This window comes from Streptomyces sp. SID5464 (genome assembly GCF_009862985.1).
Lineage (GTDB): Bacteria > Actinomycetota > Actinomycetes > Streptomycetales > Streptomycetaceae > Streptomyces > Streptomyces chartreusis_D.
Genome location: NZ_WWIQ01000022.1, coordinates 58,677 through 114,366 on the forward strand (window position 1 = coordinate 58,677; position 55,690 = coordinate 114,366).

Below are 55,690 nucleotides of genomic sequence, written 5' to 3' on the forward strand. Positions count from 1 at the left end.
CCTCCCCCGAGCTCTCGGCTTCGCTCGAGCAGGGAGATCCCCATCGCCCCAGGCGGCACGCATGCCCGCGGGCCATGCGATTACGACGCCGCCAGCACGCCCGTCCAGTAGACCGTCCCCGCGCACGCGTTGGACACGGTCACCGAGGCCGCGCCCGAGCCGGTTGCCGGGGTGTACGTCACCGCCACGCTGCCTTCGGCCGTGCCGTCCTCGCCAACCAGCTGAGGGGCCGTGCCCGTGTCGCCGCCGGTGGAGGTGCCGCCCGTGGCGCCGCTGTCCTGCGTCGGTGTGGGGTCGGGAGTGGGGTCGCCCGGGTCGCCCGGGTCACCGCCGGGGGTGGGACAGGTCTCCGTGGGGACCCAGGCGAACTTCACGTCGTAGGCGGCGCCCGGCTGGAGCACCAGCTGAGCGGCCTCCAGGGACGGGTCGGGCAGGCCGGCCGCCGGGTCCCCGGCCGTGTGCCGGGCCGAACCGACCTTGCTCGTGTCGGCCGAGCCCTGCGCCAGGGCGCTCACGCCGCCGGGGCCCGTGACCGTACAGCTCGCCCCGGAGACGTTGGTGACGCGGAAGGAGCCGTAGACCGCGCCGGTGGAGTCGGGGGCGACGCTGCTGCCGGCGGCGGGGCCGAGCTGGGCGGCGGTGCACGCCGGGACCCCTGCGGTGGTCGGGGAGGACGGGCCGGCACCCTGGGACGCGCCGGTCGAGGCGCCGGTGCCCTTGCCTTCCTTGTCCTTCTCCTTCTTGTCGCCCTTGCCCTTGCCCTCGGTCTTGCCGGGGGAGCCGCCCGCGGTGCTCTCGCCGCCGTCCGGGCCCTTGCCCTGGCTCGCGCCGCCCTGCGTCTGGGAGGCGTGGCCGGCGACGGACGGATGGGCCTCGGAGCCGGTGGAGTTGGAGACGTGCACCAGGGCGGGGACGGCCGTGCCGATGAACAGCGCGGCGGCGGCCATGCCGACGACGGCCTGCCGCTTGCGGGTCCGCCGCTGCGGCACCGCCTTCCGCAGATAGTCCAGCGTGCCGTCGCGCGGTTCCACCTCCTGCACCACTTGGTGCAGCATCCTGCGCAGATCCAGCTCGTCCGAGTCGAGCCCCTGGGGGCTCGGGTCGTCCAGGCCGTGGTTCACAGTTCCGTTCCCAGCGTGCGATTGCTTCGGATCTTGCCCGTGCAGCCTTGTCGGCTCGTGCCACTCGAAGGGTTCGTGCCGGTCGCGCCCGTCGCGGGGCGCGCCGTTGCCGTCGCTCATGCCGGCGCCTCCATGGCCAGCCGGAGCGCCGCGATGCCGCGCGAACCGTAGGCCTTGACCGAGCCCAGGGATATGCCGAGGGTCTCGGCGACCTGGGCCTCGGTCATGTCCGCGAAGTAGCGCAGCACCAGCACCTCGCGCTGGCGGCGCTGGAGGCCCTTCATCGCCTTGATGAGGGAGTCGCGCTCCAGCTGGTCGTAGGCGCCTTCCTCGGCGCTCGCCATGTCGGGCATGGGCTTCGACAGCAGCTTGAGGCCGAGGATGCGGCGGCGCAGCGCGGAGCGCGACAGGTTGACGACCGTCTGACGCAGGTACGCCAGGGTCTTCTCGGGGTCGCGGACGCGCTTGCGGGCCGAGTGGACACGGATGAAGGCCTCCTGGACGACGTCCTCGCAGGAGGCCGTGTCGTCGAGGAGGAGGGCGGCGAGACCGAGCAGCGAGCGGTAGTGCGCCCGGTAGGTCTCGGTGAGGTGGTCGACGGTGGTCCCGGCCGCGACACCGTCCTCGGCGCCGTCACGCTGGTTCGGGATGCGGGCCGGCCGCGCTGCGGGCACGGGCGCGATCACCGGCATGCCACCGGCAGTACCGGGCATGCGGGGTCGTAGAGCCGCCGGACGGGGCGGTCGAAGGACCGTGCCGCGTGCCGCGCTGAAGTCGAGTACCTCTGCCACGTCTGTTGGACACGCTCACCCCTGTGAGGGTTGTACGTGCCGGGCATCACTTTCACGCCGACCTTCGTCGTCGACGGTCTACCCGCCTCAGGCAGCACAACCGGTGGTGCATCAAATGCCCTCATGCGTCCCGCTCTTCCCCTATGTCCATATGTGATCGGGCGTCCCCACGCCCGGTTCCAGGCGTCCCCACGCCTGAATGCACGTCCCGCGGCCCGGAAGGGCGACCGCAAAGACGCTCCCCGCCTTCCGCGCGGTTGCGGAGGGCGGGGAGGTAAATCCTCGGATGCCGATGGGGTCCGGGACAAGTGGTCCGGACCATCGACCGGCTCACATGTCGTACACAGATCCTACAAACCCCCTATGACACATGGCGGGGGATTTCGGCGTGGCGAAACTTCACGAAAGCCCGGCGACCACCGGCTCGGCACGTCACGAAGGCCGGCGGCCGTCACTTCGTCAGGTCAGGGAAGCTCGGCGGAGAGCGGGTCCGGCACGTCACGAAGGCTCGGCGGGGAGCGGGGCCGGCGCCTCACGAAAGCCCGGCGAAGCACCAGCCCGGCACCTCATGAAATCGCGATGGCCGTCAGTCCGGCACGCCGGGAGAGCTCTGCGACCGTCACTTCGGCACGTCGAGGAAGCCCGGCGGCCACCACCCGGCGCCTCACGAAAACCCGGCAGCCACCACCCGGCGCCTCACGAAAACCCGGCAGCCACCACCCGGCGCCTCACGAAAGCTCGGCGGCCACCAGTTCGGCGATCTGCGCGGTGTTGAGCGCGGAGCCCTTGCGCAGGTTGTCGCCGCACACGAAGAGTTCGAGCGCCGTCGGGTCGTCCAGCGCCCGCCGTACCCGCCCGACCCAGGTCGGGTCGGTGCCGACCACGTCGGCGGGGGTCGGGAACTCCCCCGCGGCCGGGTTGTCGAACAGCACGACACCGGGCGCTGTGGCAAGGATCTCGCGGGCCTTGTCGACGGTGACCTCGCCCTCGAAGCGGGCGTGCACGGTCAGCGAATGCGTGGTGATCACCGGCACCCGCACGCAGGTGACGGCCACGGGGAGGTCGGGCAGTCCGAGGATCTTGCGGGACTCGTCCCGGACCTTCAGCTCCTCCGACGACCAGCCGTCCTCGCGCGGCGACCCGGCCCACGGCACGACGTTCAGCGCGACCGGCTCCGGGAACGGCCCGGTGCTGTCCCCCACGGCCCGCCGTACGTCACCGGGGCTGGTCCCCAGCTCCGTGCCGGCGACCAGGGACAACTGCTGCCGCAGCGTCGCCACGCCCGCGCGGCCGGCGCCGCTGACCGCCTGGTAGGAGGAGACCACCAGCTCGCGCAGCCCGAACTCGGCGTGCAGCGCGCCCAGGGCCACGATCATGGAGAGCGTCGTGCAGCTGGGGTTGGCGATGATCCCGCGCGGGCGCATCCGCACGGCGTGCGGGTTGACCTCGGGCACCACGAGGGGCACCTCCGGGTCCATCCGGAACGTGCCGGAGTTGTCGACCACCACCGCGCCCTTGGCGGCGGCCAGCGGCGCCCACCGCTCGGCGACCTCGTCGGGGACGTCGAACATGGCGACGTCGACCCCGTCGAAGGCCTCCTCGGTGAGCGCCACGACCTCGGTCTCCTCGCCGCGCACGGCCAGCTTGCGGCCGGCCGAGCGCGGGGAGGCGATCAGTCGGATCTCGCCCCAGATGTCCGCCCGCTGGGACAGGATCCGGAGCATGACCGTGCCGACGGCCCCGGTCGCTCCCACGACGGCGAGCGTCGGCCGCCCGGACCGGCCGGGCCCGTCGGCCCGTCGGAGGTCGGCCATCAGCGGCCGGTGCCTCCGTAGACGACGGCCTCGTCGCTGTCGGAGTCGAGCCCGAACGCGGTGTGCACGGCACGGACGGCCTCGGGCACGTCGTCGGCGCGCGTGACGACCGAGATGCGGATCTCGGAGGTCGAGATCAGCTCGATGTTCACACCGGCGTCGGACAGCGCCTTGAAGAAGTCGGCCGTGACACCCGGGTTGGTCTTCATCCCGGCGCCGACCAGGGAGATCTTCCCGATCTGGTCGTCGTAGCGCAGGGAGTCGAAGCCGATGGCGCCCTTGTTCTTCTCCAGGGCGTCGATGGCCTTGCGGCCCTCGGCCTTGGGGAGCGTGAAGGAGATGTCCGTCAGACCCGTGGAGGCGGCGGACACGTTCTGCACGATCATGTCGATGTTGATCTCGGCGTCCGAGATCGTACGGAAGATCGCGGCCGCCTCGCCCGGCTTGTCCGGCACGCCGACGACCGTGACCTTGGCCTCGGAGGTGTCGTGCGCGACACCGGAGATGATGGCCTGCTCCACCTGCTTGTCCCCTTGCTGAATCGGCTCACTGCTGACCCACGTGCCCTGAAGTCCGCTGAAGCTGGACCGGACGTGGATCGGGATGTCGTACCGGCGGGCGTACTCCACGCAGCGGTGGAGCAGCACCTTCGACCCGGATGCCGCCAGCTCGAGCATGTCCTCGAGGGAGATCCAGTCGATCTTCCGGGCCTTCTTCACCACGCGCGGGTCGGCGGTGAACACGCCGTCGACGTCGGTGTAGATCTCGCAGACGTCGGCGTCGAGGGCGGCGGCGAGGGCCACCGCGGTGGTGTCGGAGCCGCCGCGGCCGAGCGTGGTGATGTCCTTGGTGTCCTGGCTGACACCCTGGAAACCCGCCACGATCGCGATGTTGCCCTCGTCCACCGAGGTCTTGATCCGGCCCGGCGTGACGTCGATGATCCGGGCTTTGTTGTGGACCGAGTCGGTGATGACACCTGCCTGGCTGCCGGTGAACGACTGGGCCTCGTGGCCCAGCTTTTTGATCGCCATGGCCAGCAGTGCCATGGAGATCCGCTCTCCGGCGGTCAGCAGCATGTCGAGCTCGCGCCCGGCAGGCATCGGGGAAACCTGCTCGGCGAGATCGATCAGCTCGTCCGTCGTGTCGCCCATCGCGGAAACGACGGCAACCACCTGGTTGCCGTTCTGCTTCGCTTCCACGATCCGCTTGGCGACGCGCTTGATGCCCTCGGCATCGGCTACGGAGGAGCCTCCGTACTTCTGCACGACAAGGCCCACGTGCGCTCCTCGCTCAATCCGTCTCTATCCGCTCATACGCATTCGTACTGCGGTCGGCTCAGTCTAACGAGCGTCCGAAAAACCCTTCCGCGATATCGCATGCTGAGATTTCCGGGCCACTCGTCCAGAGCTGCTCATGCCCATCTGGGCACAGGCCACGCGAGAAAGTGCCCGGCGTCACAATCGCACGTGGGCTCGGCATGGTGACTCAACTTTCAAGCATTATGGTTCGCCTGTGCGCGTACTTCTGGTGGAAGACGATGAACCGGTCGCCGAGTCCCTCAGACGCGGCCTGAAGCGCTACGGCTTCGAGGTCGAGTGGGTCACCACGGGCCAGGCGGCCCTGGACCACACGGGCCCCTACGACGTCGTCCTGCTGGACCTCGGCCTGCCCGACACCGACGGCCTGGACGTCTGCAAGGTACTGCGCGAACGCGGCGACGTCCCGATCATCGTGATCAGCGCGCGCAGCGACGAGACGGACCGGGTGGTGGGCCTGGAGATCGGCGCGGACGACTACGTCTCCAAGCCGTTCGGCGTCCGCGAGGTCATCGCCCGCATCCGGGCGGTCATGCGCCGCGCGCAGCCGCGCACCCCCGCCGCCGACGCGCCCGAGAACGGCCCCGACCGCTACGGCCCCCGCCTGACCGTCGACCGCAAGGCGGCCCGGGTACGGCTCGACGGCCAGGAGGTGGCCCTCGCACCCAAGGAGTACGACCTCCTGGCCTTCCTCACCGAGGAGCCCGGGGCGCTGATGTCGCGCGAGCAGATCATGGAAGCGGTCTGGGACGCGAACTGGTTCGGTCCGACGAAGACGCTGGACGTGCACGTGGCGGCGCTGCGGCGGAAGCTCGCGGGCGCGATCACGATCGAGGCGGTGCGCGGGGTCGGCTTCCGGCTGGAGATCGTCAAGGACGGCGGCGGCGACGCGAGCACGGACAGCGGCGCCTCATGATCCGCCAGCTCGTCCGCAGTTACATCTTCCTCGTCGCGATCGCCATCGCCCTGTTCACGGTGCCGGTGGCCTTCTCGCTCACCGCCCAGTTGCGGGGCGACACCGAGGGGTCCGTGCTGCGCGAGGCCAAGACCATGGCGCTGCTGCTGGCCAACGGCGACTCCACCTCGTGCGAGGCGCTCCAGAAGATGGCCACCGCGTACGCCGCCGAGACGCCCGGCGACGTCCAGGTGACCGGGGCACCGGGCTGCGCGACGGGCCTGCTCCGCCCGAGGGAGGACGCGGCCCTGACCGCGGCCCTCGACCGGAACCACGTGACGACCGACTGGGGCTCCTCCTTCATCTGGGGTCCCGAGCTGGTGATCACGGTCCCCGCCAAGACGGCCGCCGAGGACCGGGTCGTCGGTGCCGTGCGCATCGTCTACTCGACGGACGAGATGACCGACCGCCTGTGGACGATCTGGGGCTTCCGGGCGATCCTCGCGGTGCTGGTCCTCGTGGTGGCCGCCCTGCTCGGCGCGGGGGTGGCGCGCCGCCTCACCCGCCCGCTGCGCCAGCTCAACGACATGGCGAGCAAGTTCAGCGACGGCGACCTGACCGCCCGCTCTCCCGTGACGGGTCCGCCGGAGACCCAGACGCTGGCGCGCACGCTCAACCAGGGCGCGGAACGCCTGGACACGCTGATCGCGGCCCAGCGCATCTTCGTGGCGGACGCCTCGCACCAGCTGCGCACCCCGCTCACGGCCCTGCGGTTGTCCCTGGACAACATCGCGGACGGTGTGGACGACGAGTTCGTACGGGAGGACGTGGAGCAGGCCACCGCCGAGGTGGTCCGGATGAACCGCCTGGTCAACGGCCTGCTGGTGCTGGCCCGGGCCGAGGCGAAGGTGACGGTCGCCGAGCCGCTCCCGCTGCTGGACATCGTGCGGGAGCGGCTCGCCGTGTGGAGGCCGGCCGCCGACGAGCGCGGAGTCACCGTCGCGCTCAGGGGGAGTGTCGACGGCCGGCCGGCTGTGCTGTCCAGCTCCGGTCATCTGGACCAGATGCTGGACAACGTGTTCTCCAACGCCCTGGAGGTCTCACCGGACGGCGGGACGATCACCGTGCGGGTGGACCCCCGGGGCGATGTGGTGGGGGTATCGGTCCTGGACGAGGGACCCGGGATGACGGACGCCGAGAAGTCCCGCGCCTTCGACCGCTTCTGGCGCGGCCAGGGGCTGACCGGGAAGGGCGGTTCCGGTCTCGGTCTCGCCGTCGTCAAGCAACTGGCGACGGACGACGGCGGGACCGTGGCCCTGACGGACGCGCCCGGGGGCGGTCTGTGCGTGACGATCACCCTCCGGGCGGCCCACCGGGGTGCCGGCTGACCCCGACTCACCCCTCCGGCATCTTCGAGGAGTGGTGGTTCACGATCAGCCACGTGCCGTTCGGCTGCTTCTCGTAGGCGTACGTGTAGCGGGCCTTGACGGTGCTCTTCGCGCCCGTCTCGTGGTCGGTGAGCGCGAACTCGTACACACCGGCGTCGATGGCGGTGTTGTGGTCGAGAACGTTGACGACCGACTCGACCTTCGTGCCGACCGGCTTGTTCTGGAGGAAGTGCTCGAAGTAGTCGACGATCTCGGCTCTGTCCGTACGGACGTTGTTCGAGACGGTCGGCAGCAGGACGGCGTCCTTCGCGTACAGGTCGGCGACCTTCTGCGGGTCGCCGGTCTGCAGCGCCGCGTTCCACTGGTCGAACAGCCCGAGCACCTGCGCCTTGGTGGCCGTCTTGGCGGACTTCTTCGCGGAACTGCCGCGCGAGTCGGCTCCGGCGACTCCGGCGCCGGCCACGAAGGTGCCGGCGGCGAGGACGGCCACCGCGGTGGTGACGGCGACGCGCTTGCGTATGGACGTGGCTGCGGGGCGACGGGTCATCATCATCTCCGGTGAGATCGAGGGGAGTTGACTTACTCCGCTTCTTCTGCGGTGGAAGTGACTCCAGGTTCGCTTTTCACCGGTTAGGGGCCGTGCAGGTGTCGTACAGGGGACGTCCAGGATGTGGCCAACTCACTCGGGGTGAGGCATCCGTTACGTCCGGCAGGGCGAAAGGCCACCGCCGACGTGCTCAGGTGTCTCCCGTCGAGGCGGAGCCGATGTCACCGCCCGCGGCGATGGAACGCTCGCCGGAGGCGGTGACGTTCCGGGGCTGCGGAGGGGCGGGGGCGGGAGAGGGGTTCGCCGGCGGGGCGGACGCGGGGGCTCCCGGGCCGTCACCGGTCGAGACCGTTCCGATGTTCCCGCCCGCGGCGACGGACCTCGTACCGCTCGCGTTCACCGTCGTACCACCGGACGTACCGTCCTGGCCCTGGAATCCGGCGTACACCGCGAGCGCCAGCCCGATCAGCGCGGCGACGCCGCCGGCCACACTGGCCCAGGGATCCGCCGCCTCGACGTCCAGGACAGCTCCGACGACAAGCCCCGCGGCACCGGCGGCACAGAGCCCGATGCCCGTCCACATCAACACCTTCGACTGACCGGTCATACGGCCATCATCGCGCTCGGGGACCGGCTGTGGTGAGGAAAGCCGTTGCGGCGGAGGGCGGTTACTTGGCCGGGCCGAGGCCCAGCGGGCCCGCGATCTCCTCCGCCATCACCCTGCCCGCCTCGATCTCCAGGGTGTCGTCGCCCATGTCCTGGTCCGTGTCGAGGCCGTCGAGTTCGGCCAGGGGCTGGTTGAGGCGGACGTGGGCGAGGACCGACTGGAGGGCCCGGAGGGTCGCGGAGGCGGTGGAGCCCCAGTTGGAGAAGTAGGAGAACTGCCACCACCACAGGGCCTCCGTGGTGCGGCCCGCCCGGTAGTGGGCCATGCCGTGGCGCAGGTCGGTGATGACGTCGGTGAGGTCGTCGGAGATACGGGCCGGGACCGGAGCCTTGCGGGGCTCGTAGGGGTCGAAGACCTCCGAGTAGACGTCGATCGGGTCGAGGAGGCGGGCCAGGTTCTCGCGCAGTTCGTCGACGTCCGGCTCGGGGCCCGAGTCGGGCTCGTAGCGCTCGTCGGGCACGATGTCCTCGTGCGCGCCGAGACGGCCGCCGGCCAGGAGGAGTTGGGAGACCTCCAGGAGCAGGAAGGGGACGGCCGACTCCGGCTCGTCGCCCTTCGCGATCTCCGTGACGGCGACCAGGAAGCTCTCGACCTGGTCCGCGATCTGGACGGCGAAGTCGTCCGGGTTCTGGTCGGTCGCGTGCAGCGTGGCGTCAGACATCTAGGAGTCGTCTCCCCTCGAAGGCGCGACCGAGGGTCACCTCGTCCGCGTATTCCAGGTCGCCACCCACCGGGAGGCCGCTGGCCAGGCGGGTGACCTTCAGGCCCATGGGCTTGATCATGCGGGCGAGGTACGTGGCGGTCGCCTCGCCTTCGAGATTCGGGTCCGTGGCGAGGATGAGCTCCGTGACCGTGCCGTCGGCCAGGCGGGCCAGGAGTTCCCTGATCCGCAGGTCGTCCGGCCCCACCCCGTCGATCGGGCTGATCGCGCCGCCCAGGACGTGGTACCGGCCCCGGAACTCACGCGTGCGCTCGATCGCCACGACGTCCTTCGGCTCCTCGACCACGCAGATGACCGCCGGGTCGCGGCGCGTGTCGCGGCAGATGTTGCACAGCTCCTCCTGCGCGACGTTGCCGCAGGTCGCGCAGAAGCGGACCTTCGCCTTGACCTCCATGAGGGCCTGGGCGAGCCGCCGTACGTCCGTGGGCTCGGCCTGCAGGATGTGGAAGGCGATCCGCTGCGCGCTCTTCGGACCGACGCCGGGCAGCCGCCCCAGCTCGTCGATCAGGTCCTGGACCACGCCTTCGTACAACGGACTGCCTTTCCTGGCTCATCGAGGTCGTTCACGCCGTACGGCCTTCCCGTACGTACCGTAGTTGTCAGCCGCCTGTCCGAGGAAGGCGGTACGCGTCTCAGAACGGCAGACCCGGGAAGCCGCCGCCGCCCAGACCCTGCGCCAGCGGGCCCAGCTTCTGCTGCTGGAGCGCCTGCGCGTTCTCGTTGGCCGCCTGCACGGCCGCCACGACCAGGTCGGCGAGGGTCTCGGTGTCTTCCGGATCGACCGCCTTCGGGTCGATCTTCAGGTTGCGCAGCTCGCCGGCGCCGGTGACGGTCGCGGTCACGAGTCCGCCGCCGGCCTGGCCGTCGACCTCCGTCTGCGCCAGTTCCTCCTGCGCCTGTGCCAGGTCCTGTTGCATCTTCTGGGCCTGCTGGAGCAGCTGCTGCATGTTGGGCTGGCCACCACCGGGGATCACGATCAGCTCCTTGCTCGGTACGGGTTTTCCCGTTCGGCACGAGCCTACGTGGTCGGACCTGCCGTCGCCCCAGCACTCTTTCGAGTGAGTTTGCCTCGCGCCCTATAACCGATCAAGGAATACTTCCGGGCGGAAAAGCGGTGAAAGCTACATCTTCGCCACCCGTTGGGGGGTAGGAAGGGTCCGGCGCATGCGCGTCGTGTGTGTCGCTTGTCACGCAGCGTGGTCAGTAGGGAGTGCCGGGTGGGTCAGCCGGAGATGCAGCCCGAGGGGCCGCCTCAGGACGGACGGGGAGAGGGGGCGGCCCGGCTGCGGCCGGGCGACCTGACCGGGCGGGCCTTTCCGCTCGGGGACTGGGGCGAGCCGGCGGTCCGGCTGGACGAGCTGTACCGGTGGGTGGAGCGCGGGGCGCTGCAGACGGCGGCCTGGTATCTCCTGGACCGGGTGTGGAAGCGGCGGTGCGCGCGGGTGCTGCGCTGTGGGGCCGCGCTGGGGGCCGTCACCGGGGTCGCGCTGCCCCTGCTGGATCTGACCGGGCTCGCGGGCGGGATCGCGCCCTGGGGGTGTCTGGCGCTGCTGCTGGGGGTGGCGTGTGTCGCCGTCGACCGGTACTTCGGGGTGACGTCGGGGTGGATGCGGGATGTGGCCACCGCGCAGGCCGTGCAGCGGCGGTTGCAGGCGCTTCAGTTCGACTGGGCGGCGGAGTGCGTGCGGGAGGTTCTCGGCCCGGCGGAGGGGACGGCGGCTGAGGCGGCGGAGCGGTGCCTCGGGGTGCTGCGGAGGTTCTCCGAGGATGTGAGTGAGCTGGTGCGCGGAGAGACCGCGGAGTGGGTGGGGGAGTTCCGGAGCGGTGGTGCGCCGGTGGGTTTGCAGGCGGTGGTGTTCTCCGGGAGTGGGCGCGGGGCCGAGGCGGGCGGTTTCAACGGGCGGTTCTCCGTGCCGCCGGCGGGGGGCGCGAGGCCGAACATGCCTCGGCAGCGGCCTCCGGAGCCCAGGTGACCGGGAGATCGACGTTCAGTCCTGCGCGCACAGGGTCAGGCCCTCGGGGGTCCAGCACGGCAGGTGGCCGTGCGTGCGGATGACGTCCTGGCCGTTGCCGCGGGCCAGGTAGGTGAGGAAGCTCGACGCCAGGGAGTCGGCCGGGGGGCGGCCGTAGGTGTAGGCGTACTGGATCTCGCGGTAGGGGTAGTCGCTCGTGCCGTGTTCGATGGCGTCGGCGGAGGCGGGGTCGCCGTCCAGGCGCAGGGAGTGCAGGCCCTTGGCGCGGGCGGCCAGGTTCAGTTCGCTGTAGCCGATGGCGCCCGGCAGGTCGGCGACCGTGGCCAGCACCTGGTCCGTCGAGTCGAGTTCGCAGCGGATGACGGCCGCCGTCGGGTCGTCCTTGTGGACGCAGTCGACGGAGGAGTTGGCGATCTCGCCCCGCCCCAGCACCCGGCGCTGGAACACCTGTCTCGTCCCGGAGTTGGCGTCCCGGCTGACCAGGTGCACGGGCAGGTCGGGGCCGCCGAGCTGCCGCCAGTTGCGGATCTCGCCCCGGTAGAGGCGCCGCACGTCGTTCGTGGACAGGTTCGTCAGGCGTACGTCGTCGTTGACCACGAGCGCGAAGACCGACACCGCCACCCGGTTCTCGCGCAGTTCGGGCAGGCCGGCCGGCTTGGGGCCGTCCGACAGGGCGACCACCGGCGGGGAGCCCTGCCCGTCCCGCGACCCCTGCGCGCCGGCCGCCGCCAGCTCCCGTATCCCGGCCGTCGAGCCGTGCGTGTCCACGTCGATGACCGGGTCACCGCCGCAGTCCCGCTCGTACTTCCCGGCCACCTCGCGCAGCACGGGCGCGAACGCGGTCGAACCGGTGAGGGTGAGCCTGCCGCCCGCGCAGCCGATCGGGGGCGGGGTGTCGTCCTGGGCGACGACGATCGCCGCCAGGGTGACGACGCTCGCCGTGAGCGCGATGGTGATCAGCCGCGCCGCCCGGCTGAACAGCGGCGGTTTGTCGTCCGGCGTGGCGCTGCGGTTGGGGTGCACCTCGCCGTCGCGCAGACCGCCGACCAGCCGGATCTCGTCGCCGACGTCGCCGCCGGCCAGCAGCACGAGCAGCTTGAAGTGGTCGCCGCGGTTGAGCGGGACGCGCGGGATGCGCAGGGCGTTGCCGTCGTAGGCGAAGCCGCCCGCCGCGGTGAAGTGGTCCATGAGGTGGTCGGTGTCCGACGGCTGGGTGACCGAGACGCCGCGGACGGTGCGGCCCGCGAACACCGCGGTCAGGCCGTGGAGTTCGGGACCGGTGTAGTCGTCGCGGTCGATGCCCTGCGAGCCGTCGTTCTCGATGCGCAGCAGGACCAGGGTCGCGTCGGCCATGCCGGGCGCCTCGTCGAACAGGCCGAGGCGGCGGTTGGCGCGGCCCGAGCGCACGTCGTCGCCGATGGGGTTGTCCATCTGCACGCGGTAGCCGATGCGTTTGCGGCGCGGCACCCGGCGCTCGTACCAGACCATGACGCCCGAGGCGATGATGCCGAGGACGGCCGTCGCCACGGCCACCAGGTTCTCCGCGCTCAGCCACTCCATCGTCGGTGCCCCCGCTGCCGGACGAATGCGCTCGTCCGGTCACCGTACGGCTGTACGAGCGGGTATCCGGGATTCGTCGGCTTGAATTCGCCGGACGTTCAACGGCTCCCCCGCCACCGGGAGTCGGTCACTGCCTCGTGTACGTCAGCCGCTCCCCGCTGCTCGTGTTGACGCGCTGGAGCGTGCCGTCCGACAGGAGGGTGACCTCGGTGGCCGCGCCCGGGGTGCACGCGGTGCGCGGCTGCCCGACCTTCACGGTGGACGGGCCGATCTCCAGCGCGCCGTCGGCGCCGGGTGCCGTGGTCAGCCGCCCCTCGAACACGCAGTGGTAGGTGCCGCCGCCCTTGGTCGGGCCGTCGGCCACGAGGGACAGGACCGTGTCGCCCGGTTCGCCCTGCCGGATGGTGAGCGAACGGCTGTGCCCGCCGTCGGCGTTGTCGATGGTCGTGGTCCAGGTGCCCAGGTACGCCGTCGGAATCGAACCGTCCGCCGGAGAGGCGGAGGTGTCCGGTTCCGAGGTCGTCGGGGACGGGCCCGGCGTGGTCGGGGGCGCGCCGGTGCTCTGCGTCGGGGTGGGGTCGCCCCCGGCCTGGCCGCCGGCGCCGCCCTGCATCAGCGCGTACACCGAGCCTCCCGCGGCCAGCGCGACGACCAGGGCGATCACGACGAGCAGCGCGGTGGAACGGCCGTTTCCGCGCCCCGGCTCCTGCGGCGGACCGTAGGGCGGGGTGGGGCCGTAGGGCGGAGTCGTGCCGTACGGCGGCGGGCCGTAGGGCGGGGTGGAGCCGAGGCCGCCGTAGGCCGGGTGGTACGGCGGGGCGGCGCCCGGGGTGCCGGGGGCGCCGGGCTGGGGGTGCTGCTGGGGGTAGCCGTACGCCGGGTACGGGGGCGGGGGCGTCTGCATCTGCGGCTGCGGCTGCGGGTGGGACGGGGCGCCCGTGCCCGGGAGTTGGGGCGGCGGGGGCGCGCTCTGACCGGCGACCATGGTGGGCAGATGGTTCACCGGCGGACCCTCGCCCGGCAGGCCGGGCGGGGGCGGCCCGGGGGCCGCGGCGGGCGCCGTCGCGGGGGCCGGGGGCAGCGCGGGGCGCGACGACTCGTCGGCGGCGGGGGCGTGTTCGGGGGTGGGGCCGGGGCCGGGGTTCTCGTCGGGGCCGGAACCCCGCTGCTCGGCAGGCGGCTCGGCAGCGCCCGCTCCCTCAGCGGAGCCGGCCCCCTCCGGATGCTCCGCGTCCAGCAACCGCACCGCGTGCCGCCCGAGTTGGGCGACCAGGCCGCTCGGGAGCCAGGGGTCGAGGGCGCGGCCGTCGGAGACGGTGTCGTCCGCGCCGGTGCGTTCCAGGACGCGGTCGAGGGACGGGCGGGTGGCCGGGTCCTTGCGCAGGCAGTCGCGGACCAGGTCGGCGATGCCCTCGGGGACGCCCTCCAGGTCCGGTTCCTCCTGGGCGATGCGGAACATCAGGGCGTGCACGCCGCTGTTGGCGGTGCCGAAGGGCAGGGCGCCGGTGGCGGCGTAGGCGAGGACGGAGCCGAGGCAGAAGACGTCGCACGCCGGGGTGATGCGGTCGCCGCGCACCTGCTCGGGCGCCATGAAACCGGGCGATCCGACGAGCGCGCCGGTGCGGGTGAGCCCACCGTCCGTCACGGTCTGCAGAGCCCGGGCGATACCGAAGTCGATGACGCGCGGGCCGTCGATGGTGACCAGGACGTTGGACGGCTTGAGGTCGCGGTGGACGATGCCGGCCGCGTGGATGTCCTTGAGCGCGTGGGCGAGCCCGGCCGCGAGGATGCGGACCGTCCGCTCGGGCAGGGCCCCGTGGTCGTACCCGACGACCTGCTGGAGGCTCGGCCCGGCGACGTACCCGGTGGCGACCCACGGCACGGCGGCCTCGGTGTCCGCGTCCAGCACCGGCGCGGTCCAGTACCCGCCGACCCGCCGCGCGGCCCGCACCTCCTGCCGGAAGCGCTCGCGGAACTCCTCCTGCGCGGCCAGTTCCTCGCGCACGAGCTTCACGGCGACCGTACGGCCCCGCTCCGAGCGGGCCAGATACACGTGCCCCATGCCCCCCGCACCGAGCCGCGCCAGCAGCCGGTAGGCACCGATGCCCGGAGGGTCCCCGGGCCCCAGCTTCTCCATCGCTCAGCCGCCTTCCCCCCACACGTGAGCAACAGATCGAGAATAGTGCGAGGCCCGGGCGAGGCAGGCCCGAACGATGTCTACGGTTCCGTAACAGGCGGTCCCACCTCGTCGAGCACCTTCGACAGCCGTTCCAGCACCTGCACCGCCTCCGCCAGCTCCGCCTCCCCGAACGCCTCCGCCAGCCGGTCGGCGAAGGCCGCGTGCCCGGGATTGATGCGGGCGATCGCCGCACGCCCCTGCCCGGTCGGTGCGAGGAGCTTGGCGCGGCGGTGCGCGGGGTTCGGCCGGTACTCGGCGAGCCCGCGGTCCACCAGCAGATCGGCGATGCGCTGCACGCTCTGCCGCGTGATGCCCATGGCGCGGGCGATGCCGGAGACGGGCAGCGGCTCCCCCAGGACCGCACCGAGCACCTGCCACCAGGCGGCGGTCAGCCCGGCGGGCCGGGCCAGTTCCTCCGCCACGGCGAGGAACTGGCCGTTGAGCCGGAACACCCCGAGGGCGCTGCGGCTGAGCAGGTCCTGACGCTCCCGGCTCATGCCGCCCCGGCCTTCTCCAGCACGGCGTACGCCGCCGCGTCGGAGTCGTGGAACAGCCGGTACCAGGCGTCGAGCACCTCGCCCTCGTACACCCCGAGCAGCCGGAAGATCTCCCGGGCGAACGCGACAGGCTCGGTCGGGCCCGCGGTGACGAGGTTTCCGTCGGTGACGGCGTCGGTCTCGACGTAGCGCTCGCCGCCCGCGTAGCCGGTCGCGGCCAGGTAGAAGGAGACCGCGCTGGTGTGGTCGCGGTGGTCGAGCAGGCCCTCGCGGGCGAGCCCGGCGGTGGCCCCGCAGATCGCGGCGACCGGCACGCCCGCGTCGAGGAACGCCCGGGCCTTGCGGGCGAAGGGTGCCAGGTCGTCGGACGTGTCCCAGAGGTCGGCGCCCGGGAGGATCAGCAGGGAGCTGTCCTCGGGCCGTACGTCGTCCAGGGCCGTGTCGGGCTGGATGCGCAGTCCGCCGATGCTGGTGACCGGGGCCGTGGACGGGCCGACGGTCCGGATCCGGAATCCGGCGCGGGCGAGATGGGCCGTGGCGTGGCCCGTCTCCCAGTCGGCGAGGGTGTCGTAGACGGCGAGATGGACGGGCTTGCGGTCTGCGATGGCGTTCATGGCTCCTCCTGAAACCCGAAGCTCGACCCCCGAAGGGTTATGACAGCATCCTGACATTTAGACAGCACGCTGTCAAGCAACGTCCGACAGAACTCTGTCAACGCTTGCGCCCCGTCTGGACAACCTGTCGCGGAATGCCGCCGACGGCAGACAGGCCGCCGATATCACCGCCCTCTCCCCCGCACCTACGCTCGCCCGCATGACCCCTCAGCCGAACCCCGAAGCCGGTGCCGCCGTCAAGGCCGCCGACCGTGACCATGTGTTCCACTCCTGGTCCGCTCAGGACCTCATCGACCCGCTCGCCGTCGCCGGGGCGGAAGGGGCGTACTTCTGGGACTACGACGGCCGGCGCTACCTCGACTTCTCCAGCGGACTCGTCTACACGAACGTCGGCTACCAGCACCCCAAGGTCGTCGCCGCGATCCAGGAGCAGGCGGCGAGGATGACGACGTTCGCCCCCGCGTTCGCGATCGAGGCCCGGTCGGAGGCGGCCCGGCTGATCGCCGAGCGGACGCCGGGCGACCTGGACAAGATCTTCTTCACCAACGGCGGCGCCGACGCCGTCGAGCACGCGATCCGGATGGCCCGGCTGCACACGGGCCGCCCGAAGGTGCTCTCGGCCTACCGCTCGTACCACGGCGGTACGCAGCAGGCCGTGAACATCACCGGCGACCCGCGCCGCTGGGCCTCCGACAGCGGCACGGCCGGGGTGGTGCACTTCTGGGCGCCCTACCTCTACCGCTCCCGCTTCTACGCCGAGACCGAGGAGCAGGAGTGCGCGCGGGCGCTGGAGCACCTGGAGACGACGATCGCCTTCGAGGGGCCCTCGACCATAGCGGCGATCATCCTGGAGACGATCCCGGGGACGGCCGGGATCATGGTCCCGCCGCCCGGCTACCTCGCCGGGGTGCGGGAGCTGTGCGACAAGTACGGGATCGTCTTCGTCCTGGACGAGGTCATGGCCGGGTTCGGGCGGACCGGTGAGTGGTTCGCTGCGGACCTGTTCGACGTCACGCCCGACCTGCTGACCTTCGCCAAGGGCGTGAACAGCGGGTACGTGCCGCTGGGCGGTGTCGCGATCTCCGGCGCGATCGCGGAGACCTTCGGGAAGCGGCCGTACCCCGGTGGTCTGACCTACTCCGGGCATCCGCTGGCGTGTGCCGCCGCCGTCGCGACGATCGACGTCATGGCGGAGGAGGGCGTCGTCGAGAACGCGGCCCGGCTGGGCGCCTCCGTCGTCGGTCCGGAGCTGCGGGAGCTGGCCGCGCGGCACCCCAGCGTGGGCGAGGTGCGCGGTGTCGGCATGTTCTGGGCGCTGGAGCTGGTCCGGAACCGTCAGACGCGGGAGCCGCTCGTGCCCTACAACGCGGCCGGGGAGGCGAACGCGCCGATGGCCGCCTTCGCCGCCGCCGCGAAGGGCAGCGGACTGTGGCCGTTCGTGAACATGAACCGGACGCACGTGGTTCCGCCCTGCACCATCACCGAGGCCGAGCTGAAGGAGGGTCTCGCGGCCCTGGACGCGGCGCTCTCGGTGGCTGACGAGTACACCGAGTAGACAGCCGTCATCCCGCCGGCAGCCGACCACAACCCGTCAGTAGCCGACCACCTTCCCCCTCGTTCGAACGCGTAAGGTGGCGTGCCCGTAGACATATACGTGCACGCCACCCGAACGCGACGAGGGAGACGCCCTGACCATGCCCCGCAGCTCCGGCAACGGCGCCGTGACACGCAGCACCCTGCGGCAGCAGATCGCCGACGCGCTTCGTGACGAGGTGCTGGCGGGGCGGCTCCAGCCGGGGAAGGAGTTCACGGTCAAGGAGATCGCCGAGCAGTACGGGGTGTCCGCCACGCCGGTCCGGGAGGCGCTGGTCGACCTCTCCGCGCAGGGGCTCCTCGACGCCGACCAGCACCGCGGCTTCCGCGTCCACGAGTACTCGGCCGAGGACTTCCGCGGCATGATCGAGGCCCGCGACCTGGTCATCGAGGGGATGTTCCACGCCCTCACCGCCGGGCAGCACCCCTCCGTGCAGCCGGGCGATCCCCGGGTCGCCGCCGTGCTCGCCGGGGTCCGGCGCCGCGGCGAGGAGGCGCAGCGCGCCGCCGCGGCCGGTGACCTCACCGTGCTCATCGGCTACGACCTGCGCTTCTGGCGCGAGCTCGCCGCCCTCTTCGGCAACCCCTACCTCGCCGACTTTCTGCACCGGCTGCGCGTGCAGACCTGGGTCTGCGCGGTGCAGCATCTGCGCCGGCTCACCGACCTGCGGGGCGAGCTGTGGGCCGGCCACACCGAGCTGGTCGACGCCCTGGGTTCCCGCGACACCGACACCGCCCGGTCGATCATCGCCGGCTACAACGCCCACTCCATCGCCCTGATCGAGCGCCTCGCCTCAGGATGACCTGCGTCGCATCTGTCCGTATGGGTATGGGACATGCACGGCGGGAGCCGCTTCCGCGCCGCACCGATACCCTTCCCTGACCACCGCGCCACCCGACCACCGAGCTGAGCGAGGAGCCTTCTTTGGCCTGTGACCTGTGGCTGGTACCGCTCGTCGACGTCTTGTGCCACACGCCGGACAACCCGTTCGCCGAGGAACTCGCGCAATACAACAAGGTGCTCGCCGAGGCCGGGCTGCCGCCGGTGCCGGTGTACCAGTACATGCCGGGACTGTCGGGCGACGTCGCCCCGGTCGCGGGCTTCGACTACGACGCGCTCCACTTCCTGCGCCGCGCCTACCTGCTCCAGGTGTGCGGCCTGCCGGTGACGCCCGTGGACGAACTCGGCGGCGACTACGAGCAGTTGCTGGAGATGTTCGAGTCGACCGCCCAGCAGTCGCACCTCGTCTGGCACTACGACCACGCGGGCGCCTACGTCCCCGTCGACTTCCCCAGCCCGCTCGCCGACGACGATCTCCTCGCGGGCGGCGGTCCGCTGGGCTCCTCCCACGCCCTGCTGCGGGAGCTGGAGCTGGTCGCCCCGGCCATCGGCATCGACCCGTCCAACCCGCCGGCCGCGCCCCAGCCGCCGCTCGTGCCCACGGAGTTGGAGGAACCCGCCGTCCCGGCCCCGTACGATCCCAGCCCCTTCGCCAGGGAACGCCACGTCTGGCTCGGTCTGCACGCGGCCGTGACGCGGAGTCTGGCCCAGGGGTCGATGATCGTCTTCAGCTGAGGTCAGCGCATCTGGGAGAGGCCCTTCTGCAGGTCGTCGCCGTTCATGACCGGGAAGACCTCGATCTCGGCGTTGAGATCGTTGAAGAACGGTTCGAGCATGGGCGGGAGCTGGGAGCTGTCCTGCATGTCGAAGACCATGAAACAGGTCCTGCGACCGCCCGCGGGGCCGAAGTAGGCCGCCTCCGGCCTGAGCTTCTCCATGGCCCCCTGGATGATCTGCGGCATCTTGCCGCCCAGGATCGCCTCGTTGCCCTTTTCCGTGTCCAGCGTCGCCTTGACCATCACGCGCATGGCACTCACTTCCTCTGTCTCGTCGTGGTGGTGACTGCTGCGATTCGCAAGCTCAGCGTATGGCCCGATTTGTCCGATAGGCCCTTTGATTGCTCCAACGGGAGCAGACAGCGGAACGTCCCGGCGACCACGAGGGTCACCGGGACGCGGGGTGTTCGCCGCTCGGTCCGGCTACAGGAACGAGTTGATCTCGATCGTCTCGTCCCGGCCCGGGCCCACGCCGATCGCGGAGATCGGGGCGCCGGACATCTCCTCCAGCGCCTTGACGTAGCTCTGGGCGTTCTTCGGCAGGTCGGCGAAGGACTTGGCCTTGCTGATGTCCTCGCTCCAGCCCGGCAGCATCTCGTAGACCGGCTTCGCGTGGTGGAAGTCGGTCTGGGAGTAGGGGAGCTCCTCGACGCGCCTGCCGTCGATCTCGTACGCCACGCACACCGGGATCTGCTCCCAGCCGGTGAGGACGTCGAGCTTGGTGAGGAAGAAGTCGGTCAGGCCGTTCACCCGGGTCGCGTAGCGGGCGATCACCGCGTCGAACCAGCCGCAGCGGCGGTCACGGCCGGTGGTGACACCGCGCTCGCCGCCGATCCGGCGCAGCGCCTCGCCGTCCTCGTCGAACAGCTCCGTCGGGAACGGGCCCGCGCCGACACGGGTGGTGTAGGCCTTGAGGATGCCGATGACGCGGCTGATCTTCGTCGGGCCCACGCCCGCGCCCGTGCAGGCGCCGCCCGCGGTCGGGTTGGACGAGGTGACGAAGGGGTACGTGCCGTGGTCGATGTCGAGGAGCGTGCCCTGACCGCCCTCGAACAGCACGACCTTGTCCTCCTCCAGCGCCTGGTTGAGGACCAGGACGGTGTCGGCGACGTACGGCGCGAGCTTGTCCGCGTAGCCGAGCAGCTCCTCGACGACCTGGTCGACGGCGATCGCGCGCCGGTTGTAGAGCTTGGTGAGGATCTGGTTCTTGACGTCGAGGGCCGCCTCGACCTTCTGCGTGAGGATCGACTCGTCGTACAGGTCCTGCACGCGGATACCGACGCGGTTGATCTTGTCGGCGTAGGTCGGGCCGATGCCGCGCCCGGTCGTGCCGATCTTCCGCTTGCCGAGGAAACGCTCCGTCACCTTGTCCACCGTGACGTTGTACGGCGTGATGATGTGCGCGTTTCCGCTGAGGAGGAGCTTGGAGGTGTCGACACCACGCTCGTTCAGACCGCTCAGCTCGGAGAGCAGGACCGACGGGTCGACGACGACACCGTTACCGATGACCGGCGTGCAGCCGGGAGACAGGATTCCGGAAGGGAGCAGGTGGAGGGCGTACTTCTGGTCGCCCACGACCACGGTGTGGCCGGCGTTGTTGCCGCCCTGGTAGCGCACTACATAGTCCACCGAGCCACCGAGCAGGTCGGTGGCCTTTCCCTTGCCTTCGTCACCCCACTGAGCACCGAGCAGCACAAGTGCGGGCACGCGCGTACACCCCTTCCGGGCGGGGCATGTCCATGGTCGAGGGCGAACGCGGAGGTTCGGAAACCGCGTGCACCGCGACCGCCGTTGGCCGCCAACCGTCGGACCGGATGCCCCGGAATAGACGAAGCCCCTGGCGCAATAGCGCAAGGGGCTCTTGCACAAAGATGCTACCCGAGGAAGCGAGGCATGGCCGAGGTGGCGACTTCCGCGACGTCCGAGCAGCTGCTGGTGGTCATCGACCCGGTCGCCCGTCGGTCGGACGGCGAGTCCGTCCGGATCGCGAAAGACGTGCTCGGAGCGGGTGCGGCCGTGAAACTGTGCCTGCCGGACGGGCCGGAGGAGTTCGCCCGGGCGCTGGCCCGGCGGGGCTCGCGGCGCCCGGTCCTGGTCGGCGACGACCGGGCCCTGATCCGCGCGGTGTCCCTGCTGCACCGGCATCGGGAGCTGGCCGGGTGTGCGCTGTCGGTGGTGCCGGTCGGGGGCGCGCTGTCCCTCGCCCGGTCGCTGGGGGTGCCGACGGGGACGGTGGCGGCGGCGCGGGCGGTGCTCGACGGGGTCGAGCGGCGGATGGACCTGCTGGTCGACGACAGCGACGGGGTGGTGCTCGGCGCGCTGCGGATACCTCCGGTGACGGCCGGCCCTGAGGCGCCGGACCCCGAGACCGTGCCGGGCCGCCCCTGGCTGCGGACCTGCCAGTCCCTGGTACGCACCCTGGTCCCGGCCGCCCGGCCGTCCCGGCTCGCCTCCGCGCCCGAGCCCGGGCCGTCCCGGCTGCGGGTCGAGGTCGACGGCGAGACCCTCGTCGACCTGCACCAGCCGGTCGAGGCGGTGTCGGTGTCGCCCTCGGCCTCCGGTCTGGCGGCGGTGGAGGTCCGCCCGGTGTCGGTGGGCGCCGAGGCCTCGCCCCTGCTCGCGGAGGGCCGGTCGGTGACCGTCTCGGGGGCGCATTTCCGGTACCGCGCGGACACGGTCGTGTCGGGGCCCGTACGGACACGGACGTGGGTGGTGCGGGAAGGGGCGTGGGGGCTGACGGTGCCGGCGGCGCCGTGAGTCAGCCCTCGGCTTCCTCCTGCTCGGGGGCCGTGAAACCGGCGGTGTCGAGTGTGCAGCCGAACGGGTCCGGGATGGCGAGCTTCTCGCCGAAGGGCTTGGTGAGGCGCAGCTGGTACCCCTTGGCCGAGGGCGACCCGTGGACGACGGCCTGCTGCTCCTGCATGTCGAGAATCAGATAGACGGGGACGCCCGCCTTGCCGTAGACATCGGCCTTGTCGGTCAGGTCGTCGGTCCGGGTGGAGGGGGAGGTGAGCTCGGCGACGAAGGACAGGGCTTCGTGGTCAAGCCGGTTGCTCGTGGTCCGGTACGCCCGACGGTGAGCTGCGTGGATGTCGGGTCCGTACGCGGATTCGGACCCGGGAAACGCATACAGAAACGGCGCGCAGCTGATTCGGTGCCCTTCGGGCAGATGGGGCCGCAGCTGGTCACAGACCAGTTCCATGACGTCGAGGTAGTACCCCTTGGACCACGGCGACACGACGATGCTCCCCCTGACGATCTCGGCCTTGTAGCCGTCGGGCACGTTCAGCTCGTCGAGGAGGTCCAGAAGCTCCTCGAAGTCACTGCGGGGCCTGGTGCCGCTCATCACCGGTCGCTCTGCCATGAGTGTCATGATGCGCCCTCCCCTTCGACCCGGACCAGACGCCACTCAGCGTAGTCAACTGCTCACGCATCCGTGATCGGTTTCCGGGAGGTACTCACTCGGCCCCGAACGTCTTCTCCCGGTGCACCCGCCACCGTTCCATCATCGCCACGATCTCGGCCTCCACGAACTCGAAGAACGCCAGCGTCTCGGCCATCCGGCGGCCGGCCGGGGTGTCGGCGCCGAGGCTGGTGACGCCGTCACGCAGGGCGCCTTCCCAGCGCTGGATGACCGCCTCCCGGTTGGTCAGGGCCTCGTACCACTGGTTGCCGTGCACCCGGTAGCGCTCCCGGCGCGAACCCGGCTCCCGTTCGCGCGAGACCATGTGCTGCTGCGCCAGATACCGCACGGCCCCGGACACCGCCGCGGGACTGATCCGCAGCTGCTCGCCCAGGTCCGCGGAGGTCATCGCACCCTCGTCCGAGGAGAGCAGCGCGGCGAAGACCCGGGCGGGCATCCGCGGCAGTCCCGCCTCGACGAGCTGCGCCGCGAAGGACTCCACGAACCTCGACACGGCCTCCGCGTCCCGCGCGTTCCCGGCTGATTGCGTCATGCGCCCATCGTATCCATGATTCATACGCTTCATTAACTTCACAAATTTCTGAAGGAAGCGTACGTTCTGAAGCATGACGAAGGCCATCACCGTCTCCGGGCTGCACAAGTCCTTCGGGCGGACGCACGCACTCGACGGGCTCGATCTGGAGGTCGCCTCCGGCGAGGTCCACGGCTTCCTCGGCCCCAACGGCGCCGGGAAGTCCACCACCATCCGGATCCTGCTCGGGCTGCTGCGTGCCGACTCGGGCGCCGCGCAGGTGCTGGGCCACGACCCCTGGACGGACGCGGTGGAGGCGCACCGCCGGATCGCCTACGTCCCCGGGGACGTGACGCTGTGGCGCAACCTCTCCGGCGGCGAGGTCATCGACCTGTACGGCAGGCTGCGCGGAGGGCTGGACTCCCGGCGCCGCGCGGAGCTGATCGAGCGGTTCGAACTCGACCCCACCAAGAAGGGCCGCACCTACTCCAAGGGCAACCGGCAGAAGGTCGCCCTGGTCGCCGCGTTCGCCTCGGACGTCGACCTGCTGATCCTGGACGAGCCGACCTCGGGCCTGGACCCGCTGATGGAGGAGGTCTTCCAGCGCTGCGTCGAGGAGGAGCGCGACCGGGGCCGGACCGTCCTGCTCTCCTCCCACATCCTGAGCGAGGTCGAGGAGCTGTGCGACCGGGTGAGCATCATCCGCAACGGCCGCACCGTCGAGTCGGGTTCGCTCGCCGACCTGCGCCACCTGACCCGCACCAGTGTCGTCGCCGAACTCGCGGGCCCGCCCGACGGGCTGGCGAACCTGCCGGGCGTCCACGACCTCGACGTACGGGGAAGCCGGGTCCGGCTCCAGGTCGACACCGACGGGCTGGACGCCGTCCTGCGGTCCCTGAGCGAGTCGGGCGTACGGTCGCTGACGTCGACGCCGCCGACGCTGGAGGAACTGTTCCTGCGGCACTACCAGGACGAGGCGGAGGCGGCGGTCCGATGACGGCCTTCGCGGTGAGGCCCGGCAGCTCACGTCAACTGGCGGGTACCAGGACCTTGTTGCGGTTCGCGCTGCGCCGGGACCGGCTGGTGATCCCGGTGTGGATCGCGGTGAACGCGCTGATGGTCCTCTCGATGCCGGGCACGCTGGAGGGCCTGTACGGCACCCCGGCCGAACGTGCCGACCTGATCCGGCAGATGGGGACCAACTCCTCGCTGCGCGCGATGGTCGGCCCGGTCTTCGACGACTCACTGGGCGCGCTGACGGCCTGGCGGGTCGGCGTCTACGCGGGCGCCCTGGCCGCCGTGATGAGCCTGCTGGTCGTCGTGCGGCACACCCGCGACGAGGAGGAGAGCGGCCGTCAGGAGCTGGTCGCGTCCGGGACGGTGGGCCGCCGGGCCTCCCTCACGGCGGCCCTGCTGGCGGCGGCGGTCGCGAACGCGGTCCTGGCGCTGCTGCTGACCGCCGGGCTGGCCGGACACGGTGCTGCCGGGGCACTGGCCCTGGGCCTCGGCATCGCCGGGGTGGGGATGGTCTTCGCCACGATGGCGGCGATCGTCGCCCAGCTCACGGAGAGCGCCCGGCTGGCCCGCGGTCTGACGGCGGCGGTGCTGGGCGCCGTGTTCGTGCTGCGCGCGGCGGGCGACGCGGCGACGGACGACGGTTCGTCGGTGCTGACGTGGGTGTCGCCGCTGGGCTGGCTGGAGAACCTGCGGCCGTACGCAGGCGAGCGCTGGTGGGTGCTGGCGCTGCTCGCCGGGGCGGTCCTGCTCCAGGGCGCGGTCGCGTACGGGCTGGCCGGCCGCCGGGACATCGGCATGAGCTTCCTGCCCACCCGGCCGGGCCCCGCGTCCGGCCGCCTGGGCAGCGCGGAAGCGCTGGCCTGGCGGTTGCAGCGGGGCGGCGTGCTGGGCTGGAGCATCGGTTTCCTCCTCGCCGGGGTCGTCTACGGCGGCATGACCGAGGGCGCGGCCGACCTGGTCGGCGACAACGAGAACGCCCGGCGGATCTTCGAGCGGATGGGCGGCCGGTCCGGGCTGACGGACACGTTCCTCGCCTCGATGACCGGCATGCTCGGCCTGGTCGCGGCGCTGTACATCGTCGCGTCGGTGCTCCGTCTGCACGGCGAGGAGACCTCCGGCCGGGCGGAACCGGTGCTGGCGAACGCGGTGGGCCGCCTGCGCTGGGCCGCCGGGCATCTGGTGATCGCCTTCGGCGGGGCCGCCCTGATCATGCTGCTGGCCGGCCTCGGCCTGGCCGCCGGCTACGGCAAGGAGGCCGGCCCGATCCTGGGCGCGTGCCTGGTGCAGCTGCCGGCGGTCTGGGTGATCGGCGGGGTGGCGGTGCTGCTGCACGGCGTACTGCCCCGGGGAGCTGCGGCGGCATGGGCCGTGGCCGGAGCGGTCCTGCTGATCGGCTGGGTCGGCCCCGCCCTGGACGTACCGCAGGCGGTGCTGGACATCTCGCCGTTCGGGCACCTGCCCAAGCTGCCGGGAGGGTCCATGGAATGGGGGCCGGTCGTGGTGCTGACCGGACTGGCGGTGGTGCTGGTGGCGGCAGGGCTGGCGGGGTTGCGGAGGCGGGACATGACCACCTGAGCGGGTGATCAGGAACGGCTGATCACCCCACCTCGACGGCCAGCCCCTCCAGCCCCCTGATCACGAAGTTCGGCTTACGGACGGGCTCGGCGGCCAGGCGCAGCGTCGGCGCCCTCTCCAGCAGCGCCCCCATCGACGCCGCCAGTTCGATGCGGGCCAGGGGTGCGCCGATGCAGTAGTGGATGCCGGCGCTGAAGGAGATGTGGGGGTTGTCCTCACGGCCGAGGTCGAGTCGGCCCGGGTCGGTGAAGACCTCCGGGTCGTGGTTGGCGGAGCCGAAGAGCAGGGCGACCTCCGCGCCGCGGGGGATCGTCGTGCCGGCGAGTTCGATCTCGTCCAGGACCCAGCGCTCGAAGAGCTGGAGCGGGGTGTCGTAGCGCATCAGTTCCTCGACGGCGGAGGGGATGAGCGTGTGGTCCGCGCGCAGCAGCTCCAGCTGGGCCGGGTTGCGGAACAGGGCGTACCAGCCGTTGACCGTGGCGTTCACCGTGGCCTCGTGGCCGGCGTTGAGCAGGAGGACCGCCGTCGAGATCATCTCCTGCTCGGTGAGGCGGTCGCCCTCGTCATGGGCCGCGATGAGGCCCGAGATGAGGTCATCGCCGGGCTCCTTGCGGCGGGCCGCGATCAGGTCGCGCAGGTAGTCGGAGAACTCCACCGAGGCCCTGACCGCCTTCGCCGCCGTCTCCTGCGAGGGGTTCAGCTCGTACATCCCGCAGATGTCCGCCGACCAGGGCCGCAGCGGGGCCCGGTCGGACTCGGGGATGCCGAGCATCTCCGCGATCACCGCCACCGGGAGGGGCTCGGCGACGTCCTTCAGCAGGTCCCCGCCGCCCGCTTCGGCCAGGGCCGAGGCGAGCTCGTCCGCCAGGCCCCGCACGTACGGCTTCAGCCGCTCCACCGTGCGCGGCGTGAACGCCTTCGACACCAGGCGCCGGATCCGGGTGTGGTCCGGCGGCTCCAGGTCGAGCATCCCGTGGTCGTTCAGCGTGTGGAACGGCTCCTGCTCCGGCTGGGGCGCGGTGCGGCCGAACTCCTCGTGCGTGAACCGGTGCTGGTACGTCCGGCCCAGGCGCCGGTCCCGCAGCAGCGCCGAGACGTCCGCGTGGTGCGGGACGAGCCACTGGTTCGTGGGCTCGTAGTAGTGCACCCGGCCCCGCGCACGCAGCTCGGCGTAGGCGGGGTAGGGGTCGGCGAGGAACGCCGGGTCCCACGGGTCGAACGCGAGGTCCAGAGCAGCTGCCATGGACGGACGCTAGCTCCCCACCCCCGTCCCTGACCAGGGGGGTTCGGGCTGGACCGGCGGACCGGCCGAGCAATCAAGATCGTTAAGCTGGGCGTGCCGCCTGAGCGGCACAAGCCTTACGCGAGGGAAAAACTTCATGACACAGCAGCGAGCCAAGCTCCGCACCCGCGTCCCCGCCCGTCTGGCCGCCTCGGCCGTGCTGGCCCTGTCGCTGACCGCCGGCGCGGCCGCGACCACCGCCCCGGCCGCCACCGCCGCCGAGATGCCCTGCAAGCCGCGCGTCTACTACTACGTCTACAAGGGCAGTGGCGTGAACTTCCGCACGGGCCCCGGCACCGGCTACAAGTCCAAGGGCCTCCTCCACAAGAACGACTGGGGCAAGAAGGTCGGCACCAAGGGCTCCTGGATCAAGCTGAAGCTGGGCCAGAAGTCCAAGAGCGGGCTGGCCAAGGGCACCACCGGCTGGGTTTCCAAGTCGTACGTGAGCGACTGCACGCCGATGCAGCTGGACTGATCCGGCCTTGTCCGTCGCCCCCGGGCCCACGGGCCTGCGGGGCGACGCCCCCCCCCGGCTAGCCGGGCGTCACCAGCCGCGCCTCGTACGCGAACACCGCCGCCTGCGTCCGGTCCCTGAGCCCCAGCTTCACCAGGATCCGGCTGACGTGCGTCTTGATCGTCGACTCGGCGACCACCAGCCGCTCGGCGATCTCCCCGTTCGACAGGCCCTGCGCGATGAGGACCAGCACCTCCGTCTCCCGGTCGGTGAGGTCGCCGTACGCCGCCTGCGCGGAGGGCATCAGGCGCGGGGTCTCGGAGAGCTTGGAGAACTCGGTGATCAGGCGCCTGGTCACCGAGGGGGCCAGGAGAGCCTCACCGGAGGCCACGATCCGCACCCCGTCGGCGAGCTGGCGGGCCGAGGCGTCCTTGAGGAGGAACCCGGAGGCCCCCGCGCGCAGCGCCTGGTAGACGTACTCGTCGAGGTCGAAGGTGGTGAGCACCAGAACCTTCGCCGTGCCGTCGGCGGCGACGATCTCGCGGGTCGCCTCGATGCCGTTCAGCTCGGGCATGCGGATGTCCATCAGCACGACGTCCGGGGCGAGTTCGCGGACCTTCGCTACGGCCTCCCGGCCGTTCACCGCCTCGCCGACGACCTCGATGTCCGGCATCGCGTTCAACAGGACCGAGAAGCCCTCGCGCACCATCATCTGATCGTCCGCGATCAGCACGCGAATGGTCATGCGTCGTCCTCGTCCGGCAGGGCGACCGGCAGGAACACCGTCACCTCGTAACCTCCGTCGTCCGTCGGGCCCGCCGTCATCTCACCGCTCAGCATCGTCACGCGCTCCCGCATGCCCGTGATGCCGTGTCCGGCGCCCGGCGAGGGCTTGATCAGGCTCGGGTTCGGCGGCGGCCCGTTGACTATGCGCAGGCCCAGGCCGCCGAGCACGTACCCGATCTCGACGCGGGCGCTCGCACCCGGCGCGTGCCGCAGGGTGTTGCTGAGGGCCTCCTGCACGATCCGGTACGCCGACAGTTCCACGCCCTGCGGCAGCTCGCGCACCGCGCCGGTCACCACCTTCTCGACCCCCGAACCGGCCTCCCGCACATTGGCCAGCAGCCCCTCCAGGTCGGCGAGCGTGGGCTGCGGGGCGTCCGGGGCCTCGTAGTCCTCGGCGCGGACGACGCCCAGGACACGGCGCAGCTCGGTCAGGGCCGCCACCGCGTTCTCCCGGATCGTGGCGAAGGCCTTCTCAAGCTCCGGCGGCGGGTTCTCCACCCGGTAGGGTGCGGCCTCCGCCTGGATGGCGACCACCGACATGTGGTGGGCGACCACGTCGTGCAGCTCGCGCGCGATCGTCGTGCGCTCCTCCAGCAGCGTGCGGCGGGAGCGCTCGTGCGCGGTGACCGTCTGCTGCGCGGTGACCTCCTGCTCCGCGTGGCGGCGGATGTGCCAGACGGTGACGCAGAGCAGGATCATGGCCGAGAACACCAGCATCGGACCGGAGTTGGTGCCGTACACGTAGGTCGGGCCGATGCCGGTGTCCGCGATGAGCGCGTACAGCGCCGTCAGCGCCCACATCCACCCGGCCGTACGCGGCCTGGTACGCATGGCCACGACCGTCAGCACCGTCAGGTGGCAGGCGAAACTGCCTGCCGCCCAGGGCCACTCGCCCCAGTTGCTGCCGAGCACGGCGGCCAAGGGAGTGGATGCCATGGACGCCCAGAATGCTCCGACCGGCCGGATCATGGTCAGCAGGACAGGGAGCACGGTCAGCGGAGCGATCAGCAGCACCTCGCCGTCGGTGTCGACGCTGGAGAGGAGCAGGGTGATCAGGGCCGCCATGGCTATCAGGGCGTGCGGTGTCCAGGTCGCGTACTCCCTCAGGCGGGCGGGCAGCCGTCGGATGATCCGCCCGTCCGTGCGTCTGCGCGGCAGCGGCCGGTAGGCGAACGCGTTGTGGAAGAGGTCCTGCCGCAGCCCGCGCAGGGAATCCACGGCCACCCGGTACTCCGGGCTGCGCGCTTTCGCCCTGTCCCCCGGCGGCGTGGTCTGCATGTGAGTCGTCTCGGTCACGTACAGAACGGTAAGCGCGCCCCCGGGTCGCGGTCGTCCCCTTGGAGAGGGGTCCCCCGGAGTCCCCCTCAGGTACTACGGGGCCTGCGCCTAGTACCCCGACGGCCGGACCAGCCCCGACTCGTAGGCGAACACCGCCGCCTGCGTCCGGTCCCGCAGGCCCAGCTTCACCAGGATCCGGCCCACATGGGTCTTCACCGTCTGCTCGGCGACGAACAGGTGCCGGGAGATCTCCCCGTTCGACAGGCCCTGCGCGATCAGGGCGAGCACCTCCGTCTCCCGCTCGGTCAGGTCACCGATCCGCTCCTTGAGCGGGGCGCGGGGCCGGTCGTCCAGCCGGGAGAACTCGGCGATCAGCTTGCGGGTGATGACCGGGGCGAGCAGCGCGTCACCGGCCGCGATCACCCGGACCGCCTCGGCGAGCTGCTCCGACGACGCGTCCTTCAGCAGGAACCCGGAGGCTCCGGCGCGCAGCGCGTCGTACACGTACTCGTCGAGGTCGAAGGTGGTGAGCACCAGCACCTTGACGTCCGGGTTCGCGGTCGTGATGCGCTCGGTGGCCTCGATGCCGCCGATCCCGGGCATGCGGATGTCCATGAGGACGACGTCCGGGGCGGTCTCGGCGGCCCTCGCGACGCCGCCCTCTCCGTCCTTCGCCTCGCCCACGACCTCTATGTCGGGCTGGGTGCCGAGCAGCACGGTGAAGCCCTGCCGGACCATCGCCTGGTCGTCGACGATGAGAACCCGGATGGGTCGGCCGGCGCTGCTCGTCATGGGGTCCCTCCCGGGGGATCGGTGGTGGTGCCGGTGGAACGAGTGGTGCCCGGGGCGTCGGCGGGCGGCGTGTCCGGAAGGAACGCGGTCACCTTGAAGCCGTCCCAGTGCCACGGGTGCGCCGTCATGGTGCCACCGAGCATCGCGACCCGCTCCCGCATGCCGAGCAGTCCGTGCCCGGCTCCCGTCGAGGGCGGTGCGGGCCCGGTCGGCCGGCCGTTGACGACCTCCACCTCCAGCCCGTCCGGCTGATACGTGAGACGGACCGTGGCTCGCGCGCCGGGCGCGTGCCGCAGGACGTTGCTCAGCGCCTCCTGCACGATCCGGTACGCCGACAGCTCCACGCCGGGCGGCAGCGGCCGCCGCTCGCCGTTGATCTCGGTGATGACCTCGCGGCCGGCGGCCCGGGTGTTCTCCACCAGCGCGTCGAGCCGGTCGAGGGTGGGCTGCGGGGCGTGGCCGGCGGGATCCCCCGGTTCGGCCTGCTCGGAGCGCAGCACGCCCAGCACCCGGCGCAGCTCGGTCAGCGCCTCCAGCGCGTTCTGCCGGATACCGGCGAGGTTCTCCTTGAGTTCGTCGGGCGGGTTCTCGACGAGGTGCGGGGCGACCTGCGCCTGGATGGAGATGACCGACATGTGGTGGGCCACCACGTCGTGCAGCTCCCGGGCGATGCGGCTGCGCTCTTCCAGCAGGGTGCGCCGGGTGCGCTCCTCGGCGGTGAGCGTGGTCTGCTCGACCAGTTGCGCGCGGGCCTCGCGGCGACCGCGCAGGGCGGTGCCGACGACCACGACGACGGCGAACAGGGAGAGTGAGAGCACGCCGGTGGTGTCGTAGCGCTCCGCGTCCCGCAGGCCCTCCAGCCCGTAGGTGAGCAGCGCGGTCACCGCCAGGGTCGCTATCGCCGCGCGGGTGGGCACCCGCAGGGCGAGCAGCAGCAGCACGAACATCTCGGCGACGATGCCGGCCGCGGTCCAGGGCCAGGTGTAGGTCTCCGGGTCGAAACCGAGCCGGCCGCGCACCGCCACGGCTCCCACGACGAAGGCGCCCATGGACAGCCACCACGCCGGCACCGGCCGCCACAGTCCCAGGACCATGGCGCCGCCCTGCCCGGCCGCCACCAGGAAGGCCAGGTTGGGGCCGAGATGGCCGTTGTCGTTCATGTCGCCGGTGCCGCCGACCGTGACGCCGAATGCCGCCAGGCACACCAGTCCGTGGGGCAGCCAGCGCAGCCAGGTGGAGGGCGGCAGCGGATCTGCCCGGAGGGTCCACAGGTCCTCGCGCAGCACCCGCAGCCAGCCCCCGACGCGCGCCCGCAGCGCGCGGCCCACCCCCGTGTCCGTCACGCGCCCCAGCCTAGACATGGCGCGCCTCCACCGCTGTTGCCCGGTCGGACGGACGGTGCGCCCGCACCACCCGCGACCGCCGGCTCCGGCCACCACTCCGCTCGCAGGACCGGAAGGCGGCCCAGCAGACGGCGAGGGCCAGGGCGAACACGGGCAGCCAGAGCAGCCGGGCCCCGACCCAGCCGAGGCTGTCGGGCGGCGTGTGCAGACCGGGGAGCCGGCCGGCGAGGAGGCCGGTGGCCGTCGTGGCCATCAGGGCCGTCTGGTGCCACAGGAAGATGGTCATCGCGGAGAGGTTGACGAGGGCCACCGCCGCCCACGCCACGGGCCGGCGCATCGCCCGCCGCAGCCGCTCGCGCAGCAGCAGGGCGAGACCGCACTGGGCCAGCCCGAAGGTGACGACCGCCAGCGTCGGCGGGTCCAGGTTGGACATGCCCTCGCCCGGGACGCCGACCATCGACGCCGGATAGCCCGCCCACGCGACGAGCCCCGCGGTCGCCACGGCACCGCCGGCCAGCAGGATCCAGCCCGCGCGGCGCCGCTCCAGCTCGCCCCGGGTCCAGGCCGCGCCCAGCGTGAAGGGCACCAGCCAGCCCGCGGCCACGTTCACCCAGCCCAGCCAGGAAGGGCCGCCGAGACCGAAGCGCAACAGGTCCACGTGCAGTACGACGGCCAGCGGCCAGAGCGGGTTGAGCCGGGTCAGCAGCGGTGTCGCCGCCGTCAGGGCCGCGAACACCACGAGGAACCACAGCGGGGACAGGGCCAGTTTCACCAGCGTCCGGACCGTCCCGAACTCGGCGCCCGACAGCAGCAGGGCGAGTGCGGCGACCGTCCACAGGCCGAGGACGGCCGCGACCGGTGTGAACAGCCGGGTCAGCCGGGCCGCCAGCCAGCGGTGGTACGGGATGCCACGGGCCCGGGCCGAGGCCAGGCTGCGGGTCGCGACATGGCCGCCGACCAGGAAGAACACGGCGAGCGTCTGGAACAGCCAGGAGACGGGCGTCAGCCAGGGCATGTGCTGGAGAGGACTCGCCGAGCGCAGGGTGCCGCTGTCGGCGACCAGGGCCGTGACCAGCCAGTGCCCGAGGACGACGCCGAGGACCGCGGCGGCGCGCAGGGCGTCCACGGCCCGGTCACGGTCGGCCGGGGTGGCCGCGGCGACGCGTTCGGCGCCACGGCGCACCCGGTGCCGGACTCCTCGTACTCCGACGTCAGTCATGGGTCACCGCCTTGGTCTCGCCCAGGACGATCCGGGCCAGGTTGGTCAGGGAGGTCGTGCCGGGTCTGAAGTAGTCGCTGTGGCCGCCGTCGCCGACCGCGAACACCCGGGCGCCGAAGGCCGGGGAGACGGGGTCGGTGCCGAAGCCGACGGTGGTGCCGAACAGGTCCGCGCTGACGTGCGGGACGTTCTCCACCCAGTCGTCGCCGCCGCGGGCCGCCCAGACGCGGGCGCGGGTGTGCAGGGCGGCCACGGAGTCCGCGCCGGTGCCGGGACTGCCGACGAGCGCGATGTCGTCGACGGCGAGCCCGGCGGCGGCCCGGCCGCAGACGACCGAGCCGTACGAGTGGCACAGCAGGGAGATGCGCGGTCCGCCGCCCGTTACGGCGCGCAGGTCGGCGACGAGCCCGCGCAGCCGCGGGGCCGCCTGCTCCGCCCTGCCCGTCGTCGTGACCGTCGTGCTCACCGTGCCCGGCGTCTCGTAGCCCAGCCAGGCCACGACCGCCGTGCGCGTGCCCTCGGGGGCCTCCCGTTCGAGCCGGCCGTACAGGGCGGCGGCGGCCGCGTGGAACCGGCCGTAGGTGTCGAGGCTCGTGTCGGAGCCGGGGACCAGGACGGCGATGCGGTCGGCGCGGGCGAGGTCGCCCAGCACCTCCGTCACCCGGCCGGAACCACGGCCGTCGAAGAGGAGGAGGTGCCGGGCCGGGGCGGCCAGGTGACGGTCCGTCGCGGCCCGGTCCCGGTCGTGGTGGGCGGCGGCCATGCGGGCCGCTTCGGCGGCGTTGGCACGGTTGGCCGCGTACGCCTCGTCGAGCGTCGACGCGCTGAGCGGTGCGAGGGAGGCGGGTGCGGGCGCGGGGATCTCCGGGCGCCCCGCCGCGGAGAGGGGGAACACCACCGCACCGGTGATGAGGGCGGCGAGCGCGGCCCGCCGCCATCGGTGGCCGCGGCGCCGAGCGCCTTCACCCCAGCCGTGTTCCGCCGCGAACCCCATGGTCGTCCCCTCCCGCCCACCCGGCCATCGGGTCTGCGTGGAAGGGAAGTTACGGACCGGGACTCGTCGTCCGCGTCACACCGCGGAGCTCACCCGCGGCCTGGCTCTCAGGTACTACGGGTACGACCCAAGGGTTGGACCGGGGGCCGCTCACCAGGCCAGTTGGGCGATCTCCTCCACGACCACCGCGCACGCGTCCGCCGCCGGGTCGATGAGCGGGAAGTGCCCCACGTCCTCCAGCAGCGTCACGCCCACCATCTCCCCGGCCTTCGCCGCCGCATCCGCGTAGGACTCGGCGACCATCTGCGGCACGTCGAGGTCCGTGCGGCCCTGGACGAGGGTGGTGGCGATGCCGGTGGGCAGCAGCAGCGCCGGGTCCGCGTACGGCTGCCGCTCGGCGAAGTGCTCGTCCCCGCCCAGGAGTTGCCGTACGGCTCCGCCGCACACGTCCAGCTTGTCGGCGACCGCGAGGTCCGCGATCGGGGCGAGGGCGACGACACCGCGCAGGGACGCCGGGCTGCCGCCGCGCCAGGGCGAGCCGGCCGGCAGGACGTGCCGGGCCGCGGCCCACAGCGCGAGGTGCCCGCCCGCCGAGTGACCGGTGAGGACCGTACGGCGCGGGTCGGCCTGCGGCAGCAGCTCCCGGACGAGCGCCGGAAGGGCGTCCAGCGCCGCCGAGACGTCGTCGAAGGTGTCGGGCCAGCGGCCCGCGACGGAGTCGTCGTCACCACCGCGCCGGTACTCGGCACTGGCCACGGCGAACCCGCGCCGGGCGAGGAAGTCCGCGAACGGGCTGATGTGACGCCGGTCGTACGGCGCCCGCCAGGCACCGCCGTGCAGCACGAGGACGACCGGGGCGGGGCCGCCCGGGCCGCCCTCCGCGCGCGGGGCGTAGAAGTCGATCACCTGGTCGGGGTGGTCGCCGTAGGCGGCGGTGGCGTCGGGGTCGACGGGCGCGTGGGAGAACACCGATTTCTCCTCGGCGGCGGCCCGTGCTGCTGCGACGTCGTCCGTCATGCGCCAACCTCTCAGCGTTCAAACGTATGTGGCGGACCAGGTGGGGATTCGGCCGTTGGCCGGGACGGTATCAGGCGCGTGACATGCGCGGACACGGGGATGTCACGCTCGGTGAAGCTCAAGCGGTTCTGTCGTTCCGGCGCGACGGGGCCGGGCCTGGGCAGCGGGCCCGGCCCCGTCGGCGCTCACGCCAGCGTCCCGGCCAGCACCCGCGCCGCCCGCTCCACGTCGGCGAAGCCCACGTACAGCGGTGTGAAGCCGAACCGCAGCACGTCCGGCGCCCGGAAGTCGCCGACCACACCCCGCTCGACGAGCCGTTTCATCACCTCACCGGCGTCGTCACAGCGCAGGGCGATCTGGCTGCCCCGCTCCGCGTGCGGCACCGGCGTCAGGCACTCGACCCTGCCCTCGGGCACGTAGGCGGCCACGCACTGCAGGAAGAAGTCCGTCAGCGCGAGCGACTTGGCCCGCACCGCCTCGATCCGCACCCCGTCCCACACCTCCAGGGCCGCCTCCAGGGCGAGCATGGAGAGGATGTCCGGTGTGCCGACCCGGCCGCGCAGGGCGCCGGGGGCCGGCTCGTACCCGCTCCGCATCCCGAACGGCTCGGCGTGGGAGTTCCAGCCCGGCAGCGGGGAGTCGAAGCGGTCCTGAAGCCCCCGGCGCACGTACAGGTACGCCGGTGAACCCGGCCCGCCGTTCAGGTACTTGTAGGTGCAGCCGACCGCGAGATCCACGCCGTGCTCGTCGAGGCCCACGGGCAGCGCGCCCGCGCTGTGGCACAGGTCCCAGACGGCGTACGCGCCGGCCTCGTGCACGGCGGCCGTCAGCGCCGGCAGGTCGTGCAGCCGGCCGGTGCGGTAGTCGACGTGGTTGAGGAGCACGGCGGCGGTACGGTCGCCCAGCGCGTCCGGCACCTGAGCCGGTGCCACCGGACGCAGGGTGCGGCCGGTCATCCGGGCGGCGGACTCGGCGATGTACCCGTCGGTGGGGAAGGTCGTGGCGTCGACGAGGATCTCGTCGCGGCCCTCCCCGGCCATTCGCACCGCCCCCACAAGTGCCTTGAAGACGTTGACACTCGTCGAGTCGCCCACCACGATCTGCCCGGGCGCCGCCCCGACCAGCGGGGCGATCCGGTCACCGATCCGCTCGGGCGCCGTCCACCAGCCGCTCTCCTCCCAGGACCGGATGCGCAGCTCGCCCCACTGACGGCGTACGACGTCCTCGACCCGCCCGGGGACGACGGCCGCCAGCGCGCCGAGCGAGTTGCCGTCGAGGTACGCGACGTCGTCGAGAACGAACTCGCCCCGCTTGTCCGCCAGTTCGTCGGCGGCGTCCAGCTTCTCCGCGCGCATCGCGAGTTCAGACATAGGACCGCGCCGTCCACAGCTCGGGGAACACGCTCTTCTGCGCCCGCTTCTCCAGCCAGGCCACCCCGGCGGAACCGCCCGTGCCGGTCTTGGCGCCCATCGCGCGGCGGGTGGCGACGAGGTGGTCGTTGCGCCAGCGCCACACCAGCTCGGCGACATCGGTCAACGCCTCGCCGAGCCGGGCGATCTCGCCGCTCTCGTCACCCGAGTAGACGGCCGTCCAGGCCGCCTCCACCTCCGGGGACGGCTCGTAGCGCAGCGACACGTCACGCCGCAGCACGGCCTCGGGGATGTCGTACCCGCGCCGCGCCAGCAGCCGCACCACCTCGTCGTACAGGCTCGGCTCGTGCAACGCCTTCTCCAGCTCGGCGTGCACGCGCGGCGCCCCCCGGTGCGGGACCAGCATGGACGCGGACTTGTCGCCGAGCAGGAACTCCATCCGCCGGTACATCGCCGACTGGAACCCCGAGCCCTCGCCGAGGGCGGACCGGTACGAGTTGAACTGGGCCGGCGTGAGCTGGCCGAGCGGCTTCCAGGAGGCGTTGAGCGCCTCCAGCTCGCGCACGGACCGCTTCAGGGCGGCGATCGCGGTGGGCACGTCGTCGCCGCGCAGCGCGTGTGCCGCCGTCTCCCACTCGTGGACGATGACGGTGAACCACAGCTCCATCACCTGGGTGGTGACCAGGAAGACCATCTCTCCGGGGTCGTCGGAGAGGGTGTGCTGGAGGTGGGTGAGCACGTCCGCCTTGACGTAGTCCTCGTACGGCGTCGTGCCATGGAAATCGAGATGCGGGGTCTCGGGCTCGTGAGCCTCGTGGGACATCGCTGTCTCCTGCAGATAACTCCGGGTAGCGGTCCGCCCCTGCCGATGCCGGCACGGGGGCCCCGGTCCCCAGGGGCATACTCCGCAATCGTCCCCCGAAACCGCAAGGCCCGCCCGCTCGGCGGACGGGCCTCACACACGGACCGCTGTCAGCCCAGGACCTGCGCCGCCTCCGGCGAGGAGTCCTTGAGGAACTGGGAGCAGCGCTCGTACTCCTCCTGCTCGCCGATCGCCTGTGCGGCACGGGCGAGGGCGTGCAGGGCACGCAGGAAGCCGCGGTTCGGCTCGTGCTCCCAGGGGACCGGGCCGTGGCCCTTCCAGCCGTTGCGGCGCAGCGCGTCGAGGCCGCGGTGGTAGCCCGTACGGGCGTACGCGTACGACTCGACGGTCGCGCCCCGCTCGAACGCCTCGTCGGCGAGCTGCGCCCAGGCGAGCGAGGAGGTGGGGTGCGCGGCGGCGACGTCGACCGGCGCGGTACCCGACGCGAGCATTTCCCGTGGCCCGGGGTCGTCGGGGAGGTGGGTCGGGGGCGGGCCCCCGAGGAGGTTCTCGTGAATGGACATGCCCCAAGTCTGCCGCAGGCATGAGCTGCGGGCAGTCGTGCCAGTTGGGGCGGCACCCGTCCCGAAGAAGCGGCACCCCGCCCCGCCGGGTTGCGCAACACCCCGGCGCGAGCCCGAACGCCCCGTCCCTACGACAGCCGCTTCCCCACCGGCTCCCCCTCCAGCGGCGGTGCCGTCACACCCCCGTGCCGCAGACACTCCGGCCGCTTGCAGCCCGGCGGCGGTCTCCGTACCACCGCGGCCGCGACGACCGCCCCCACCACCAACGCCCCCGCACACCACGCCATCGCCTTCCCGAAGGCCGCATCGAACGCCCCCGGCTCCCGGTACGCCTCCTCCCCCATCCCCGCCAGCAGCGGCAACGCCGCCACCGCCACCAGCCCCGCCGCGCGAGCCGCCGCGTTGTTGATCCCGCTGGCCAGCCCCGCCCGGGCCACATCCACCGACCCCAGCACGGTCGCCGTCAGCGGCGCCACCAGCGTGACCATGCCCAGGCCGAGCACCACCAGCGCCGGCAGCACATCGGCGACGTACGACGCCCCCGGCCCGACCCGCAGCATCAGCAGCATTCCCGCGGCGCACAGCAGCGGCCCCACCGTGAGCGGCAGCCGCGGCCCGATCCGGTCGGCCAGCTCGCCGGAGCGCGCCGACAGCACCAGCATCAGCGCGGTCGTCGGCAGCAACGCCGTACCGGCCGCGAGGGCCGAATAACCCACCACCACCTGGAGCTGGAGCGCGGCGAGGAAGAAGAACCCGCCGAGGGCCGCGTACACGCACAGCGTGACGAGGTTGACCGCCGTGAACTGGCGGGAGGAGAAGATGTCCGGCGGCATCATCGGCTCGGACCGCCGCCGCTCGACCACCACGAACGCCACGGCCGCGGCCGCCCCCGCCACCGCCGTACCGGCCACCACGAGGCCGCCCTCCCCGGCCGCCTCGATCAACGCGTACGTCAGCAGCGCGAGCGCCGAGGCGCCCAGCACCGCCCCCAGCACGTCGAACCGGCCCCGGGCCCGCTCGCCGCCCGACTCGGGCACGTGCCGCAGCGCCACGGGCACGCACAGCAGCGCCAGCGGAACGTTCAGCAGGAACACCCACCGCCAGCCCGGCCCGTCCACCAGCCAGCCGCCGACGAAGGGCCCGACCGCCGCGCCGATCCCGCCGAAGCCGGACCACAGGCCCACCGCGCGGCCCCGGTCGTCGGGATGGAAGGACGCCTGGATCAGCGCCAGCGACCCCGGGGTGAGCAGGGCACCGCCCACCCCTTGCAGGGCACGCGCGGCGATCAGCACCCCGGCGTTGGGCGCGATCCCGCACAGCAGGGACGCCACGGCGAACCACACCACGCCGACGACGAACACCTTCCGGCGCCCGAAACGGTCGCCCAGCGCCCCGCCCAGCAGGATCAGCCCGGCCAGGGTGACCATGTACGCGTTGACGGTCCACTGCAGGGCCGCCAGGTCCGCGTCGAGGTCACGGCCGATGCGGGGCAGCGCGATATTGACGACGGTCGAGTCCAGCAGGGCCATGCCGGAGCCGAGGACGGTGGTGAGCAGGATCCACTTGCCCTGCGGTGAGGCCAACCGGACATCGGGCATGCAGGGAGCATACGGAAGAGCCCGGCACCACAGGAGGTGCCGGGCTCCACGCGAGCGAACCGGGACTTACTTGATCTTCGTGCCGGTCGAGCGGAGGTGGCCGCAGGCCTCGACGACGCGCTGCGACATGGAGGCCTCGGCCAGCTTGCCCCAGGTGCGCGGGTCGTAGGTCTTCTTGTTGCCGACCTCGCCGTCGACCTTCAGGACACCGTCGTAGTTGCGGAACATGTGGTCCGCGACCGGGCGCGTGAACGCGTACTGGGTGTCCGTGTCGATGTTCATCTTCACGACGCCGTTCTCCAGCGCGGTGCGGATCTCCTCCTCCGTGGAGCCGGAGCCGCCGTGGAAGACGAAGTCGAACGGTGACGCCTTGCCGTACTTGGCGGCGACGCCCTCGTTCAGCTCCTTCAGCAGCTCGGGACGCAGGACGACGTTGCCCGGCTTGTACACGCCGTGCACGTTGCCGAAGGACGCGGCGAGCAGGTAGCGGCCCTTCTCGCCCAGGCCCAGGGCCTCGGCGGTGCGGATCGCGTCGTCGACCGTGGTGTAGAGGGAGTCGTTGATCTCGTGGGAGACGCCGTCCTCCTCGCCACCGGTCGGGGTGATCTCCACCTCAAGGATGATCTTCGCGGCGCGGGCCTGCTCCAGCAGCTCCTGGGCGATGGAGAGGTTGTCGGCGAGGGTCTCGGCGGAGCCGTCCCACATGTGGGACTGGAACAGCGGGTTCAGGCCGGCCTCGACGCGCTTCTTGGAGAGCGCCAGCAGCGGACGTACGTACCCGTCGAGCTTGTCCTTCGGGCAGTGGTCCGTGTGCAGCGCGATGTTCACCGGGTACTTCTCGGCGACGATGTGCGCGAACTCGGCCAGGGCGACCGCGCCGGTCACCATGTCCTTGTTGTACTGGCCGCCCAGGAACTCGGCGCCACCCGTGGAGATCTGGACGATGCCGTCGCTCTCCGCCTCAGCGAAACCGCGCAGTGCCGCGTGCAGGGTCTGGGTGGAGGTCACGTTGATGGCCGGGTAGGCGAACTTTCCTGCCTTCGCCCGGTCCAGCATCTCGTTGTAGACCTCGGGAGTTGCGATGGGCATGCGTCCGCTCCTTGTATCTGCGGGTTGGCGTACTGCGTTGTCGGCCCTGACCTAGACCTTGGGGTGCGACGTCATCGTCGGCCCCATCTTTCCAGACTTGGCCGGAAGGTCCAGGCCACCGTCCACGCCCTGGTCAGTCGAGGCCCAGCTCGTCCTTCGAGAAGGCGAAGAGGTACGGCACCCCGGCGCCCTCCTGGATCTTCTCCGCGGCGCCGGTCGCCCGGTCGACGATGGTCGCGACGGCGACGACCTCGGCCCCGGCCTCGCGCACGGCCTCGACGGCGGTGAGCGGGGAGCCACCGGTGGTGGAGGTGTCCTCGACGACCAGCACACGGCGGCCCGCGATGTCCGGGCCCTCGACGCGCCGCTGCAGACCGTGCGCCTTGGCGGCCTTCCGCACGACGAAGGCGTCCAGGCGCTGCCCGCGCGCGGCGGCGGCGTGCAGCATGGCGGCGGCGACCGGGTCGGCGCCCATGGTGAGCCCGCCCACGGCGTCGAACTCCAGCTCGGCGGTCAGGTCGAGCAGGACCTGCCCGACCAGCGGCGCGGCCTCGCCGTCGAGCGTGATGCGGCGCAGGTCGACGTAGTAGTCCGCCTCCAGACCCGACGACAGGGTCACCTTGCCGTGCACCACGGCCTTGTCCTTGATCTGCTGCAGCAGCGCGCCGCGTGTGTCCGTCATGCCGCCCAGCTTAGAGGCGGCGCCAGCTCCAGGTCGTGGTGGCCTCCAGCGGCTCCAGGGGCGTGACCAGGCGCGGCAGGGTGTTGAGCCCGTTGGGCGGGCCGGTCTGCGGCTCCACGCACACGGCCGCGTCCTGCTCGTCGTAGACGACGACCCACTCCTCCCGGCTGGTCACCCTCAGCTCCAGCTGCCCGGGCCAGGTGAGGGTCACGTCGACGCCACCGGGCATCCCGAAACAGTCGTCCCAGGGGCCGGGCTTCGGCTCGACGCGGTTGCCGGTGGGCAGGTGGTCGTCGCCGCGCTCCTCCTGCCACGCGGGGTGGAAGTCGAGCGTCACGTCCTCGCCGCCGAGGTTCCGGTTGAACCACGGGTGCCAGCCGAGCTGCGCCGGGAACGACGACTCGTACGTCTCCACGGACAGGGTCAGCGTCAGCGCGTCCTCGGTGAGGGCGACGACCTGGGTGACGCGGCCCGGGTGGGGCCAGGGGTCGACGAGCTCGTAGGTGATGACGGCCTCGGCCGTGCTCGTGCGGGCGGTGCGCCAGGCGCCGTCGCGTGCGGTGCCGTGGATGGCGTGGGGCGGGGCGTTGAGGGGCATCTGCCGCACGGCGGCGCCGTCCAGGAACCGCCCGTCCCGGATCCGTCCGCACCAGGGCACCATCGGGAAGCAGCCGAACCGCTCCCCCTGCCGGAGCATCTCCACGCCGCCGATCCGCAGCCCTCCGACCCGGCCGCCGTTGCCCGGCTGCACGGTCACCTCCGCGTCGCCCGCGGTCAGCGTGATGTCTTCGTCACTCACGGGACGACCCTACTGGGGTGATCAAGAGGGCCTCACGTGGTGCGGTGCGTTTTCAGCGGCGTCGGCGCAGGGCCCGGACGGCCACGACGGCCGACGCCAGCGCGAGCGCCGCCGCGGGGGCCGCCCAGCGCAGCGGGGCGGAAGGCATCACGGTCTGCGGCGCGGGCACCGGCGCGTACCGCCCGCGCGGCGGCGCGTGATCGACCTCCTCGGCGCTCCGCCCGATCATCGTGCGCCGCGCATGCGCCGCCTCGGCGATGTCCTCGTCGTCCTGCTCGTCCACATCGTCCTCGTCGTCCACGTCGTCCACGTCGTGCTCCTCATCCTGGTCATCCTCGTCCGAGGGCCCGAGAGAAGACGGCGGAATATCGGCGCCGAAGACGGCGGGGGGCTCGGGGGCCGGGGGCCCGTCCGCGGGACCCGACGTCCCGGCGTCCTCGGCCCTCGCAGTCCCCGGGGTCCCCGCCGGAGGCGGTGGGGCCGGGTCGTCCGCGTCCGGGGTCGTTTCGTAGTCGGTCGTGGCCCGGGGTTCGAAGTCCTGGGTGGCGAGGGGCGTGGTCGTTTCCGGCGCCGCCGCGGCCAGGTGTTCCGCGAAACGGTTCAGCAGGCGGGTGGCGGCGCCCTCGACCGCGTCGGACGGGAGGTCCTTGATCCGTCCGTCCGCGGCGGCCGTGCCGTCGAACACGATCGTCGTGCCGTCCTCCGCGTCGCGCAGGGCGATCCGCAGCGCGAGCTTCACCGACCCGGTGCCGCGGGCCTCCGTGGCGTCGCCCTCGACGGCGTACACCCCGTCGTCCCCCCGGGACACCCGTACGGCACCCCGGTACGTGACCGAGTGGCTGCCGACCCGGATCTTCAGCCGCCCGGCGACGGGCTCGGCGCCGGCGTCCTGCTGGAGCCCCGGAACCGCCCGGGCGACCCGCGCGGGGTCGTCCAGCACCTCCCTGAGCCGCTCGGCCGGAACCGGAACGAACACCTCGTGCTCCATGTCGACGGACTCTACCCAGCACACGCCGAAACGCACCCCCGCCTTCGGGATTCACTCCCGAACCGCCCCCGCCAGGCGTATCCTCACCCGCCCTCGCCCACCCTCACCAGGCCATCCCGGCCCGCTCAGTACCGCGGATGCACCAGCGTCGACGCGGGCAGCCCCGCGATCCGCGTGGCCCGCGCCGCCCGCTCCCCCGCCGCGAGGGACGCGTCGTCGAGGACGTACGGGCGCGGGCCGTCCGGATCGAGGCGCGGTCGCGGCTCCGTACGGGCGGCCAGGACGAAGCCCCAGTCCCGGGCCGCCCGGGAGCGGTCGGCGGGAGTGCGGTCGGGGCCCACGGCGAAACCGGCGTGGCGGCCACCCGTGCCGTACGGGGCGGTGCGGAAACCGGCCGCGCGGACGGTCGCCTCCACCGTCCAGAACACCCGCGGGCTGGACGTGACGGGCCCGGCGTGCACCACGAGCCGGCCGCCGGGGGCGAGCACCCGCCGTGCCAGGCCGTAGAACTCCTGCGAGTACAGCTTCGTACTCGCCGTGATGCCCGGGTCCGGCAGATCCGAGAGGACCACGTCGTAGGCCCCCGCGGGCGCTCCGCGCAGCCAGCCGAAGGCGTCCTGCGTGGTCACGCGCACGCGCGGGTCGCCGAACGCGTGCCTGTTCAGCGCCGACAGGGCCGGGTCGGTGCGGGCCAGCCGCACCACCTCCTCGTCGAGTTCGACGACGTCGACCCGTTCCACCCCGGGATGCCGCAGCGCCTCGCGTGCCGCCAGTCCGTCACCGCCGCCGAGGATCAGCACGCGCGCGTGCGGTCCGGTCATGGCCGGGTGGACGAGGGCCTCGTGGTAGCGCAGTTCGTCGCGCCCGCTGACCCGCAGCCGGCCGTCGAGGTACACGTCGAGGGGCCGGCCGTCCGTACCGCCGACGAGGACCACCTCCTGCACGCCGGTCTGCAGCGCCACGCGTACGTCCCCGCCGTACACCGCCTGCCGCGCGGCCCGTTCGAAGTCGTCGACGAGGACGGCGGCCGAGGCGAGGACCGCCAGCACGAGCACGTTGGCGGCCAGCAGCAGCCAGCGGGCGCGCCGGGTCAGGTCCCGCCGGAACAGGCCGAGCACCAGCGCGCCCCCGATGACCGCGTTGACGGCGCCGGTGAGCAGCGCGCCGGTCAGCTGGCCGAGGAACGGCAGCAGCAGGAAGGGGAAGGCGAGTCCGCCGACGAGGGCACCGACGTAGTCCGCGGCGAACAGGTCGGCCACCGCGCCGCCCGCGTCCTGGCGGCGGATGCGCTGGATCAGCTCCATCAGCAGCGGGACCTCGGCGCCGATGAGCAGCCCGGTCGCGAGCGAGAAGGCGACCAGGAGGCAGCGGGGCCCGCTGGCCCAGATCCCGCCCCAGTCGCCGGTCCAGGCGAAGACCGCGTACAGGGCCATCGCACTGCACCCGCCGACGAGGGCGAGGGTCGCCTCGACCGCGCCGAAGCCGGCCGCGGCGAGCCCGCGCAGCCGCTTCGCGGCGAGGGAGCCGATGCCCATCGCGAAGACCATGACGGACAGCACGACGGACGCCTGGGTGACGGAGTCGCCCATCAAGTACGAGGCGAGGGCGACGAGTTCCAGCTCGTACACCAGTCCGCACGCCGCGCAGACGAACACGCCCGCGAGGACCAGGAACCGTCCGGTGCCCGGCCGGACGGGCAGTCGCGCCGGGCCGCCGGGGCCGTCCGGGGCGCTCCAGACGGGCGGGGAACCGGGCGGGGCGGGCACGTGCGGCTCGATCACGCTGCGACGTTACGTCACGTCTCGACCGCGGATCGTCACCCACACGTGTGGTGCTGGTTTACAGAGGCCCGGCAACGGTATGGGATCCGGTTCGCCGAGTGAGTGACGTGCGGGGGAGATGCAGCTCGGCGACCGCCGTCGGCACCCGTACGCCCACCTTCGTGCGGGTCGCCACCAACTGCCCGTCCTGCGGGTACGCATGCCAGGTCCGCCAGTGCACCTGGCCCTCGTGGTGCCGGGCCAGCAGTGCCGTGAAGGCGTGCGGGCTGCCGGGGAAGACGCCGGCCAGACCGTGCGGGTGGTCGGAGACGAGGGCCAGCAACTCCTGGGCGCGGCCCGCGAAGGAGCCGGGCGAGAGGACCTCGACCCGGGCCGCGAACTCGTACTCCCAGTCGCCCACCCGCTTGGCGACGCCGAGCGGAAGCGGGGTGCTGCTGCCCGCGATGCACGCCACCGTCTCCGAGCAGATGCCCCGCTCCCCCTCCAGCAGGACCTGGTGGGACGCGCCGAGAAGTCGCAACTGAAGTTTGGCGCCCGCCAGTTCCAGGTCGAGCGTGGCCAGTGCGGGAAGCGGCTCGCGTCCCAGGGCCCAGGCGAGATCGGCCGCGCGCGTGTCGGTGTAGGAGGTGTTCAGGGTCGTGAGCATGGATCGGCTCCGCAAGCACACAAGGAGAGGGAGTGGGTCCGCTGCACCCCGGTCACGCCGGGGGATTGGGCCCGGGCCAGCCCGGTCGGCCGGTTTGTTTCGGGAAGATGTCCGCAGGGCGTCCGAGAGGCTGCGTTGGTGATTGAGAGGGAATCATGAACTGTCGCGTCGCAACAGCGTTTTTACCCAAGTTCGTAGGGTTTCCATCCCTCAGAGGGCTCCACAGCTCAACTGTTCAACTACGGCGTACGCCGGCGCCGGGGAGGCGTGCGCCGGCGCGCCGCGACTCCCACCGCAAGCCGGGACGGATCGAAGCCCGGGCTACGAACGGGCCCCTGAAGTGCCAGCTTGACGGCCGCAGTTGCCGCAGTCACGCCTCGCCCCGACGCTCCACGGCCAGAGTTGTCCTACAGGCATGCGAAATTGCCAGAACGCGCTCCGAGCCGCCCGACAGCCGTTCGACCCCTCCACCGGACGGAAACCTCGGACGCCGGCCGCACGGGGATGCTGGGCCTTCGGCCGCACAGGAGCACTGAGCCCCAGATCGGCACGGAGACCCTGCACCTCCGGCCCGCACGGCCCCCGGAACGCCGACCGGACGGGGGCCCTGGGACTGCGCCCGACACGAGAAGCCGGGACCTCCCGCCGACACCGACACCCCGGACCTCCGGCCCGCACGGACTCCGGACCTCCGACTGCACAGGGCCTCTGGGGCTGCGGCCGGCACAGAAACTCGGAACCTCCCGCCGACACCGACACCCCGGACCTCCGGCCCGCACGGACCCCGGAGCTCCCGCCGACCCCGAGACCCTGGGCCTCCGATCCACACGGACTCCGGACCTCCGGCCGCACAGGGCCCCTGGGACTGCGGCCGGCACAGAAACCCGGGAACTCCGCCCGGCACGGGAACCCCTGGCCCCCCGCCGACACGCAACGCGGGGCCCGCCCCAGGTGCGGACCCCGCGTTCGGTGGTTGCGGCTTACCCGTCGGGGAGCGCGGCTGACGTCTGTCAGCTGCCTCCGCCGCCGCAGCCACCTCCGCCACCACCCCCGCCGCAGGACGAACCGCCTCCGCAGGACGAGCCGCCGCCGCAGGAGTGTCCCCCGTGGTGTCCGCCTGACGAGCCGGAGTCTCCGCCCCCGGCCCACCAGCTGCCGCCGCTGTCGTGGCGCGACGACCCGGTGGACGCCCACCCCCCGCGACGGGCCGTCCGTCCGGATCCGCCGCTGCGGGCCTTGGACACCAACGCCCCGACCAAGAGGACTCCGATCACCGCCAGGATGATGCCGACGACCATGGCGTCACCCTCCTTCCGTTTCCCCCGAAGCGGCCCCCCGTGGGCGCCTCGCTCTAGCGTGAACAGGGGATGCCCGCCGCGCGTGCGGCCCAAAGCACAGTTGAGGAACTCCAGAGCTTCGGCGGAGGATGACCCGCATGACCTCCAGCGCGCGCCCCCTCCTCAACCGCCGGCTCGCCGAGTTCGGGACGACGATCTTCGCCGAGATGTCCGCCCTGGCCCTGAGCACCGGCGCCATCAACCTCGGGCAGGGCTTCCCCGACACCGACGGCCCCGAGGAGGTCAGGGAGGCCGCCGTACGGGCGCTGCGGGACGGCCTCGGCAACCAGTACCCGCCGGGCCCCGGCGTCCCCGAGCTGCGCGCCGCGATCGCCGCCCACCAGCAGCGGCGCTACGGCCTGTCCTGCGACCCCGACACGGAGGTCCTGGTCACCGCCGGGGCCACCGAGGCCATCGCCGCCGCGCTGCTGGCCCTGGTGGAGCCGGGCGACGAGGTGATCGCCCTCGAGCCCTACTACGACTCGTACGCGGCGTGCATCGCGATGGCGGGCGGGCGCCGGGTGCCGGTCACGCTCCGCCCGGACGACGGACGCTTCCGCCTGGACCTCGACGAGCTGCGGGACGCCGTCACCGACCGCACCCGTCTGCTGCTGATCAACACCCCGCACAACCCGACCGGCACGGTCCTCACCCGCGCGGAGCTGGCCGCGATCGCCGAGCTCGCGGTGGAGCGGGAGCTGCTCGTGGTGACGGACGAGGTGTACGAGCACCTGGTCTTCGACGACGCCGAGCACGTGCCGCTGGCGACGTTCCCGGGGATGCGCGAGCGTACGGTCACCATCGGGTCGGCCGGAAAGACGTTCTCGTTCACCGGCTGGAAGGTCGGCTGGGTGACCGGCACCCAGGAACTCGTGACCGCCGTCCGGACGGCCAAGCAGTACCTGACCTATGTCAGCGCGGGCCCGTTCCAGTACGCGGTCGCCGAGGCGCTGCGCCTGCCGGACTCGTACTTCGACGGCATCCGCGCCGACCTCCGCCGCAAGCGCGACCTGCTCGGCGACGGCCTGCGCACGGCCGGGTTCGAGGTCTACGAACCCAAGGGCACGTACTTCATCACCACCGATATCACTCCTTTCGGTGAGAAGGACGCCCACCGCTTCTGCCGCGCGCTGCCCGAACGCTGCGGCGTCGTCGCCATCCCCAACTCCGTCTTCTACGACGACCCGGCCGCCGGCCGCAGCCAGGTCCGCTTCGCCTTCTGCAAGAGGGACGACGTTCTGCACGAGGCCGCCGTTCGGCTGCGGCGCCTGGCTTCGTGACATCACCTCCCCAGCCGGCATGACCGTGCGAAGCGCGCCCGCATGATCGGGTAACAGGTTCTTCAAAGGTTCTTCATCACCTCCGGCCTACGGTCGGGCTGCCCGCCGCGCCCGCGGTCGGGCCCGACAGGAGGCGGGAGAACCGATGAGGACGAACCGGGTGCTGGCGGCCGTGGTGACGGCGTCGGTCATGGTGATCACCCTGGCCGGCTGCGGCGGCGAGGGCGACGCTCCGAAGGTCCCCACGGCCGGTGGCGACAACGCGTCCGCGGCGTCCGGCAAGACGGCCGCCCCCAGCGGTGGCGACGACGTGTCCGCCTACGTGAACGCCCAGCGCGAGTGGGTGAAGTGCCTGCGGGAGAACGGGGTCGACGCCCCCGACCCGGACGCCAAGGGGCAGGTCGACTTCGGCGACAACGCGGCGTTGAAGAAGGACACGAAGTTCCTGAACGCCTCCGAGAAGTGCGCCTCGCTCGTGGCGGCCGTCCCCGAGAGCCTCGAGAACGCCAACCAGCCCGAGCTCACCCCCGAGCAGATCAAGGTCAAGCGCGACTACGCCGACTGCATGCAGAAGAACGGCGCGCCCGACTTCCCCGATCCCGGCCCCGACGGGACCGCGCAGGGCTCCGAGTGGGACCAGACGTCGGCGGGAGCCAAGCGTGCCACCCGTGTCTGCGCTCCGATCATCGGCGACCCGGTGGACCAGCCCGAGGGCAAGGGCTGACGATGACGGAGACGGTCATGCAGACCGATCACGAGCGCGGGGCGGCTCCCGCGCCGCCGCCGCGCGGACGGCGCGGCCGGCGTACGGTCCTGGTGGCCTCGGCTTTGGTCGTCGTGACGGCAGTCGCCGTGGTCGGTGCGCTGGGCCTCGGCGGAGGCGGGTCGGAGGACGGCTCCTCCGCCCCGCCCCGCTCAGGCTCCACCGTCCCGGTCACCCGGGCAACACTGACCGAACGCACCACGGTGGACGGCCAGTTGGGCTACGGCACTGAGATACCGCTGCCGATCAAGTCGACGGGCACCGTGACCTGGCTGCCCACGGAGGGCAGGACGGTGGAGCGCGGCGGCACTCTGCTGCGCGTCGACGACCGGCCGGTGGTGCTGCTGTACGGGACGCTGCCGATGTACCGGGACCTGGGCCTGACCGCGGACACCGGACAGGGCACCCGGCAGGACGCCGGGAACACGGGGGACGCCCAGGGCACGGGTGGCCAGGGCCCCACGGACGCCACCTCCAAGGCCCCGGCTCCCGCCGGATCGCCGACGCCGGGTGGCGCCGGGGCCGGAGGGACAGGGGGCACTCTGCGCGGGATGGACGTCCTGCAGTTCGAGAGCAATCTCGCCGCCCTCGGCTACACCGGCTTCACGATCGACGAGGAGTTCACCGACGCCACCGCCCGCGCGGTCAAGCGCTGGCAGGAGTCCCTCGGGCTTCCCCGGACCGGCAGGGTCGGCGTCGGGGACGTCGTCTACTCCACCGGCAGGGTGCGGATCGGCCACGCTGGTGTCCGGCTCGGCTCGGCAGTCACCGAGGACGTCCTCACGTACACCGGTACGTCTCGGAAGGTCGTCGTCAACGCCTCGGCGGCGGAGGACTCCTGGGCCGTGCGCGGCGCCGCCGTCACGATCGGGCTGCCCGACGGGAAATCGGTGAAGGGCGAGGTGGCCTCGGTGGGGAAGAAGGCGACCGCCCCCGAGGAGGGAGGCGGGGAGGGCGGCTCCGGGGCACCGACGGTTCCGGTGACCATCACCATCAAGGACCAGAAATCCGTGGGAAGGCTTCAGAGCGCGCCGGTCACCGTCGAGTACGTGGGGCGGGAACGGGCGGACGTCCTCACCGTCCCGGTCGCCGCGCTGGTCGCCCTCGCCGAGGGCGGCCACGGCCTGGAGACCGCGGACGGCCGGTTCGTCGCGGTGAAGACCGGGCTCTTCGCGGACGGCCGGGTGGAAGTGAGCGGAAACGCGGTCCGCGAGGGCATGAAGGTGAGGATCCCCGAGTGAGCGCAGCGCCGGCCGTCGTGGAGTTCGACGGGGTCTCCAAGACGTACCCCGGCGGTGTGGCGGCGGTACGGGACGTGACCTTACGCATCGGGCGCGGCGAACTCGTCGCGGTCGTCGGCCCGTCGGGATCTGGCAAGTCCAGCATGCTGAACCTCATGGGCAGCCTCGACCGGCCCTCCGCCGGGCGGGTGCTGGTCGACGGCCACGACGTGGCGAAGCTGACGGACCGTGAGGTGTCGGCGCTGCGGGCCACCCGGATCGGCTTCGTCTTCCAGCAGTTCCATCTGGCGGTGGGGGTTCCGGTCCTGGACTCCGTGGCCGACGGGCTGCTGTACGCCGGGGTACCGCTACGCCGCCGCCGGGCCAGGGCGGGGGTGGCGCTGGAACGAGTCGGCCTCAGCCACCGCGTCCACCACCTCCCGCACCAGCTGTCCGGCGGCGAGCGCCAGCGGGTGGCGGTGGCCCGGGCGGTGATCGGCGAACCGGCGGTCCTGCTGGCGGACGAGCCGACCGGCAACCTGGACTCCGCTTCCGGGGAGGCCGTACTCGGTCTGCTGCGCGAGCTGCACGCCGCCGGGACCACGGTCGTGATCATCACCCACGACCGGGAGATCGCGGCCGGCCTGCCCCGCCGCATCGAGATGCGCGACGGCCGCGTGGTGGCGGACACCACGACCACGGACGCGCCGAGCGAGGCGGTCCGATGACCGACGGTACGACGAACGGCCTCCCCATGGACGACGCCCCACCCACCCTGCCGTCCGGCCGCCGCAGGGACGCCGGACGTGGCCGCGGACGGGCGAGCGGTGCCGTCGGCGGCACGGACGGCGGGCTGCGGGCCGCCCGCCTCGGTCCCCAGGACATCGTGCGACTCGGCGGGACCGGGCTGCGGACTCGTCCCCTGCGGGTCTTCCTCTCCGCGCTCGGGATCGCGATCGGCGTCGCCGCCATGATCGCGGTGGTCGGAATCTCCGGCTCCGGCCGGGCGGAAGTGGACCGTCGGCTCGACGCGCTCGGCACCAATCTGCTGCGGGTCGCCCCCGGCGACACACTCGACGGCACGGAGGCGAAGCTGCCCCACGAGGCAGTCCCGATGATCGGCCGCGTCCCGCCCGTGCAGCAGGTCGCCGCCACCGGCGCAACCGACGCGCACATCTACCGCAACGAGCACATCGCCATCGGCCGCACCGGCTCCCTCGAGGTCCTCGCGGCCGGCACGGACCTGCTGCCGGCGGTCGGCGGCCACGTCCGCCGGGGCCGCTGGCTGGATTCCGCGACCGAGAAGTACCCGGCGGTCGTGCTCGGCTCCACGGCCGCGGGGCGGCTCGACGTGTACACGCCGGGGACCCGGGTCTGGCTCGGCGGCCGCTGGTTCTCCCTCGTCGGCGTCCTCGATCCCGTACCGCTCGCGCCGGAGCTCGACAGCGCGGCGTTGGTCGGCTGGCCGGCGGCCCGGACGTACCTGCGCTTCGACGGCCATCCGTCCACGGTCTATGTCCGCGCCGAGGACAGCCAGGTCGCGGAGGTACGGGCCGTGCTGCCGGCCACGGCGTACCCGGAGAAACCGGGCCAGGTCCGCATCTCCCGGCCCTCCGACGCGCTCGCCGCCCGCGAGGCCACCGAGTCGGCGCTGACCGGGCTGCTGCTCGGCCTCGGTGGCGTGGCCCTGCTCGTCGGTGGCGTGGGGGTCGGCAACACGATGGTCATCTCGGTCCTGGAGCGGCGCCCGGAGATCGGCCTGCGCCGGGCGCTGGGGGCGACCCGCGGCCAGATCAGGACCCAGTTCGTCACGGAGTCGCTGCTGCTGTCGCTCATCGGCGGCCTCGGCGGGACGGTGCTGGGGACCGCGATCACGGCGGCCTACGCCCTCAGCCGCGACTGGCCGACGGTCGTCCCGGTGTGGGCGAGTGCGGCGGGGATCGGCTGCACCCTCGTCATCGGCATGATCGCCGGACTGTATCCAGCGGTACGGGCGAGCCGACTGTCACCTACGGAGGCCCTGTCCGGCTCCTGAGCGGCCCGCCCGTCGTACGGGTCAGGGGCGGCCTCGGTGAGACCGCCCCTGACGCACTATGAGTCCGGCCTGCTCAGCACTGCTGCGGGAGTGCCGGCGGGCGTACTAGAAGCCGCAGTAAGTGAGGCTGCCGCCGTCGCTCAGCAGGTCGTCGCGGACCCAGCCGGTCGTACCGGTGGTGTCGTTCCGGAGGTACGTCCAGGTCTCACTGGTGTTCCCGATGCGCGTGTAGCAGTGGTAGTCGAGGTTGTGGGTGTTGTAGGCGATGCCGAGGATGGCGCAGCCGGTGCTGGAGCCGCTTCTCTGGTTGGCGCCGTTGGCCGTCCTGTCCCAGGAGCTGCTGTCCATGTCCGAGGCGGTCCTGCCGCAGGACGCGGCTGCGGAGGCCGGGGTGGAGAGGGCGAGCGGGACGGCCATGGCCACCGCCGCAAGGGCAGGTACGACAGCCGCGAGTCGACGCTTCATTTCTGTACCCCCATGAATCCATTTTCTGTTGGCACTGCTTGCCCGGGCACCGCTTGGCACCTGAGCAAAACAGCCACCACTGCATCAATCGGTGTGCAAGTGGCGTCAGTACAATCGCAGTCACAAAAATCCTGAAGAAATAATTCCGCCCGCAACTGTCCAGATTGTGTCGACGGGGGACCGAAAAATGTCACGAGCGAAAATGCGCCGCTCTAGCGCCTTTTTGGCCCAAGGCGCCCCCTTGACGAGCATCCGGCGCCCGCACCTCACGACTCCCAGTGGCGGCACGCGATGAGCTTCCGGCTCCGGGTACTCGGCCTGCTGATGCTGGTCGCGATGGCCGCGACCGCCGCCACCGCTTGGCTGACCCTGCGTCAGGCGAACCGCCAGGTGCAGGAGAGTGTCACCGCGGGACGGCAGGAGGTCTCCCGGATCACCGGCGAGCTCCGCGCGTACGGGGTCGCGCACGGCACCTGGGAGGGCCTCTCACCGACGGTGAGCCGCCTGGCCGAGGACACCGGCCAGCGCATCCGGGTCGCCACCGAGAACGACGTCCTGCTCGCCGATTCCGACGCGCTCCAGGGCCGTGCCCCCCGCCCGGTGAGCAGCCAGCCGCCGGTGCTGGTCGACCCGCGTCCCCTCCTGCGGATCCCCGCGGGACAGATACCGCGGACCTCGATGAAGCTCACGGCGACGGCGATCGCACAGTACCGCGCCGAAGCGGCGTACGCGGCCTGTCTGACCCGGGCGGGGGCCGAGGTGACGGCCCGGCCGGACGACACCGGCGTGCCGCGGATCCGCACGGAGCGCCGGCCGAAACAGTGCAAGGAGCCGACGGGCGAACCGGACCCCCGGACTGCGCAGGACCTCGCGGCGATCAGGACGTGCGAGTCCGAGCAGCAGTTCATCACTTGTCTGCAGCGGGTGTTCAACGAGCGCGTGGGCTCCGCCGCCCCGCCACGCCTGGAGATCCGTCTCGGCGTCCGGGACGAGTCCCCGCCCACCCTGGCCGCAGCACCCACGGTGGCCGTCGCCGGGGGCGTCGCCCTCGCCGCCGTGGTCGGCGCCCTGCTCCTGAGCCGGGCCGTGCTGCGCCCGGTCCGTGCCATGACCCTGGCCGCCGGGGGGCTGGGCGAGGGAGACCTGGGGCGGCGGGTCCCCGTCTCCGGCCGGGACGAGATCGCCCAACTCGGCCGTGCCTTCAACCGGATGGCAGACTCCATACAGGCCGGCGAGGAACGCCAGCGCCGCCTCACCGGTGACATCGCCCACGAGCTGCGCACCCCGCTGGCCAATCTGCGCGGCTATCTGGAGGCCCTGCGGGACGGGATCGTCGAACCGACCCCCGAGCTGCTCGACTCCCTCCACGAGGAGGCACTGCTGCAGCAGCGGATCGTGGACGACCTGCAGGATCTCGCGCTGGCCGAGGCCGGTGCACTCACCTACCACCGCGCGCGCGTCGACCTGCGCGAGCTCCTCGAAGCCGCCGGCACGGCCCACCGCGCCCAGGCCGACGCGGCGGGTGTCACGCTGAGGCTGGAGGCGCCGCAGCCTGTGTACGTCATCGCCGACGCCGACCGGCTGCGTCAGGTCGTCGGCAATCTGGTCGGCAACGCCCTGAGGGCCACGGCACCGGGCGGCACGGTGACACTCGCCCTGGTCCGGAGCGGCGATCTTGCGATCATTCAGGTGCGGGACACCGGCAAGGGCATACCCGCCGAGGACCTGCCGCATCTCTTCAACCGCTTCTGGCGGGCGGACGCGGCACGGGGCCGCGCCACCGGAGGGAGTGGCCTGGGGTTGTCCATCGCCCGCCAGATCGTGACCGATCACCAGGGGACGATCGACGTGGAGAGCGCCGTCGGCGTCGGCACCACGTTCACCGTCGCGCTCTCCACGGCCCGGCCGCGGGCCGACGCCGACTGATCAACCCGGTCAGGATCCCGGGAGCGCTTGGGTGGGGGCCGAGCTGTCCAGCAGGCGGTACCCCCGGCCGTACACGGTCTCCAGATGGCGTGGCCGGGCCGGGTCGTCCCCCAGCTTCCGGCGCAGGTTGCGCACATGGGCGTCCACCGTGCGCTCGAGTACATCGCTGTCGAAGCCGAAGGCGCTCTCGATGATCTGGGCCCGGGTGAACACCCGCCCCGGCTTGCGGGCCAGAGCCTCCAGGATGGAGAACTCCTTGGAGGTCAGCGCCACCGGACGGTCCGCCACCCGGACCTCGAAGCGGGCGGTGTCCAGTTCGACCGCGCCGACCCGCAGCACCTCGCTCCCGGCCGCGCCGCCTTTCCTGGAGCGCCGCAGCAGCGCCCGTACGCGCGCGGTGAGTTCGCGGGGACTGTAGGGCTTGGTGAGGTAGTCGTCGGCCCCCAGATCAAGGCCGAGGAGCATGTCCTCCTCGGTGCTGCGGGCGGTCAGCAGCAGAATCGGCACCTCGGAGGCCTCGGCACGCAGAATGCGGCATACGTCGAGGCCGTCGACGAGCGGCAGCATCACATCGAGAACGATGAGATCCAGCCCCGTCGAACGTGCCCGTTCCAGCGCTGCCCTGCCGTCGCCCACGACCTGCACGGCGTTGCCTTCCCGTTCCAGATAAATCCGTATGAGACGAGATTGCTTTTCGTCGTCTTCGGCGACCAGGATGCGCGCGCTCAACGATTCTCCTCAGCGAGGCCCTGCACGATTCCATCACCGTTGATACCAACGCGCCCCCGGAATTCCCACCTCCGGGAAACTCCCGGTTCCCTGGACTGAAGGGCGTCGGGGGGCCTGAAGGCACCGAAAAAGGCATACGGCGCGTACAGCACGTACCTGCTCGTACGCGCCGACGCGCCGCCGGTGCGGAGGCCTGCCGGTCCTACTCCTCGTCCTCGGGCTTCTCCGCCTCGTTGATCTCCTCCTCGAGACCGAGCTGCTCGATGAGCCACTTGTCGAACTCGATCGCGGCCCGCACCCAGCTGACCGTCGAGGAGACGAAGTGCTCCAGGCTCACACCCATGCCGATCAGCATCTGGGCCTCGCCGATCAGGCGGACCGTGCCGTCGTCGTGGGTGTGGCTGTAGACCTTGGGCCACAGGGTGCGGCGGTTCCAGTCGTCGATGGACTCCAGGATCTGCGGCTTGGCCTCGATCTCGTGGGGCCGGTCGTAGAACGTCCGCACGGAGAAGACCTGCTGGTCTCCCTCACCCCGGAACATGAAGTAGGTGCGGAACTGCTCCCACGGCGCCGCGAGGTCCCCCTCGTCGTCGACGACGTACTTGAGCTCC

At 72.1% G+C, this 55,690-nt stretch carries 54 protein-coding genes (1 of these 54 running past the window's edge); 16 read left to right on the forward strand and 38 right to left on the reverse strand.

The features are described from left to right. Window positions 1-80 precede the first annotated feature (80 nt). The 4 genes from GTY47_RS15820 to GTY47_RS15835 all read right to left on the reverse strand — a co-directional run bounded on the left by GTY47_RS15820 (window position 81) and on the right by GTY47_RS15835 (window position 5,003). Window positions 81-1,241, reverse strand: a complete 1,161-nt coding sequence (locus tag GTY47_RS15820; RefSeq protein WP_102514830.1) for a hypothetical protein — start codon at window positions 1,239-1,241, stop codon at window positions 81-83. Beyond that, a complete protein-coding gene (locus GTY47_RS15825; RefSeq protein WP_010032008.1) occupies window positions 1,238-1,813 on the reverse strand; it encodes a SigE family RNA polymerase sigma factor in 576 nt (191 codons plus the stop codon). The genes GTY47_RS15820 and GTY47_RS15825 overlap by 4 nt, the downstream gene beginning before the upstream one ends. Before the next feature lie 827 nt (window positions 1,814-2,640). Continuing rightward, window positions 2,641-3,726 (reverse strand): aspartate-semialdehyde dehydrogenase, encoded by a 1,086-nt coding sequence (locus GTY47_RS15830; RefSeq protein WP_010032009.1) that lies wholly within the window; start codon window positions 3,724-3,726, stop codon window positions 2,641-2,643. Next, window positions 3,726-5,003 (reverse strand): aspartate kinase, encoded by a 1,278-nt coding sequence (locus GTY47_RS15835; protein ID WP_010032010.1) that lies wholly within the window; start codon window positions 5,001-5,003, stop codon window positions 3,726-3,728. The genes GTY47_RS15830 and GTY47_RS15835 overlap by 1 nt, the downstream gene beginning before the upstream one ends. Before the next feature lie 235 nt (window positions 5,004-5,238). On the opposite strand from GTY47_RS15835, the gene GTY47_RS15840 reads away from it, so the two are divergent. Beyond that, complete coding sequence (locus GTY47_RS15840; RefSeq protein ID WP_010032011.1) at window positions 5,239-5,958, forward strand: response regulator transcription factor; 720 nt, start codon at window positions 5,239-5,241, stop codon at window positions 5,956-5,958. Continuing rightward, window positions 5,955-7,325: a HAMP domain-containing sensor histidine kinase gene (locus GTY47_RS15845; RefSeq protein ID WP_010032015.1), complete on the forward strand. Its 1,371-nt coding sequence runs from the start codon at window positions 5,955-5,957 to the stop codon at window positions 7,323-7,325. The genes GTY47_RS15840 and GTY47_RS15845 overlap by 4 nt, the downstream gene beginning before the upstream one ends. Before the next feature lie 7 nt (window positions 7,326-7,332). Here the strand turns inward: GTY47_RS15845 and GTY47_RS15850 are convergent, their stop codons facing one another. The 5 genes from GTY47_RS15850 to GTY47_RS15870 all read right to left on the reverse strand — a co-directional run bounded on the left by GTY47_RS15850 (window position 7,333) and on the right by GTY47_RS15870 (window position 10,234). Then, window positions 7,333-7,872 carry an SgcJ/EcaC family oxidoreductase gene (locus GTY47_RS15850; protein WP_010032016.1) on the reverse strand — a complete coding sequence of 180 codons (540 nt, stop codon included), beginning with the start codon at window positions 7,870-7,872 and terminating at the stop codon, window positions 7,333-7,335. Between the two features lie 190 nt (window positions 7,873-8,062). Next, a complete protein-coding gene (locus GTY47_RS15855) occupies window positions 8,063-8,479 on the reverse strand; it encodes a hypothetical protein (RefSeq protein ID WP_231911140.1) in 417 nt (138 codons plus the stop codon). A gap of 61 nt (window positions 8,480-8,540) precedes the next feature. After that, window positions 8,541-9,200 carry a DUF5063 domain-containing protein gene (locus tag GTY47_RS15860; RefSeq protein WP_010032018.1) on the reverse strand — a complete coding sequence of 220 codons (660 nt, stop codon included), beginning with the start codon at window positions 9,198-9,200 and terminating at the stop codon, window positions 8,541-8,543. Further along, window positions 9,193-9,792, reverse strand: coding sequence for a recombination mediator RecR (gene recR / locus GTY47_RS15865; RefSeq protein WP_003991835.1), 600 nt, complete (start codon window positions 9,790-9,792; stop codon window positions 9,193-9,195). The genes GTY47_RS15860 and recR overlap by 8 nt, the downstream gene beginning before the upstream one ends. 100 nt (window positions 9,793-9,892) lie before the next feature. Next, window positions 9,893-10,234 carry a YbaB/EbfC family nucleoid-associated protein gene (locus GTY47_RS15870; protein ID WP_010032020.1) on the reverse strand — a complete coding sequence of 114 codons (342 nt, stop codon included), beginning with the start codon at window positions 10,232-10,234 and terminating at the stop codon, window positions 9,893-9,895. A 243-nt stretch (window positions 10,235-10,477) separates the two neighbouring features. Between GTY47_RS15870 and GTY47_RS15875 the strand changes: the two genes are divergently transcribed. Further along, complete coding sequence (locus tag GTY47_RS15875) at window positions 10,478-11,233, forward strand: SLATT domain-containing protein (RefSeq protein ID WP_010032021.1); 756 nt, start codon at window positions 10,478-10,480, stop codon at window positions 11,231-11,233. A gap of 15 nt (window positions 11,234-11,248) precedes the next feature. On the opposite strand, the gene GTY47_RS15880 is transcribed toward GTY47_RS15875, so the two are convergent. The 4 genes from GTY47_RS15880 to GTY47_RS15895 all read right to left on the reverse strand — a co-directional run bounded on the left by GTY47_RS15880 (window position 11,249) and on the right by GTY47_RS15895 (window position 16,083). Then, window positions 11,249-12,793, reverse strand: coding sequence for a substrate-binding domain-containing protein (locus GTY47_RS15880; protein ID WP_010032024.1), 1,545 nt, complete (start codon window positions 12,791-12,793; stop codon window positions 11,249-11,251). Between the two features lie 127 nt (window positions 12,794-12,920). After that, window positions 12,921-14,930 (reverse strand): serine/threonine-protein kinase, encoded by a 2,010-nt coding sequence (locus tag GTY47_RS15885; RefSeq protein WP_010032028.1) that lies wholly within the window; start codon window positions 14,928-14,930, stop codon window positions 12,921-12,923. An 80-nt stretch (window positions 14,931-15,010) separates the two neighbouring features. Beyond that, window positions 15,011-15,469, reverse strand: coding sequence for a MarR family transcriptional regulator (locus GTY47_RS15890; protein ID WP_010032030.1), 459 nt, complete (start codon window positions 15,467-15,469; stop codon window positions 15,011-15,013). Beyond that, the gene (locus GTY47_RS15895) at window positions 15,466-16,083 is read right to left on the reverse strand and encodes a type 1 glutamine amidotransferase family protein (protein ID WP_010032031.1); all 618 of its coding nucleotides are present in this window, start codon (window positions 16,081-16,083) and stop codon (window positions 15,466-15,468) included. Before GTY47_RS15895 ends, GTY47_RS15890 begins: the two co-directional genes overlap by 4 nt. Window positions 16,084-16,282: 199 nt before the next feature. On the opposite strand from GTY47_RS15895, the gene GTY47_RS15900 reads away from it, so the two are divergent. From GTY47_RS15900 to GTY47_RS15910, 3 genes are all read left to right on the forward strand, one after another. Beyond that, window positions 16,283-17,638 (forward strand): aspartate aminotransferase family protein, encoded by a 1,356-nt coding sequence (locus GTY47_RS15900; RefSeq protein ID WP_010032033.1) that lies wholly within the window; start codon window positions 16,283-16,285, stop codon window positions 17,636-17,638. A gap of 139 nt (window positions 17,639-17,777) precedes the next feature. After that, complete coding sequence (locus GTY47_RS15905) at window positions 17,778-18,479, forward strand: GntR family transcriptional regulator (protein ID WP_010032036.1); 702 nt, start codon at window positions 17,778-17,780, stop codon at window positions 18,477-18,479. Between the two features lie 122 nt (window positions 18,480-18,601). After that, a complete protein-coding gene (locus GTY47_RS15910) occupies window positions 18,602-19,252 on the forward strand; it encodes a hypothetical protein (RefSeq protein ID WP_010032037.1) in 651 nt (216 codons plus the stop codon). Window positions 19,253-19,254: 2 nt separating this feature from the next. Here GTY47_RS15910 and GTY47_RS15915 read toward each other — a convergent pair whose 3' ends face one another. Together GTY47_RS15915 and GTY47_RS15920 are read right to left on the reverse strand one after the other, a co-directional pair. Next, a complete protein-coding gene (locus GTY47_RS15915) occupies window positions 19,255-19,545 on the reverse strand; it encodes a DUF3303 family protein (protein ID WP_010032038.1) in 291 nt (96 codons plus the stop codon). A 171-nt stretch (window positions 19,546-19,716) separates the two neighbouring features. Continuing rightward, window positions 19,717-21,000: an adenylosuccinate synthase gene (locus GTY47_RS15920; protein WP_010032040.1), complete on the reverse strand. Its 1,284-nt coding sequence runs from the start codon at window positions 20,998-21,000 to the stop codon at window positions 19,717-19,719. 186 nt (window positions 21,001-21,186) lie between these two features. Between GTY47_RS15920 and GTY47_RS15925 the strand changes: the two genes are divergently transcribed. Continuing rightward, window positions 21,187-22,050: a hypothetical protein gene (locus tag GTY47_RS15925; protein ID WP_010032042.1), complete on the forward strand. Its 864-nt coding sequence runs from the start codon at window positions 21,187-21,189 to the stop codon at window positions 22,048-22,050. 1 nt (window position 22,051) lies between these two features. On the opposite strand, the gene GTY47_RS15930 is transcribed toward GTY47_RS15925, so the two are convergent. Further along, entirely contained in the window at window positions 22,052-22,657 is a 606-nt protein-coding gene (locus GTY47_RS15930) for a Uma2 family endonuclease (RefSeq protein WP_231911141.1), read from the reverse strand. A gap of 94 nt (window positions 22,658-22,751) precedes the next feature. Further along, window positions 22,752-23,249, reverse strand: coding sequence for a helix-turn-helix domain-containing protein (locus GTY47_RS15935; RefSeq protein ID WP_029180616.1), 498 nt, complete (start codon window positions 23,247-23,249; stop codon window positions 22,752-22,754). Window positions 23,250-23,322: 73 nt separating this feature from the next. Between GTY47_RS15935 and GTY47_RS15940 the strand changes: the two genes are divergently transcribed. Beyond that, window positions 23,323-24,225 (forward strand): ABC transporter ATP-binding protein, encoded by a 903-nt coding sequence (locus tag GTY47_RS15940; RefSeq protein ID WP_010032046.1) that lies wholly within the window; start codon window positions 23,323-23,325, stop codon window positions 24,223-24,225. Further along, entirely contained in the window at window positions 24,222-25,820 is a 1,599-nt protein-coding gene (locus GTY47_RS15945; RefSeq protein ID WP_010032047.1) for an ABC transporter permease, read from the forward strand. Before GTY47_RS15940 ends, GTY47_RS15945 begins: the two co-directional genes overlap by 4 nt. A gap of 22 nt (window positions 25,821-25,842) precedes the next feature. Here GTY47_RS15945 and GTY47_RS15950 read toward each other — a convergent pair whose 3' ends face one another. Beyond that, on the reverse strand, window positions 25,843-27,063 hold the full coding sequence (locus GTY47_RS15950) for a cytochrome P450 (protein ID WP_010032049.1): 1,221 nt from the start codon (window positions 27,061-27,063) through the stop codon (window positions 25,843-25,845). A gap of 136 nt (window positions 27,064-27,199) precedes the next feature. Between GTY47_RS15950 and GTY47_RS15955 the strand changes: the two genes are divergently transcribed. Then, window positions 27,200-27,577, forward strand: a complete 378-nt coding sequence (locus GTY47_RS15955) for an SH3 domain-containing protein (protein ID WP_010032051.1) — start codon at window positions 27,200-27,202, stop codon at window positions 27,575-27,577. 58 nt (window positions 27,578-27,635) lie between these two features. Here the strand turns inward: GTY47_RS15955 and GTY47_RS15960 are convergent, their stop codons facing one another. From GTY47_RS15960 to GTY47_RS16040, 17 genes are all read right to left on the reverse strand, one after another. Further along, window positions 27,636-28,301: a response regulator transcription factor gene (locus GTY47_RS15960; protein ID WP_010032053.1), complete on the reverse strand. Its 666-nt coding sequence runs from the start codon at window positions 28,299-28,301 to the stop codon at window positions 27,636-27,638. Further along, window positions 28,298-29,638 carry a histidine kinase gene (locus GTY47_RS15965; protein WP_029180617.1) on the reverse strand — a complete coding sequence of 447 codons (1,341 nt, stop codon included), beginning with the start codon at window positions 29,636-29,638 and terminating at the stop codon, window positions 28,298-28,300. Before GTY47_RS15965 ends, GTY47_RS15960 begins: the two co-directional genes overlap by 4 nt. Window positions 29,639-29,728: 90 nt before the next feature. Next, window positions 29,729-30,412 carry a response regulator transcription factor gene (locus GTY47_RS15970; protein WP_010032056.1) on the reverse strand — a complete coding sequence of 228 codons (684 nt, stop codon included), beginning with the start codon at window positions 30,410-30,412 and terminating at the stop codon, window positions 29,729-29,731. Next, entirely contained in the window at window positions 30,409-31,773 is a 1,365-nt protein-coding gene (locus GTY47_RS15975; protein ID WP_040902317.1) for a sensor histidine kinase, read from the reverse strand. The genes GTY47_RS15970 and GTY47_RS15975 overlap by 4 nt, the downstream gene beginning before the upstream one ends. Further along, window positions 31,766-32,974 carry an acyltransferase gene (locus GTY47_RS15980; protein ID WP_029180618.1) on the reverse strand — a complete coding sequence of 403 codons (1,209 nt, stop codon included), beginning with the start codon at window positions 32,972-32,974 and terminating at the stop codon, window positions 31,766-31,768. Before GTY47_RS15980 ends, GTY47_RS15975 begins: the two co-directional genes overlap by 8 nt. Continuing rightward, complete coding sequence (locus GTY47_RS15985; RefSeq protein ID WP_010032060.1) at window positions 32,967-33,968, reverse strand: alpha/beta hydrolase; 1,002 nt, start codon at window positions 33,966-33,968, stop codon at window positions 32,967-32,969. Before GTY47_RS15985 ends, GTY47_RS15980 begins: the two co-directional genes overlap by 8 nt. Before the next feature lie 150 nt (window positions 33,969-34,118). Beyond that, window positions 34,119-34,985 carry an alpha/beta hydrolase gene (locus tag GTY47_RS15990; protein ID WP_010032061.1) on the reverse strand — a complete coding sequence of 289 codons (867 nt, stop codon included), beginning with the start codon at window positions 34,983-34,985 and terminating at the stop codon, window positions 34,119-34,121. A 185-nt stretch (window positions 34,986-35,170) separates the two neighbouring features. After that, complete coding sequence (gene kynU / locus GTY47_RS15995) at window positions 35,171-36,355, reverse strand: kynureninase (protein ID WP_010032062.1); 1,185 nt, start codon at window positions 36,353-36,355, stop codon at window positions 35,171-35,173. Beyond that, window positions 36,348-37,178: a tryptophan 2,3-dioxygenase family protein gene (locus tag GTY47_RS16000; RefSeq protein WP_010032063.1), complete on the reverse strand. Its 831-nt coding sequence runs from the start codon at window positions 37,176-37,178 to the stop codon at window positions 36,348-36,350. The genes kynU and GTY47_RS16000 overlap by 8 nt, the downstream gene beginning before the upstream one ends. A 149-nt stretch (window positions 37,179-37,327) precedes the next feature. Beyond that, entirely contained in the window at window positions 37,328-37,741 is a 414-nt protein-coding gene (locus GTY47_RS16005) for a DUF3151 domain-containing protein (protein WP_010032064.1), read from the reverse strand. 128 nt (window positions 37,742-37,869) lie between these two features. Then, entirely contained in the window at window positions 37,870-39,339 is a 1,470-nt protein-coding gene (locus GTY47_RS16010; RefSeq protein WP_010032065.1) for an MFS transporter, read from the reverse strand. 66 nt (window positions 39,340-39,405) lie between these two features. Then, entirely contained in the window at window positions 39,406-40,428 is a 1,023-nt protein-coding gene (fbaA, locus tag GTY47_RS16015) for a class II fructose-bisphosphate aldolase (protein ID WP_010032066.1), read from the reverse strand. A 133-nt stretch (window positions 40,429-40,561) separates the two neighbouring features. Beyond that, complete coding sequence (gene pyrE, locus GTY47_RS16020; protein WP_010032067.1) at window positions 40,562-41,110, reverse strand: orotate phosphoribosyltransferase; 549 nt, start codon at window positions 41,108-41,110, stop codon at window positions 40,562-40,564. 10 nt (window positions 41,111-41,120) lie between these two features. Further along, the gene (locus tag GTY47_RS16025) at window positions 41,121-41,909 is read right to left on the reverse strand and encodes an aldose 1-epimerase (RefSeq protein WP_010032068.1); all 789 of its coding nucleotides are present in this window, start codon (window positions 41,907-41,909) and stop codon (window positions 41,121-41,123) included. A 52-nt stretch (window positions 41,910-41,961) separates the two neighbouring features. Next, a complete protein-coding gene (locus tag GTY47_RS16030; protein WP_078602715.1) occupies window positions 41,962-42,897 on the reverse strand; it encodes an SRPBCC domain-containing protein in 936 nt (311 codons plus the stop codon). A gap of 125 nt (window positions 42,898-43,022) precedes the next feature. Continuing rightward, on the reverse strand, window positions 43,023-44,678 hold the full coding sequence (locus tag GTY47_RS16035; protein ID WP_010032074.1) for a polyamine aminopropyltransferase: 1,656 nt from the start codon (window positions 44,676-44,678) through the stop codon (window positions 43,023-43,025). A 58-nt stretch (window positions 44,679-44,736) separates the two neighbouring features. Then, window positions 44,737-45,324 carry a DUF2617 family protein gene (locus tag GTY47_RS16040; RefSeq protein WP_010032077.1) on the reverse strand — a complete coding sequence of 196 codons (588 nt, stop codon included), beginning with the start codon at window positions 45,322-45,324 and terminating at the stop codon, window positions 44,737-44,739. Between the two features lie 1,426 nt (window positions 45,325-46,750). Between GTY47_RS16040 and GTY47_RS16050 the strand changes: the two genes are divergently transcribed. The 5 genes from GTY47_RS16050 (at window position 46,751) to GTY47_RS16070 (ending at window position 51,959) form a co-directional block, all read left to right on the forward strand. Further along, window positions 46,751-47,941 carry a pyridoxal phosphate-dependent aminotransferase gene (locus tag GTY47_RS16050; RefSeq protein ID WP_029180619.1) on the forward strand — a complete coding sequence of 397 codons (1,191 nt, stop codon included), beginning with the start codon at window positions 46,751-46,753 and terminating at the stop codon, window positions 47,939-47,941. Window positions 47,942-48,086: 145 nt separating this feature from the next. Next, window positions 48,087-48,665, forward strand: coding sequence for a hypothetical protein (locus GTY47_RS16055; protein WP_010032082.1), 579 nt, complete (start codon window positions 48,087-48,089; stop codon window positions 48,663-48,665). A gap of 17 nt (window positions 48,666-48,682) precedes the next feature. Next, entirely contained in the window at window positions 48,683-49,945 is a 1,263-nt protein-coding gene (locus GTY47_RS16060) for a peptidoglycan-binding protein (RefSeq protein ID WP_231911142.1), read from the forward strand. Next, entirely contained in the window at window positions 49,942-50,652 is a 711-nt protein-coding gene (locus tag GTY47_RS16065) for an ABC transporter ATP-binding protein (RefSeq protein WP_010032086.1), read from the forward strand. The genes GTY47_RS16060 and GTY47_RS16065 overlap by 4 nt, the downstream gene beginning before the upstream one ends. Further along, the gene (locus GTY47_RS16070; protein ID WP_010032087.1) at window positions 50,649-51,959 is read left to right on the forward strand and encodes an ABC transporter permease; all 1,311 of its coding nucleotides are present in this window, start codon (window positions 50,649-50,651) and stop codon (window positions 51,957-51,959) included. The genes GTY47_RS16065 and GTY47_RS16070 overlap by 4 nt, the downstream gene beginning before the upstream one ends. Window positions 51,960-52,064: 105 nt before the next feature. Here the strand turns inward: GTY47_RS16070 and GTY47_RS16075 are convergent, their stop codons facing one another. Continuing rightward, entirely contained in the window at window positions 52,065-52,424 is a 360-nt protein-coding gene (locus GTY47_RS16075) for an SH3 domain-containing protein (RefSeq protein ID WP_029180621.1), read from the reverse strand. A 291-nt stretch (window positions 52,425-52,715) separates the two neighbouring features. On the opposite strand from GTY47_RS16075, the gene GTY47_RS16080 reads away from it, so the two are divergent. Further along, window positions 52,716-54,350, forward strand: a complete 1,635-nt coding sequence (locus GTY47_RS16080; protein WP_010032091.1) for an ATP-binding protein — start codon at window positions 52,716-52,718, stop codon at window positions 54,348-54,350. A 9-nt stretch (window positions 54,351-54,359) separates the two neighbouring features. Here GTY47_RS16080 and GTY47_RS16085 read toward each other — a convergent pair whose 3' ends face one another. Together GTY47_RS16085 and GTY47_RS16090 are read right to left on the reverse strand one after the other, a co-directional pair. Next, entirely contained in the window at window positions 54,360-55,079 is a 720-nt protein-coding gene (locus GTY47_RS16085; RefSeq protein ID WP_029180622.1) for a response regulator transcription factor, read from the reverse strand. Between the two features lie 202 nt (window positions 55,080-55,281). After that, window positions 55,282-55,690, reverse strand: partial view of a YbjN domain-containing protein gene (locus tag GTY47_RS16090; RefSeq protein ID WP_010032094.1) — the 3' portion only. The gene runs 119 nt beyond the window's last position; only the last 409 of its 528 coding nucleotides appear in the window; the start codon falls outside the window, past its right edge; its stop codon occupies window positions 55,282-55,284.

Bases quoted from the DNA above. Each gene is read 5' to 3' on its own strand.
- GTY47_RS15860 (WP_010032018.1), bottom strand. From the start codon at position 9,200: ATGTCTGACGCCACGCTGCACGCGACCGACCAGAACCCGGACGACTTC.
- GTY47_RS15890 (WP_010032030.1), bottom strand. From the start codon at position 15,469: ATGAGCCGGGAGCGTCAGGACCTGCTCAGCCGCAGCGCCCTCGGGGTG.
- GTY47_RS16040 (WP_010032077.1), bottom strand. From the start codon at position 45,324: ATGCTCACGACCCTGAACACCTCCTACACCGACACGCGCGCGGCCGAT.
- GTY47_RS15915 (WP_010032038.1), bottom strand. From the start codon at position 19,545: ATGCGCGTGATGGTCAAGGCGACGCTGGACACGGAAAAGGGCAACGAG.
- GTY47_RS15975 (WP_040902317.1), bottom strand. From the start codon at position 31,773: ATGTCTAGGCTGGGGCGCGTGACGGACACGGGGGTGGGCCGCGCGCTG.
- GTY47_RS15825 (WP_010032008.1), bottom strand. From the start codon at position 1,813: ATGCCGGTGATCGCGCCCGTGCCCGCAGCGCGGCCGGCCCGCATCCCG.
- GTY47_RS15990 (WP_010032061.1), bottom strand. From the start codon at position 34,985: ATGACGGACGACGTCGCAGCAGCACGGGCCGCCGCCGAGGAGAAATCG.
- GTY47_RS15845 (WP_010032015.1), top strand. From the start codon at position 5,955: ATGATCCGCCAGCTCGTCCGCAGTTACATCTTCCTCGTCGCGATCGCC.
- GTY47_RS15855 (WP_231911140.1), bottom strand. From the start codon at position 8,479: ATGACCGGTCAGTCGAAGGTGTTGATGTGGACGGGCATCGGGCTCTGT.
- GTY47_RS15925 (WP_010032042.1), top strand. From the start codon at position 21,187: ATGGCCGAGGTGGCGACTTCCGCGACGTCCGAGCAGCTGCTGGTGGTC.
- GTY47_RS15980 (WP_029180618.1), bottom strand. From the start codon at position 32,974: ATGACTGACGTCGGAGTACGAGGAGTCCGGCACCGGGTGCGCCGTGGC.
- GTY47_RS15930 (WP_231911141.1), bottom strand. From the start codon at position 22,657: ATGGCAGAGCGACCGGTGATGAGCGGCACCAGGCCCCGCAGTGACTTC.
- fbaA (WP_010032066.1), bottom strand. From the start codon at position 40,428: ATGCCCATCGCAACTCCCGAGGTCTACAACGAGATGCTGGACCGGGCG.
- GTY47_RS16075 (WP_029180621.1), bottom strand. From the start codon at position 52,424: ATGAAGCGTCGACTCGCGGCTGTCGTACCTGCCCTTGCGGCGGTGGCC.
- GTY47_RS15820 (WP_102514830.1), bottom strand. From the start codon at position 1,241: ATGAGCGACGGCAACGGCGCGCCCCGCGACGGGCGCGACCGGCACGAA.
- GTY47_RS15945 (WP_010032047.1), top strand. From the start codon at position 24,222: ATGACGGCCTTCGCGGTGAGGCCCGGCAGCTCACGTCAACTGGCGGGT.
- GTY47_RS16070 (WP_010032087.1), top strand. From the start codon at position 50,649: ATGACCGACGGTACGACGAACGGCCTCCCCATGGACGACGCCCCACCC.
- GTY47_RS16050 (WP_029180619.1), top strand. From the start codon at position 46,751: ATGACCCGCATGACCTCCAGCGCGCGCCCCCTCCTCAACCGCCGGCTC.
- GTY47_RS15905 (WP_010032036.1), top strand. From the start codon at position 17,778: ATGCCCCGCAGCTCCGGCAACGGCGCCGTGACACGCAGCACCCTGCGG.
- GTY47_RS15895 (WP_010032031.1), bottom strand. From the start codon at position 16,083: ATGAACGCCATCGCAGACCGCAAGCCCGTCCATCTCGCCGTCTACGAC.
- GTY47_RS15970 (WP_010032056.1), bottom strand. From the start codon at position 30,412: ATGACGAGCAGCGCCGGCCGACCCATCCGGGTTCTCATCGTCGACGAC.
- GTY47_RS15880 (WP_010032024.1), bottom strand. From the start codon at position 12,793: ATGGAGTGGCTGAGCGCGGAGAACCTGGTGGCCGTGGCGACGGCCGTC.
- GTY47_RS15900 (WP_010032033.1), top strand. From the start codon at position 16,283: ATGACCCCTCAGCCGAACCCCGAAGCCGGTGCCGCCGTCAAGGCCGCC.
- GTY47_RS15885 (WP_010032028.1), bottom strand. From the start codon at position 14,930: ATGGAGAAGCTGGGGCCCGGGGACCCTCCGGGCATCGGTGCCTACCGG.
- GTY47_RS15830 (WP_010032009.1), bottom strand. From the start codon at position 3,726: ATGGCCGACCTCCGACGGGCCGACGGGCCCGGCCGGTCCGGGCGGCCG.
- GTY47_RS15950 (WP_010032049.1), bottom strand. From the start codon at position 27,063: ATGGCAGCTGCTCTGGACCTCGCGTTCGACCCGTGGGACCCGGCGTTC.
- GTY47_RS15955 (WP_010032051.1), top strand. From the start codon at position 27,200: ATGACACAGCAGCGAGCCAAGCTCCGCACCCGCGTCCCCGCCCGTCTG.
- GTY47_RS16000 (WP_010032063.1), bottom strand. From the start codon at position 37,178: ATGTCCCACGAGGCTCACGAGCCCGAGACCCCGCATCTCGATTTCCAT.
- GTY47_RS15940 (WP_010032046.1), top strand. From the start codon at position 23,323: ATGACGAAGGCCATCACCGTCTCCGGGCTGCACAAGTCCTTCGGGCGG.
- GTY47_RS16010 (WP_010032065.1), bottom strand. From the start codon at position 39,339: ATGCCCGATGTCCGGTTGGCCTCACCGCAGGGCAAGTGGATCCTGCTC.
- GTY47_RS15935 (WP_029180616.1), bottom strand. From the start codon at position 23,249: ATGACGCAATCAGCCGGGAACGCGCGGGACGCGGAGGCCGTGTCGAGG.
- GTY47_RS15960 (WP_010032053.1), bottom strand. From the start codon at position 28,301: ATGACCATTCGCGTGCTGATCGCGGACGATCAGATGATGGTGCGCGAG.
- GTY47_RS16005 (WP_010032064.1), bottom strand. From the start codon at position 37,741: ATGTCCATTCACGAGAACCTCCTCGGGGGCCCGCCCCCGACCCACCTC.
- kynU (WP_010032062.1), bottom strand. From the start codon at position 36,355: ATGTCTGAACTCGCGATGCGCGCGGAGAAGCTGGACGCCGCCGACGAA.
- pyrE (WP_010032067.1), bottom strand. From the start codon at position 41,110: ATGACGGACACACGCGGCGCGCTGCTGCAGCAGATCAAGGACAAGGCC.
- GTY47_RS16060 (WP_231911142.1), top strand. From the start codon at position 48,683: ATGCAGACCGATCACGAGCGCGGGGCGGCTCCCGCGCCGCCGCCGCGC.
- GTY47_RS16055 (WP_010032082.1), top strand. From the start codon at position 48,087: ATGAGGACGAACCGGGTGCTGGCGGCCGTGGTGACGGCGTCGGTCATG.
- GTY47_RS16030 (WP_078602715.1), bottom strand. From the start codon at position 42,897: ATGGAGCACGAGGTGTTCGTTCCGGTTCCGGCCGAGCGGCTCAGGGAG.
- GTY47_RS15850 (WP_010032016.1), bottom strand. From the start codon at position 7,872: ATGACCCGTCGCCCCGCAGCCACGTCCATACGCAAGCGCGTCGCCGTC.
- GTY47_RS15985 (WP_010032060.1), bottom strand. From the start codon at position 33,968: ATGGGGTTCGCGGCGGAACACGGCTGGGGTGAAGGCGCTCGGCGCCGC.
- GTY47_RS16080 (WP_010032091.1), top strand. From the start codon at position 52,716: ATGAGCTTCCGGCTCCGGGTACTCGGCCTGCTGATGCTGGTCGCGATG.